50 protein-coding genes are annotated in these 57,296 nt (G+C 70.6%); 18 read left to right on the top strand and 32 right to left on the bottom strand.

Annotated elements, in window-relative coordinates; translation table 11 throughout:
- Positions 1 to 234: 234 nt before the first annotated feature.
- The 3 genes from ACFQU4_RS23245 (at position 235) to ACFQU4_RS23235 (ending at position 3,969) form a co-directional block, all read left to right on the top strand.
- Complete coding sequence (locus ACFQU4_RS23245; RefSeq protein WP_377496459.1) at positions 235 to 594, top strand: hypothetical protein; 360 nt, start codon at positions 235 to 237, stop codon at positions 592 to 594.
- Positions 595 to 827: 233 nt separating this feature from the next.
- On the top strand, positions 828 to 2,261 hold the full coding sequence (locus ACFQU4_RS23240; RefSeq protein WP_377496457.1) for a sulfatase: 1,434 nt from the start codon (positions 828 to 830) through the stop codon (positions 2,259 to 2,261).
- A gap of 52 nt (positions 2,262 to 2,313) precedes the next feature.
- A complete protein-coding gene (locus ACFQU4_RS23235) occupies positions 2,314 to 3,969 on the top strand; it encodes an arylsulfatase (protein ID WP_377496455.1) in 1,656 nt (551 codons plus the stop codon).
- A 39-nt stretch (positions 3,970 to 4,008) separates the two neighbouring features.
- Here the strand turns inward: ACFQU4_RS23235 and ACFQU4_RS23230 are convergent, their stop codons facing one another.
- Complete coding sequence (locus tag ACFQU4_RS23230) at positions 4,009 to 4,551, bottom strand: dihydrofolate reductase family protein (RefSeq protein ID WP_377496453.1); 543 nt, start codon at positions 4,549 to 4,551, stop codon at positions 4,009 to 4,011.
- A 91-nt stretch (positions 4,552 to 4,642) separates the two neighbouring features.
- On the bottom strand, positions 4,643 to 5,314 hold the full coding sequence (locus tag ACFQU4_RS23225; RefSeq protein WP_377496451.1) for a winged helix-turn-helix transcriptional regulator: 672 nt from the start codon (positions 5,312 to 5,314) through the stop codon (positions 4,643 to 4,645).
- A 53-nt stretch (positions 5,315 to 5,367) separates the two neighbouring features.
- Here ACFQU4_RS23225 and ACFQU4_RS23220 point away from each other — a divergent pair, with 53 nt between their 5' ends.
- Positions 5,368 to 6,018: a maleylpyruvate isomerase family mycothiol-dependent enzyme gene (locus ACFQU4_RS23220; RefSeq protein WP_377496449.1), complete on the top strand. Its 651-nt coding sequence runs from the start codon at positions 5,368 to 5,370 to the stop codon at positions 6,016 to 6,018.
- Positions 6,019 to 6,067: 49 nt separating this feature from the next.
- Here ACFQU4_RS23220 and ACFQU4_RS23215 read toward each other — a convergent pair whose 3' ends face one another.
- Together ACFQU4_RS23215 and ACFQU4_RS23210 are read right to left on the bottom strand one after the other, a co-directional pair.
- Positions 6,068 to 6,523, bottom strand: coding sequence for a pyridoxamine 5'-phosphate oxidase family protein (locus ACFQU4_RS23215; RefSeq protein ID WP_377496447.1), 456 nt, complete (start codon positions 6,521 to 6,523; stop codon positions 6,068 to 6,070).
- A gap of 28 nt (positions 6,524 to 6,551) precedes the next feature.
- The gene (locus ACFQU4_RS23210) at positions 6,552 to 7,910 is read right to left on the bottom strand and encodes an MFS transporter (RefSeq protein WP_377496445.1); all 1,359 of its coding nucleotides are present in this window, start codon (positions 7,908 to 7,910) and stop codon (positions 6,552 to 6,554) included.
- A 157-nt stretch (positions 7,911 to 8,067) separates the two neighbouring features.
- Between ACFQU4_RS23210 and ACFQU4_RS23205 the strand changes: the two genes are divergently transcribed.
- Positions 8,068 to 8,784, top strand: a complete 717-nt coding sequence (locus ACFQU4_RS23205; protein ID WP_377496443.1) for a Clp protease N-terminal domain-containing protein — start codon at positions 8,068 to 8,070, stop codon at positions 8,782 to 8,784.
- 86 nt (positions 8,785 to 8,870) lie between these two features.
- On the opposite strand, the gene ACFQU4_RS23200 is transcribed toward ACFQU4_RS23205, so the two are convergent.
- From ACFQU4_RS23200 to ACFQU4_RS23160, 9 genes are all read right to left on the bottom strand, one after another.
- Positions 8,871 to 9,215, bottom strand: coding sequence for a hypothetical protein (locus tag ACFQU4_RS23200; RefSeq protein ID WP_377496441.1), 345 nt, complete (start codon positions 9,213 to 9,215; stop codon positions 8,871 to 8,873).
- A complete protein-coding gene (locus ACFQU4_RS23195; protein ID WP_377496439.1) occupies positions 9,212 to 9,835 on the bottom strand; it encodes a DUF402 domain-containing protein in 624 nt (207 codons plus the stop codon). Before ACFQU4_RS23195 ends, ACFQU4_RS23200 begins: the two co-directional genes overlap by 4 nt.
- Positions 9,836 to 9,863: 28 nt before the next feature.
- Complete coding sequence (locus ACFQU4_RS23190; protein ID WP_377496437.1) at positions 9,864 to 11,459, bottom strand: alpha/beta hydrolase; 1,596 nt, start codon at positions 11,457 to 11,459, stop codon at positions 9,864 to 9,866.
- A 508-nt stretch (positions 11,460 to 11,967) separates the two neighbouring features.
- Positions 11,968 to 13,146 (bottom strand): DNA polymerase III subunit delta', encoded by a 1,179-nt coding sequence (locus ACFQU4_RS23185; protein WP_377496435.1) that lies wholly within the window; start codon positions 13,144 to 13,146, stop codon positions 11,968 to 11,970.
- A 13-nt stretch (positions 13,147 to 13,159) separates the two neighbouring features.
- Entirely contained in the window at positions 13,160 to 13,795 is a 636-nt protein-coding gene (tmk, locus tag ACFQU4_RS23180; RefSeq protein WP_377496432.1) for a dTMP kinase, read from the bottom strand.
- Positions 13,792 to 15,240, bottom strand: coding sequence for a hypothetical protein (locus ACFQU4_RS23175; RefSeq protein ID WP_377496430.1), 1,449 nt, complete (start codon positions 15,238 to 15,240; stop codon positions 13,792 to 13,794). Before ACFQU4_RS23175 ends, tmk begins: the two co-directional genes overlap by 4 nt.
- Positions 15,241 to 15,254: 14 nt before the next feature.
- Entirely contained in the window at positions 15,255 to 18,047 is a 2,793-nt protein-coding gene (topA, locus tag ACFQU4_RS23170) for a type I DNA topoisomerase (RefSeq protein WP_377496428.1), read from the bottom strand.
- Between the two features lie 160 nt (positions 18,048 to 18,207).
- Complete coding sequence (locus ACFQU4_RS23165) at positions 18,208 to 19,686, bottom strand: methyltransferase (protein WP_377496426.1); 1,479 nt, start codon at positions 19,684 to 19,686, stop codon at positions 18,208 to 18,210.
- Positions 19,687 to 19,693: 7 nt separating this feature from the next.
- On the bottom strand, positions 19,694 to 21,139 hold the full coding sequence (locus ACFQU4_RS23160; RefSeq protein ID WP_377496424.1) for an MFS transporter: 1,446 nt from the start codon (positions 21,137 to 21,139) through the stop codon (positions 19,694 to 19,696).
- Positions 21,140 to 21,200: 61 nt separating this feature from the next.
- Here ACFQU4_RS23160 and ACFQU4_RS23155 point away from each other — a divergent pair, with 61 nt between their 5' ends.
- The gene (locus ACFQU4_RS23155; protein ID WP_377496422.1) at positions 21,201 to 21,707 is read left to right on the top strand and encodes a winged helix-turn-helix transcriptional regulator; all 507 of its coding nucleotides are present in this window, start codon (positions 21,201 to 21,203) and stop codon (positions 21,705 to 21,707) included.
- On the opposite strand, the gene ACFQU4_RS23150 is transcribed toward ACFQU4_RS23155, so the two are convergent.
- A complete protein-coding gene (locus ACFQU4_RS23150) occupies positions 21,708 to 22,856 on the bottom strand; it encodes a PrsW family intramembrane metalloprotease (protein ID WP_377496420.1) in 1,149 nt (382 codons plus the stop codon). It abuts the gene before it with no gap.
- A complete protein-coding gene (locus ACFQU4_RS23145; protein ID WP_377496418.1) occupies positions 22,849 to 23,382 on the bottom strand; it encodes a hypothetical protein in 534 nt (177 codons plus the stop codon). Before ACFQU4_RS23145 ends, ACFQU4_RS23150 begins: the two co-directional genes overlap by 8 nt.
- A gap of 137 nt (positions 23,383 to 23,519) precedes the next feature.
- Here ACFQU4_RS23145 and ACFQU4_RS23140 point away from each other — a divergent pair, with 137 nt between their 5' ends.
- The gene (locus tag ACFQU4_RS23140; protein ID WP_377496416.1) at positions 23,520 to 24,395 is read left to right on the top strand and encodes an aminoglycoside phosphotransferase family protein; all 876 of its coding nucleotides are present in this window, start codon (positions 23,520 to 23,522) and stop codon (positions 24,393 to 24,395) included.
- Positions 24,396 to 24,409: 14 nt separating this feature from the next.
- On the opposite strand, the gene ACFQU4_RS23135 is transcribed toward ACFQU4_RS23140, so the two are convergent.
- Genes ACFQU4_RS23135 through ACFQU4_RS23125 form a run of 3 tightly spaced genes read right to left on the bottom strand, consistent with a single transcriptional unit; the run spans position 24,410 to position 27,417 of the window.
- Positions 24,410 to 25,264, bottom strand: coding sequence for an ABC transporter ATP-binding protein (locus ACFQU4_RS23135; RefSeq protein ID WP_377496414.1), 855 nt, complete (start codon positions 25,262 to 25,264; stop codon positions 24,410 to 24,412).
- Between the two features lie 3 nt (positions 25,265 to 25,267).
- Positions 25,268 to 26,362 carry a FecCD family ABC transporter permease gene (locus tag ACFQU4_RS23130; RefSeq protein ID WP_377496412.1) on the bottom strand — a complete coding sequence of 365 codons (1,095 nt, stop codon included), beginning with the start codon at positions 26,360 to 26,362 and terminating at the stop codon, positions 25,268 to 25,270.
- Positions 26,359 to 27,417, bottom strand: a complete 1,059-nt coding sequence (locus ACFQU4_RS23125) for a FecCD family ABC transporter permease (protein WP_377496410.1) — start codon at positions 27,415 to 27,417, stop codon at positions 26,359 to 26,361. Before ACFQU4_RS23125 ends, ACFQU4_RS23130 begins: the two co-directional genes overlap by 4 nt.
- 124 nt (positions 27,418 to 27,541) lie before the next feature.
- Between ACFQU4_RS23125 and ACFQU4_RS23120 the strand changes: the two genes are divergently transcribed.
- Genes ACFQU4_RS23120 through ACFQU4_RS23110 form a run of 3 tightly spaced genes read left to right on the top strand, consistent with a single transcriptional unit; the run spans position 27,542 to position 30,689 of the window.
- The gene (locus ACFQU4_RS23120) at positions 27,542 to 28,171 is read left to right on the top strand and encodes a TetR/AcrR family transcriptional regulator (RefSeq protein WP_377496408.1); all 630 of its coding nucleotides are present in this window, start codon (positions 27,542 to 27,544) and stop codon (positions 28,169 to 28,171) included.
- A complete protein-coding gene (locus ACFQU4_RS23115; protein ID WP_377496406.1) occupies positions 28,171 to 29,079 on the top strand; it encodes an ATP-binding cassette domain-containing protein in 909 nt (302 codons plus the stop codon). The genes ACFQU4_RS23120 and ACFQU4_RS23115 overlap by 1 nt, the downstream gene beginning before the upstream one ends.
- Positions 29,076 to 30,689 carry an ABC transporter permease gene (locus tag ACFQU4_RS23110; protein ID WP_377496404.1) on the top strand — a complete coding sequence of 538 codons (1,614 nt, stop codon included), beginning with the start codon at positions 29,076 to 29,078 and terminating at the stop codon, positions 30,687 to 30,689. Before ACFQU4_RS23115 ends, ACFQU4_RS23110 begins: the two co-directional genes overlap by 4 nt.
- Here the strand turns inward: ACFQU4_RS23110 and ACFQU4_RS23105 are convergent.
- On the bottom strand, positions 30,606 to 31,883 hold the full coding sequence (locus tag ACFQU4_RS23105; RefSeq protein WP_377496401.1) for a type II CAAX prenyl endopeptidase Rce1 family protein: 1,278 nt from the start codon (positions 31,881 to 31,883) through the stop codon (positions 30,606 to 30,608). The two genes, ACFQU4_RS23110 and ACFQU4_RS23105, sit on opposite strands and share 84 nt — an antisense overlap.
- Before the next feature lie 49 nt (positions 31,884 to 31,932).
- Here ACFQU4_RS23105 and ACFQU4_RS23100 point away from each other — a divergent pair, with 49 nt between their 5' ends.
- Positions 31,933 to 32,781: an oxygenase MpaB family protein gene (locus ACFQU4_RS23100; protein WP_377496399.1), complete on the top strand. Its 849-nt coding sequence runs from the start codon at positions 31,933 to 31,935 to the stop codon at positions 32,779 to 32,781.
- 62 nt (positions 32,782 to 32,843) lie between these two features.
- Here the strand turns inward: ACFQU4_RS23100 and ACFQU4_RS23095 are convergent, their stop codons facing one another.
- A complete protein-coding gene (locus tag ACFQU4_RS23095; protein WP_377496397.1) occupies positions 32,844 to 35,282 on the bottom strand; it encodes a sodium-translocating pyrophosphatase in 2,439 nt (812 codons plus the stop codon).
- A 228-nt stretch (positions 35,283 to 35,510) separates the two neighbouring features.
- Here ACFQU4_RS23095 and ACFQU4_RS23090 point away from each other — a divergent pair, with 228 nt between their 5' ends.
- Together ACFQU4_RS23090 and ACFQU4_RS23085 are read left to right on the top strand one after the other, a co-directional pair.
- Positions 35,511 to 37,793 carry a DEAD/DEAH box helicase gene (locus tag ACFQU4_RS23090; protein ID WP_377496395.1) on the top strand — a complete coding sequence of 761 codons (2,283 nt, stop codon included), beginning with the start codon at positions 35,511 to 35,513 and terminating at the stop codon, positions 37,791 to 37,793.
- A 107-nt stretch (positions 37,794 to 37,900) separates the two neighbouring features.
- The gene (locus ACFQU4_RS23085; RefSeq protein ID WP_377496392.1) at positions 37,901 to 38,563 is read left to right on the top strand and encodes a hypothetical protein; all 663 of its coding nucleotides are present in this window, start codon (positions 37,901 to 37,903) and stop codon (positions 38,561 to 38,563) included.
- A 270-nt stretch (positions 38,564 to 38,833) separates the two neighbouring features.
- Here the strand turns inward: ACFQU4_RS23085 and ACFQU4_RS23080 are convergent, their stop codons facing one another.
- The 8 genes from ACFQU4_RS23080 to ACFQU4_RS23045 all read right to left on the bottom strand — a co-directional run bounded on the left by ACFQU4_RS23080 (position 38,834) and on the right by ACFQU4_RS23045 (position 46,179).
- Positions 38,834 to 39,349, bottom strand: a complete 516-nt coding sequence (locus tag ACFQU4_RS23080) for an Rv3654c family TadE-like protein (protein ID WP_377496939.1) — start codon at positions 39,347 to 39,349, stop codon at positions 38,834 to 38,836.
- Between the two features lie 41 nt (positions 39,350 to 39,390).
- Positions 39,391 to 39,717, bottom strand: a complete 327-nt coding sequence (locus ACFQU4_RS23075) for a TadE family type IV pilus minor pilin (protein WP_377496390.1) — start codon at positions 39,715 to 39,717, stop codon at positions 39,391 to 39,393.
- A 77-nt stretch (positions 39,718 to 39,794) separates the two neighbouring features.
- A complete protein-coding gene (locus ACFQU4_RS23070) occupies positions 39,795 to 40,040 on the bottom strand; it encodes a DUF4244 domain-containing protein (RefSeq protein ID WP_377496388.1) in 246 nt (81 codons plus the stop codon).
- 959 nt (positions 40,041 to 40,999) lie between these two features.
- Positions 41,000 to 41,791 carry a type II secretion system F family protein gene (locus ACFQU4_RS23065; protein ID WP_377496386.1) on the bottom strand — a complete coding sequence of 264 codons (792 nt, stop codon included), beginning with the start codon at positions 41,789 to 41,791 and terminating at the stop codon, positions 41,000 to 41,002.
- Between the two features lie 27 nt (positions 41,792 to 41,818).
- Positions 41,819 to 42,628: a type II secretion system F family protein gene (locus tag ACFQU4_RS23060; RefSeq protein ID WP_377496384.1), complete on the bottom strand. Its 810-nt coding sequence runs from the start codon at positions 42,626 to 42,628 to the stop codon at positions 41,819 to 41,821.
- On the bottom strand, positions 42,625 to 43,776 hold the full coding sequence (locus tag ACFQU4_RS23055; protein ID WP_377496382.1) for a TadA family conjugal transfer-associated ATPase: 1,152 nt from the start codon (positions 43,774 to 43,776) through the stop codon (positions 42,625 to 42,627). Before ACFQU4_RS23055 ends, ACFQU4_RS23060 begins: the two co-directional genes overlap by 4 nt.
- A 9-nt stretch (positions 43,777 to 43,785) precedes the next feature.
- Positions 43,786 to 44,934 carry a septum site-determining protein Ssd gene (ssd, locus tag ACFQU4_RS23050; protein ID WP_377496380.1) on the bottom strand — a complete coding sequence of 383 codons (1,149 nt, stop codon included), beginning with the start codon at positions 44,932 to 44,934 and terminating at the stop codon, positions 43,786 to 43,788.
- Between the two features lie 549 nt (positions 44,935 to 45,483).
- The gene (locus ACFQU4_RS23045) at positions 45,484 to 46,179 is read right to left on the bottom strand and encodes an oxidoreductase (protein WP_377496378.1); all 696 of its coding nucleotides are present in this window, start codon (positions 46,177 to 46,179) and stop codon (positions 45,484 to 45,486) included.
- A gap of 195 nt (positions 46,180 to 46,374) precedes the next feature.
- Between ACFQU4_RS23045 and ACFQU4_RS23040 the strand changes: the two genes are divergently transcribed.
- From ACFQU4_RS23040 to ACFQU4_RS23025, 4 genes are all read left to right on the top strand, one after another.
- Entirely contained in the window at positions 46,375 to 47,124 is a 750-nt protein-coding gene (locus tag ACFQU4_RS23040) for a class I SAM-dependent methyltransferase (protein WP_377496376.1), read from the top strand.
- Between the two features lie 159 nt (positions 47,125 to 47,283).
- A complete protein-coding gene (locus tag ACFQU4_RS23035; RefSeq protein ID WP_377496374.1) occupies positions 47,284 to 47,586 on the top strand; it encodes a DUF485 domain-containing protein in 303 nt (100 codons plus the stop codon).
- A gap of 5 nt (positions 47,587 to 47,591) precedes the next feature.
- Positions 47,592 to 49,211 (top strand): cation acetate symporter, encoded by a 1,620-nt coding sequence (locus ACFQU4_RS23030; RefSeq protein ID WP_377496937.1) that lies wholly within the window; start codon positions 47,592 to 47,594, stop codon positions 49,209 to 49,211.
- Positions 49,212 to 49,372: 161 nt separating this feature from the next.
- A complete protein-coding gene (locus ACFQU4_RS23025) occupies positions 49,373 to 49,915 on the top strand; it encodes a hypothetical protein (RefSeq protein WP_377496372.1) in 543 nt (180 codons plus the stop codon).
- Here ACFQU4_RS23025 and ACFQU4_RS23020 read toward each other — a convergent pair whose 3' ends face one another.
- The gene (locus ACFQU4_RS23020; RefSeq protein WP_377496370.1) at positions 49,916 to 51,646 is read right to left on the bottom strand and encodes a hypothetical protein; all 1,731 of its coding nucleotides are present in this window, start codon (positions 51,644 to 51,646) and stop codon (positions 49,916 to 49,918) included.
- Positions 51,647 to 51,756: 110 nt separating this feature from the next.
- Between ACFQU4_RS23020 and ACFQU4_RS23015 the strand changes: the two genes are divergently transcribed.
- Entirely contained in the window at positions 51,757 to 52,797 is a 1,041-nt protein-coding gene (locus ACFQU4_RS23015; RefSeq protein ID WP_377496368.1) for an SIS domain-containing protein, read from the top strand.
- 63 nt (positions 52,798 to 52,860) lie between these two features.
- Here ACFQU4_RS23015 and mmsB read toward each other — a convergent pair whose 3' ends face one another.
- From mmsB to chvE, 3 genes are read right to left on the bottom strand one after another with little or no spacing between them, the layout of a single operon-like run.
- Positions 52,861 to 54,108: a multiple monosaccharide ABC transporter permease gene (gene mmsB, locus ACFQU4_RS23010; RefSeq protein WP_377496366.1), complete on the bottom strand. Its 1,248-nt coding sequence runs from the start codon at positions 54,106 to 54,108 to the stop codon at positions 52,861 to 52,863.
- Between the two features lie 34 nt (positions 54,109 to 54,142).
- On the bottom strand, positions 54,143 to 55,678 hold the full coding sequence (mmsA, locus tag ACFQU4_RS23005) for a multiple monosaccharide ABC transporter ATP-binding protein (RefSeq protein ID WP_377496364.1): 1,536 nt from the start codon (positions 55,676 to 55,678) through the stop codon (positions 54,143 to 54,145).
- A gap of 25 nt (positions 55,679 to 55,703) precedes the next feature.
- Positions 55,704 to 56,837, bottom strand: a complete 1,134-nt coding sequence (gene chvE / locus ACFQU4_RS23000; protein WP_377496362.1) for a multiple monosaccharide ABC transporter substrate-binding protein — start codon at positions 56,835 to 56,837, stop codon at positions 55,704 to 55,706.
- Positions 56,838 to 57,296 lie beyond the last annotated feature (459 nt).

Here is a 57,296-nt window from a genome sequence, read left to right as displayed (position 1 = left end):
CGTTCTTCCGCACCGTGCTGACGCCCGCGTGCCAGCTGCGTGTCCTCCTAATGGTAGTGGTCATCCTCCGGCTGCAGAACGTAGTCATAAGGACTGAAATCATCGCCGAGATCCGACTCACTCACCCCGAACGCCACTTCTGGGAGATCACTCGTCCAACCCCCGAGACCTAGAAATAGATAGACTGATCGGTCTATAGTGCAGGAAGAGCACGTGACCGAAGGGGTGAGAGCCGTGGCGACGATCGAGGATGTTCGAGCTCTGGGCTCGGAGCTCGACCGCTCCTATCCGGTGTACGTGCGCGGGCGGTTGAAGTTCCGGGTCAAGCAGATCGTCTACGTCGCGTTCTCCCTCGACGAGACGGTGATGGAGTTCGCGTTCCCGAAGGAGGAGCGGGCCGCCCTCGTCGCCGGCGAACCGGCCAAGTTCAGCCTCCCGCTCGAGCGCGACCTGCGGTTCAACTGGGTCCACGCCGGCCTCGCGACACTGGACCCGACCGAGGCGCGGGAGCTCGTCGTGGACGCCTGGCGGATGGTGGTGCCGCAGAAGGTCGCCCGCGCCTACGACCTCACCCATCCCGACGGTCCGGGCTGACGACTCCGACCCTCGCACCAGCCGTCGCACCACACGATCCAGCTCAGCGCCACCAAACTTCTGCCACGATGCAAAACGTTGTGCGCAAGGGGTTCCCGCCAACGGGTCGCGTGCCCTACCGTCCATACCGAGGTACCTCCGTCGACTGGGGTTCGCGGACCGTGACACCGGCGAGCTTCCGCGACGGGGGCTGTGGGCGTACGGCGCACCGACGACGACGTGAGGGACTGCCGATGACGACAACCAGCAGGCGTACGGCGATCGGCGTGGGTGCCACCTCGGCCCTGGCCGGGCTGACCTGGGCGACCGGATCGCGGGCGAGCGCCGAACCCGAGCCGGACCAACCGGCCGGACGCCGGCCCAACATCGTGTTCCTGCTGATCGACGACATGGGGTACGGGGATCTGTCGATCACCGGCAATTCCCTGGTACGGACACTGAACCTGGACCGGTTGGGCACCGAGGGCATGCTGATGACCCAGTGCTACGACGCCTCGCCGATCTGTTCACCGTCGCGGGCCGGACTGCTGACCGGTCAGTATCCGGCCCGGAACCGGATCGTCACGTTCCTGGCCACCCGGGAGCACAATGCCCGGGCCGGGCAGGCGGACTGGCTCGACCCCGACGTGCCGACCCTGCCGCGAGCGCTGCGCGACGCCGGGTACGCGACCGGCCACTTCGGCAAATGGCACCTGGGCGGCGGGCGCGATGTCGGCGATGCCCCGTGGCCGGCCGCGTACGGATTCGACGAGAGCTACACCCAGTTCGAGGGGCTCGGCCCGCGGGTCGTACCCAACGACACCGACGCCGGACTCGCGGCGGCCAGCATCGCGCTCGGCCAGGGACCGATTGATCAACTTCCCAAGTCCGCGATCACCGAACGCTTCGTCGACAAGGCGATCGACTTCGTCGAACGGCACCGCGACCGGCCGTGGTTCCTCCAGCTCTGGCCGGGCGACGTGCACTCCCAGTGGGTGCCGAGCGCCGCCCAGCTGGAGCAGGTCGCGGGCCTGGGCCGAACCCCTGAAGAGGAACGATTCCTGGCCGTCCTGGTGGCGCTGGACGCCGAAGTCGGCCGGCTGACCCGGGCACTGGATGATCTTGGTCTGCTGGACGACACCTTGATCGTTTGCACCTCGGACAACGGCCCGACCGCCGGCGACAATCGGCCGGGTTCGGCCGGCCCGTACCGGGGCCGCAAGGGCAGCCTGTACGAGGGCGGGATCCGGCAGCCGCTGCTGGTCCGCTGGCCCGGCCAGGTGCCCGCGGGGCACCGGGACGACCGCACGGTCGGCCACGCGGTTGATCTTGCGCCGACCCTCGCGGAGGCCGCCGGCGTACCGCTGCCCGGCCGCGGCGACGGAATCAGCCTGTTGCCGGCCTGGCGGGGCCGGCCGATCACGGAGCGACCCGCCCTGTTCTGGACCTTCGGCGCCTTCCGCGAACCCGATCAGGTGCCGGCCAACGCGAGCCCGAGCTTCGCCATCCGATCCGGGTCCTGGAAGCTGCTCGCCGAGTCCGACGGCCGCGACCCGGAGCTGTACGACCTCGCGACCGACCCGGGCGAGACGACGAACGTCACCGACCGGCATCCGCAGGTCACCAGCGCCCTGGTCGCCCGCCTGGAATCCTGGCGCCGGCCGCTTCCGATCAAGATCGCGCACTGACCGCGCCGCTGACCATGATCATCAACAGCCGTACTGCGAAGGAGAAGCCGAGATGACTCAGCCGATCGAACCGACCTTGACCCGGCGCACGCTGGTCGGCAGCAGCCTGGCCCTGGCGTCCGGCGCCGCGGGCCTGTCCGTGGCCCGGGCGACCAGCGCCCAAGCAGAAGAGCCCCAGACCCGGCCGAACATCATCGTGATCTTGGCCGACGACATGGGCTTCTCCGACATCGGCTGTTTCGGCAGCGAGATCCCGACGCCGAATCTGGATGCGCTGGCCGCGGGCGGGCTGCGGTTCAGCCAGTTCTACAACTGTGCCCGCTGCAGCCCGTCGCGGGCCTCTCTGCTGACCGGGCTCTACCCGCACCAGGCGGGCATGGGCGCGCTGGACAACATCGTCAAACCGGACTCCCGCGGCACCTTCGGTCGGCTGCTCGACCGCTCGGTGACGCTGGCCGAGGTGCTCGGCACGGCCGGGTACCACACGTCGATGTCCGGCAAGTGGCACCTCGGCCTCGGCCACGGCACGCCGCCGTGGGCGCGCGGCTTCCAGCGCTCGTTCGCGCCGGTCGGCGGCACCTACTTCCGGGATCAGGAGAAGGGTGCCGTCCACATCGACGGGCGGCCGGTCCCGCTCGACTCCGACGAGGTCGGCACCGGCTACTGGTACGGGTCCGACCTCCTGGTCGACTGGAGCACCACCTTCATCGACGAGGCGGTGCAGCAGGGCAAGCCGTTCTTCCACTACCTGCCGTTCGTCGCACCGCACTTTCCGCTGATGGCGCCTCCGGAGGACATCGCCCGGTTCAAGGGCCGCTACCTCGACGGCTGGGAGCCGCCCCGCAACGCCCGCTTTGCCCGGCAGCGCGAGCTCGGCATCGTGGCCCCGACGGAGGAGCTGTCCCCGGCACTGCGGTTCGCCTACGACTGGGACCGGCTGACCGCCGAACACCGGGAACGCTTCGACACCCTGATGGCCGTCTACGCCGCGGCGATCTTCCGGCTGGACCAGGCGATCGGCAACCTGATCAAGCACCTCAAGGACACCGGGACGTACGAGAACACGCTGATCCTGTTCGTCTCCGACAACGGCGGCAACGCGGAGTCCGGCCCCGACGGCAGGACGGGTACGGGCACGCCGGGGAGCGCCACCTCCGACGTCTGGGTCGGCCTCAACTGGGCGACGCTGCAGAACACCCCGTTCTCGTACTTCAAGCACTACACGTCCGAGGGCGGGATCGCCACGCCGCTGATCGCGCACTGGCCGGGCGGCATCGATCCGGCCGTCAACGGGACGATCCGGCACGAGCCCGGTCACCTGATCGACCTGATGCCGACGCTGACGGAGGTCGCGGCGGCCGACTATCCGAGCGAGTTCAACGGCAACCCGATCCTGCCCGCCGAGGGCCGCTCGTTCGTACCGGCCTTCGACGGCAAGCCGCTGCAACGACCGGCGCCCCTGTTCTGGGAACACGAAGGCAACCGCGCCGTACGCGACGGCAACTGGAAGCTCGTCGCCCGTTTCCAGGAACCCCGCGAGCTCTATCACCTCGGCACCGACCGGACCGAGACCACCAACCTCGCCGAGGCCCACCCGGACAAGGCCGCCGAGCTGGCCCGGCAGTACGACGGCTGGGCCGAACGCGCCTTCGTCGACCCCTGGGACAAGAAGATCCACGGCGGGGTGTTCCAGGGTTCCCTCGGCTGACCCCGACTACTCCTCGGACTCCAGCTCGACCGGCCGTGATCACTCCGGGTCGGCACTGCCGTAGACGAGGTGCAGGACGCCGGAGTCGAAGGCGGTCGAGGACAGCAGCTTCAGCGGTACGGTCTCGCCGTCGGTGAACAGCTTCGCGCCGTGACCGACGATGATCGGGTGGACCAGCAGATGCAGCTCGTCGACCAGGCCCTGCTCGACCAGGGAGCGGACCAGGCTCGCGCTGCCGGTGGTGCCGAGCTTGGTGGTCTCCTTGAGCCGGGTGAGTTCGGCGGCGATGTCGCCGTTGATCACGGTCGTGTTCTGCCAGGTCGGGTCGGTGAGCGTGTTCGACACCACGTACTTGCGGGCGTTGTTCATCAGATCCGTGGTCGGGTCGCTCGGGTCGGCGTCGGGCCAGTAGGCGGCGAAGTCGTCGTAGGTCTTGCGGCCGATCACGGTGGCCTCGGCCTCACCCATCAGCCCGCCGACGACCTCGCCCATCTGATCGTCGAAGTACGGGAAGTGCCAGGTCTCGGGCGCTTCGATGACACCGTCGAGCGAGATGAACAGGCTGGCCTTGAGGAATCCCATCGTCGTTCTCCTTGATCATCCGGGCCTTGGCCCGGTGTTGGTCTGTTGTCATCCGTAGGTCGAACGACGATCGACCGGATCGACAACGACGTCAGGAGATTTCCAGCCGGGTCGCGCTGATCAAGGACCGGACGGCGGCCGGGTCGCCCTCCACCGAGGCCGGGTCGAGGTCCGCGCCGACGATGATGCAGCCCTTCCAGGCAGCCGTGGTCGTACTCACGATCGCGTCCGCCTCGCCCAGCTCGGGCACCTTCTCGATCGTCGTACCCTCCGACGCGACCGTCGCCCGGTACGTCACCGGCTCCGAGCCTTCGATCCGGGAATCCGTGAGGCGCAGCCCGACCGTGACGACGCGTCGTCGTGCGGGACCGGGCCGGGCGTGGGCGCGCATCGCCAGCACGACGGTGTCGGGACTCATGTCCGCCTGCAATGGCAACGACGGCGACTTCACCGCCCAGTTCGACAGGGCGGCGTTGACGGCCTCCAGCTCCCGGCCCCAGCCGGTGAGGTCGTACACCATCACCCGGGCCGGCTCCGGCAACCGGCTCCGCACCACGATCCCCGCCTCTTCCAGGTGGTGCAGTCGCTGGGTCAGGGCGGTCGGCCCGACCCCGACTACGTCCCGTTGCAGATCGCCGAAACGCTTCGGACCGAGCAGCAGCTCGCGCACGATGAGCAATGCCCACCGCTCCCCGATCAGGTCCAGGGCGTGCGCCGACGCGCAGCCGTCGCTGTACGAACCGTACGACCTTCGTGATGCCATGCCGAGGAGTTTACTACTTGACAGATAGCTCTGACTACAGTTTTAGTAGTGACATGACCAAGCTTCGACCGGCCGCGACCTGGCCCCTCGTCCATGCCGAGCGTCGCGCGCTGGCCGCCGATCTCGCGACGCTCCGGCCCGAGCAGTGGGAGACGCCGTCGCTCTGCCCCACCTGGACCGTGCACGACGTGCTGGCCCACCTGGTCGACTCCGCGCAGACGACCCGGCTGGGTTTCGTCCGGCGGATGATCGCGGCACGCGGCGACTTCGACCGCGACAACGCGACCGGCCTGGCCCGGGAGAAGCGCGCCGATCCCTTGCAGACCCTGGCGGCGTTCCGGACCGCGGCCGAGCTGACCTCGACGCCCCCGGCCGACCTGGCGACCCGGCTCGTCGAGGCGTACGCGCACGGCGAGGACATCCGGCGACCACTGGGGATCCGGGGCGACTACCCCGTCGAGGGCGTCGTGCCGGCTCTGGAGTACCAGCTGCGCACCGGCGCGTCGATGGGCGGCAGCAAGGAACGCACCCAGGGGGTACGGCTGGTCGGCACCGACGCCGGGCAGTCCTGGGGCACCGGCCCGGAGATCCACGGCTCCGTGATCGACCTGCTCCTCGCGATCACCGGCCGCCCCGTGCCGGCCGACCGGTTCTCCGGCGAGGGCGTACCGATGTTGATCAAGGATGCTGCGGATCGGTCCTGAATGGCAGAACGCCCTGACCGCCGGCTGAGCCGTGATCAGGGCGTCGCGGTCAGGGCGTCGCGAGCGGGAGGCGCCGGTCCGGGCCGCCGTCCTCGGCGAGCACCCAGCTCTCGGTCACCGTCGCGCAGTAGAGCCGGAACTCGGATCCGCCGGTGACCCGGTCCAGGCCCCAGGTCCCGATCCCCTGCGCCTCGGACTCCGCGTTGAAGATCGCGATCCCCTCGGCCAGGTCGTCCGGTGCGACCTGGCCGGCGGCCGCCTTGGCGTAGTAGGCGCTGGCGCCGCCGACCGGGACCTGCGAGTCGAAGACGACCAGGGCCGCCTCGGTCCGTACCTCCAGGTTGGCCGAGTGCCGGGCCGAGGGGCGCGACACCCAGAAGAACCGCTGCCCGTCGCGGGCGTACCAGACGGGGGTCGCCCACGGGTTGCCGTCCGCATCCGCCGTGGACAGGACCAGATAGCGCGTCCCGGCCAGCACTCGCTCGGCCTGCTGTTCCTCAGTCATGACCGTCATCCAATCCGGTTCGCGATGATCAGGCGGCGGTTTCGACCAGAACCGGCACCGGCTGCGCCGTCTCGGTGTCGATCTCAGTCGAGGCCTCGGTGCCGGCATCCGGCGACGTGCTGTCCAGCGGATGGGCCAGCTCGTCGGTCCGCATCCGGGCCGCGATGATCGCGACCGCCCCGATCAGCAGCGGAGCCAGCCCGGCGATCGCGAACACGACCGGCAGCCCCACGGCCTCGCCGGCCGGACCGGCCAGGGCCATCGAGATCGGCATGAAGGCGCAGGAGACGAAGAAATCGAGGCTCGAGACCCGGCCCAGCATGTGCGACGGCACCCGCCGCTGCAGCAGCGTCCCCCAGATCACCACGCCACCGTTGAACGCCGCCCCGACCAGGAACGCCGCCAGCACCATCAGCCACACCTGGTCGGTCACCCCGAACACGATCAGCGGGATGCAGCCGCCGGCCCAGAGCAGATTCATCACGGTCAGGTACCGCTTCGGCAGCTTCAGCGAGGCCACCACCATCGACCCGGCCGCACCACCGATCCCGAACGCCGCGAGCACGAAGGCGTGCTGCTGTGGGCCGCCGCCGGCGTTGTCCTTGATCGCGAACGGCACCAGCACCTCGAACGGGCCCATCATGACGAAGATCAACAGCGACGCGAAGACCAGGGTGCCGAGCAGCCACGGGGTCCGCACCATGTAGCGGAAGCCCTCCTGCACGTCGCCCAGGAGCGACAGCGCCGGGTTCGCCGGCGGCGCCCCGTCCTGCTCCGGTACGGCCACCCGCACAGCCACCGGCTTGGGCAGCCGCAGGATGCACAGCACGGCGACGATTCCGGTCAGCGCCGTGACGACCAGCGCGGCACCCGGCGAGGTGACCGCAATCAGGGCGCTGGCCACCGCGGGCCCGCCGGCCTGCATCAGCACCGGCCGGGTCATCCCCTCGAAGCCGTTCGCAGCGAGCAGTTGGTCCTCCGGCAGCACCGTCGGCAGCAGCGCCGAGTAGGCCGGGTAGTACAGCCCGCCCATCACGCCGCCGACGAACGCGACCGTCGCCAGGTGCCACAGCTGCAGCGAGCCGCTCAGCGAGAGCAGCGCGACCAGGCCGATGGTGACCGCCCGGGTCGCCTCGACCACCAGCAGGATCCGCCGCTGCGACATCCGGTCGGCCAGCGCGCCGCCGAGCAGCGAGGTGAGCAGCAGGCCAACAGCGGAGGCGCCCGCGGCGAGCGAGAGGTCGGCCGCGCCGCCGCCCAGTGCGACGATCTGCCAGACCAGCGCCACCATCCAGACGCCGGAGCCGACCAGGGACGAGACGAGCGCACCCGCGAGCCAGCGGTACGCCGGGGTGCTCAGGGGCCGAAGTGCCCGGGGAATCTGCATGACCTTCTCCTCACGGAATGTGCTTGCTTCTACTCCTGAGTCGAAGACGGACGGGCCAGATCGACACTTCGGCCAAACTTTTCTTCGGCGATTTTCTCCGGACACGGTTGTCAACTCAAGGTTGACGATCTGCATACGTCAACCTAGAGTTGACAACATGCTTCAGAACCCCACCATCCAAGAACTCATCGACCGGGTCGGCGCGGACTCGGGGCAGAGTCCGTTGGACCGGCTCGCCGCCGCGGCGACGCTGGCCGGCGACCTGACCGACACCGCCGACGCCGTGCTCGGCCACTTCGTCGACCGCGCCCGTACCGAAGGCTGCTCGTGGGTCGAGATCAGCTCGGTCCTCGGCGTCACGAAGCAGGCCGCTCACAAGCGCTTCACCGCGGGCGGCCGGCTGCCCGCCTTCGACGCCGCCAGCCGGGCGCCGTTCGGCCACTTCACCGCCCGAACCAGGAACGTCGTGAAGGCCGCGCTCGTGGCCGCCGCCGAGACCGGTCAGGACTACGTCGGCACCGAGCACCTGCTGCTCGGGATGTACGCGGAGCCGACCGCCGTCGCCACCAGGATCCTGCTCGACGCGGAGCTGACCCGCGCCAAGGTGCTGGCCGCGATCCGCACCCGGACTCCCGACGGGTCACCGGTCGAGGGCGGCCAACCGCCCTGGACCCGCCGCGCTGTGCAGTCCCTGACCGACGCCGAGGCAGAGGCGGAGGCGCTGGGCCACAACTACGTCGGCACCGAGCACCTGCTGCTCGCCTTCCACCGCAATCCCGAGGCGCTCGCCGCGCAGCTCCTCACCGAACTGGGCCTCGACCAGGACACCGCCCGGACCAAGGTCGCCGAAGCGATCAAGGAATACCAGCGCTAGGGGCGAGTGGCACGGAATTGCAGTTTGCGGTCGCCCCGGCGGCTCGATCGGGTTCGGCGAGGCGTTGAACGACAGTTCTGTGCCACTCAGTCCAACAACGGAGTCACGGCTTCCGTGATGGCGCGGGCGACCGAGGCCTGGTCGGCCGTGGCGTCGACGACGGCGAACTGCCGCGCCTCCGGCAGGGAGCGATAGGCCGCGGCAAGCCCGTCCAGCTGCTCCGCGGTGTGCACGTGTTCACCCCGCCGGGCCAGTCGTTCGACGGCCCGATCGCCGGCCAGGTCGAGCAGGGTCCGGACCGGCAACATGCTCACGCTCGGGACGAACACGGTCGGCCGCCCCTGCGACCGCAGCGACTCGGCCAGAAGCTTCGCCTGGGTTGTCTTTCCCGAGCCGTCGACCCCGGCGAAGGTGAGGTAGCGACTGGTCACGACAGCCGGTCCCAACCCTCGGGAAGGGCGGGCAGCCCGGCGTCGGGCGGTGGTCGCCAGCGGTCCCAGTCGACATCGAGTGGCCAGCCGCCGGCACCGAAATGGGCCAGGGCACGGTCGCCGGCGGCTCGGATCGCGGCAGTCGTCTCGGGCGAATAGAGGCCCTCGGCCTCGGCCCAGGCGAGCTCCTCCTCGTCCTTGAGGCTCACGGTGCCGTCGGGTGCGACGACGACGTCGAGGGTCAGGTCGTCGGTGTCGTACGCATCCGGGCGGACGACCCAGCGCCGTTCGAGATTGACGTACGCGCCGGGCGTCCAGGCTCGATGATCATCCAGCCAGCGCCAGGTGGACCACGCGTCGGCGAACCGGTGCACCATCACCACGTCCTGGTGCCGCCACGGGCGCGGATGCAGGCCGGGCTCCCAGGTGCCCGGGAGCAGGAACCCGCCGCGCGGGCCGGCCCGCTCGCCCCGCCGGTTGAACCCGGGCGATCCCACCGGGAGGTACAGCACAACATGATCATCACTGCGTTCCAGCTCGAAGGCGGCCAGGACGAGCTTCAGCCGTTCCGCGCCGTCGTCGCCGTACGGCTGCGTCGCCCGGAACGCTACCTCGCGCACCGGGTGGTGTCCGTCCGGCGGACCAAGATCAACACTTGGCGCCGTCCTGCGGCGGCCGGTCCTCGGTCAGGTAGGTGATCACCAGGCTCCGGACGCAGGCGCTGCGCCGGAAGGACAGGTGGCCGTGTCCTCGGTAGGTGATCAAGACGCCCGACTCGAGCTGGTCCGCCATCTTCACCGCGTACTCGTACGGCGTCGCGGAATCGCCGGTGTTGCCGATCACGATGATCGGCGGCAGACCCTTGCCGGTGATCTTGGTCGGCCGCTTCCGAGCGTTCACGGGCCAGAGTGGGCAGGTGTAGTCGAGGCCGATGTAGGGGCCGATCACGGGCGCCATCCGCGCCTCGTCGGTGGCTTCCTTGCGGGCCTCGTCGATGCCCTCGTCGTCGTTGTCCAGGCAGCGTACGGCGGAGAAGCCGTAGTTCAGCTGGCCGAAGTTTCCTTGATCATCACGCTGGTTGTACTGGTCGGCGAAATAGAGCAGGCCCTGGCCGTTGTCGTCGGCAATGGCCAGTTGCAGGGCCTGGGCCAGCAGCCGCCAGCCCTCCTCGTCGTCGTACAGCACCTGCAGCACCGCGGTCACCGCGAGGGTCTGGGTGAGCACCCGGCTGCCGACCTCGAGCGGCCGGCTGTCCAGCGACTTCCAGAGGTCGGTGATCGCCGTCGTGACCTCCTCGTCCGAGTCGCCGAGCTGGCAGCTCTCCTTGGCGCACCACTCGGCGAACTCGGTCAGCGCCCGCTCGAAGCCCTGGGCCTGGCTGACCTCCTCGTCCGGCGACAGCGACACCGCGCCGTCCAGCACCAGCCGGCCGCTCCGGCCGGGGAAGAAGTGCGCGTAGTAGGCGCCGATCTCGGTGCCGTACGAGGCGCCGAAGTAGTTCAGCTTCCGGTCCCCGACCAGGTGCCGGAGCAGATCAAGATCACGTACGGTCTCCTCGGTGGACACGTGCTGGAGCAGCGCCCCGGACCGTTCCAGGCAGGACTCGCCGAACTTCCGGTTCGCCTCCTGCAGCGCCCGGTCCTCCTGATCACTGTCCGGCGAGATGTCCAGTTCGGTGAAGACGTCCATCTGCTCGCCGCCGAAGCAGGTCACCGGCGTCGATCGGGCGACACCGCGCGGGTCCCAGCCGATGATGTCGTACGCCTCCAGGCCGGTCCGGTCGAAGTAGCTGAGGTAGTCGATCCCGGATCCGCCCGGCCCACCCGGATTGATGAAGAGGCTGCCCAGCCGCGGCTGCACCGTGGCCGGCCGGCGGGCCAGCGCGAGCGTGATCGCGGTGTCGTCGGGAAGCTTGAAGTCCAGCGGAACCAGGACCGAGGCGCACTCGATCCGATTCTCGGCGTCGCCGCCGCACTCGGACCAGCCGAGCTGCTGCGCCCGATACCGGTCCAGGCCGCGTCCCGGCGGCGGATCGGCGAACCCGTTCGGCTCGATCGACGGCGGGCTCTGCACCGGACGACCGGCCTGGGTATTCGGCGTCGGCGTACTGACCGAGACCGAGGGCGGAGTGCTGCTCGGGGACGGTGTCGGGCGGCCCGGACCGATCGGCGGGAGTGAGCAGGAGGCGAGCAACGCGATCACGCTGATCAAGGCGAAAAGGGCGACCGCGCGCGGGCGTGCCAAGACGGATCGTCCGCACCCCACCACCATGAATTGAGCCTACCGTCCGGACCCCTGATCACCGGCTGCCGACCTCGCGGAGCGAGACGCCGATTTTCGCCGGGACGGCAGCCGAACTGAGGCGGAATGGGTCCGGGCAGGGGGAAGGCCCGGCGTTGCGGGGGCAGCCGGGCCTTCCGGGGGCGGGTGGGGACGGGGGGCTCCACCCGGAGGCACTGATCGTGCCGCTTGGAAACTTGCCAATAACCCTAACACCGGAGCCCTCGCCGGGAACCAAAAAAGCCGCCCTATTCGGGCGGCTGGAAATTCCAGGCTGTGCTGTCCTCAAGAATCTGGAGCGGTTGCCGGAGAGAACGCTCGGGGGTTCGTGCCCTCCGGCAACCTGTGCGAAACATTACTAGAACTCGGCGGAGTTGCAAATCTGATCCACGGACTGGGACAGCCCTCCCCGGCCTGCGGAATCGCCTCCGCGGAGGCCGATCCGCACATCGGTGCGGGGGGTTTTGTCGGATCAGCCCCTGGCCAGGCCGATCAGTGCGGCCTCGACCGCAAGCAGGGGCGCGACGTTGTTCTCCAGGGCTACCCGGCAGCCGAGCAGGGCGTCGATCCGGTGCAGGGTCGAGGTCGCCGTCGACTTCCGGGCGAGCACGCCGAGCTGCGGCGCGAGCTCCGCGTTGACCAGCGGCGCACCGGAACCGGTCTGCAGGCTGAGCAGGTCGCGGTAGAACCCGGTCAGCTCGGTCAGGGCCCGGTCGATCGCGTCCCGCTGGAACCGTTTGGCCCGGGCCTTCTGCTGATCTTCGAGCTCCTTCATCGCGGCCTGGGCGTGCCGGGGTCGGGCCCCCTTCGTCCCGAAGCCGAGGGCCTCGGACAGTTCCGCCTTCTCGGCCGTATCGAGCTCGCCGGTGGCCGCGGCGGCTTCCTCGGCAGTGGCCTCGACCAGTTCGGCGGCCGCCCGCAGGCAGGAGCCCAGGTCGGTGAGTCGACCCGGAATGGCGAGTACGGCAGCCCGGCGGTCCCGGGCGGCTTCGTTGCGGGCCAGTGCCCGGGCCCGGCCGACGTGGCCCTGGGCCACCCGGGCAGCGAACTCGGCCAGCTCCGGGGTGACGCCGTCGCGGACCTGGAGCAGCCGGGCCACGGCGTCGACGGTCGGCGTCTGCAGGGTCAGCAGCCGGCACCGAGACCGGATCGTCGGCACCACGTCGTCGACGGTCGGCGCGCAGAGGATCCAGACGGTCTTCGCGGCCGGCTCCTCGATGCTCTTCAGCAGCGCGTCCGCGCCCCGTTCGGTGACCCGGTCGGCGTCCTCGACGACGAGCACCTGCCGCCGGCCCATGGTCGGGCTCATGGCGGCCCGGCGGACCAGGTCGCGGACCTCGTCCACGCCGATCGACAGTTGTTCGGTCCGGACCAGGGTCACGTCGGGATGGGCCCCGGAGCGCGACGTACGGCACTCCGAGCACTCACCGCAGCCGCCGCGCGCGCACTGCAGCGCCGCCGCGAACGCGCGGCCGACGTTGGACCGGCCGGACCCCGGCGGGCCGGTGACCAGCCAGGCGTGGGCCATCGCGTTGCGTTCACCGGCGACGGCACGGCGGAGCACCGCGACCGACCGTTCCTGACCGATCAGCTCGGCCCAGACGCCGGGCAGTGGGACGCTCTCCGCGACCGGGACCTCGGCGACGCTCATGCTGCGGTGAACCTCATGAGGTCAGTGTGCCGGAACGGTCCGACAGCAGGGCCGCGACCCGTTCGGCGACCGCGGCCGCGATCGACGCCTCGGCGTCCCGGGCCGGCAGCACCAGGTAGTCGGCGGGACGTTCGGCGGCCAGGTCCAGGAAGTGCTGCCGGGCCCGGTCGTGGAACGACTCGCCCGCGGACTCGAGCTTGTCCTTGACCGCCTTGCCGCTGACCGCCTGGCGCGGGTCCAGGTCGAGCAGCACGGTGAGGTCGGGGCGCAGGTCGTCGGTGGCCCACCGGGCGATCCGGGATACCTCGGCGAGGTCCAGCACCCGCCCCGCGCCCTGGTACGCCAGCATCGAGTCGATGTAGCGGTCGCAGACCACGACGGCGTCCCGGCGCAGGGCCGGCCGGACCAGTTCGTACAGGTGCTGAGCCTTGTCGGCGGCGTAGAGCAGCGCCTCGGCACGGGGATCCAGTTCGCCGGACGCGTGGTCCAGCACCAGCCGGCGGATCTCCCGTCCGGCCGGGGTGTCGCCCGGTTCGAAGGTACGGACGACCTCGTGCCCCTGGCGGCCGAGCCACGCGGCCAGCCGGCGCGCCTGGGTCGACTTGCCGACCCCGTCGCCGCCCTCGAAGACGATGAACAACCCGGTCACGACTTCTTCGCCACCTTCCCCCAGCGCCGCAGGAACTCGGCCCGGTCCTCGGCCAGTTCGGTCAGCTGCCGCTCGTAGCGGCGGCCCAGCTCGAACGCGTCCTCCGGCGTCGCCTCCGCGGCCTCCGCCCGGACCAGGTCGGCCCGGCGGGCGCGGTCGGTGACCACAGCGAAGGCCTTCCGGGCCCGGTCCAGCCTGCGCCGCTCCCCGGCGAAGCCGGAGTCCGGTCCGATCTCGGTCAACCGCAACGCCCGGTGGTAGGCGGCCAGCGCGTCGGCCAGCCGGTCCCACGCGTCCTGGCCGGAGTCCGGGGTGAGTCCGTCGCCGGCCGCGAGCGCCTCGGCCCGGGCGTCGTCGACCACCGTCCCGGTCACGTCACCGGCCGGCAGCCGGTCCAGATGGCCGACCTTCGGCGCCCGGATCGCGCTGACCAGCCGGTCCAGCACGGCCAGGTAGCGCTCTCCGCGCAGCCGGGTCCGCAGTCCGGCGGCCGACCCGGGACCCGAGCCGGCCGGCGCTCCGGCGTCGATGACCCAGTCCAGTTCCTCGTCCAGGTCGGAGATCCAGTCGGTGTCCAGCACCCCGGACAGGGCTTCGGCCTCGTCCCGGAGCCGGGCGGCCTCGGCGACGACGTCGGCAGCCAGCAGGGCCTCGGTCTTGTCGTCGGCCGACCCGGACAGCCTCAGGTCGGCGGCGACCAGGGCGCGCAGCCGTACCGCGAGCCAGCGGGCGACGAACGGCCCGAACGGGAGCTCGGTGCCGGGCGGCTCGGCGATCGGGAAGTCGGTCAGCCCGGTCGCGGGCGCGCCCAGCCGCTGCACCAGCGGCGGGAACTCGTCGATCCGGGTGCCGCCGACTCCGTTCAGCGTCTCGACCAGCCAGGTCCGTTGCTCCGCCGTCGGGCCGGTGTCCGTCCCGGCCAGCGTGACCTCGCGGTAGCGCGCGGTGGTGACCCCGGCCCGTCGCACGGTCATCCGGTCGTCCCGCAGCAGCGCCAGCCGGCGCCCGTCGGCGTCGCGGAACTCGAACTCGCGGCGGTCGCAGGTCAGCGCGGCCACCGGTCCCAGCGGAGCCCGGCGGCGGAACGGGCGGATCAGCCGGGCCAGGTCGTCCGGCAGGTCCCCGTACCCCATCGGGACGGATCGCTCGGCCGGCAGCAGCGGCGCCCAGGCGGGAGCCGCGAGATACCACTCGCCGCGCTCGCCGACGACCCGGTGCGCCAGCACCACCCCGGACCGGAGCAGCCGGTGGTCCGGGGCGTCGAGCACCGTGACGTCCATCGTGTACGTCGCGTCGGCGCCGGCCCGGCCGACCAGGGCGGCCAGGCCGAGGTCGGGGTTGATCAGCCGCGGCGCGGTCGCCGGGTACGGCATCTCGAACCGGGCCGGCCAGCCCACCGCGGCCGGCTCGACGATCGCGTCCGCCGAGTGCTTGCGCTTGGCCACGGCCGCCCTCCGGATCAGTGCCCGGAGTCGGAGGCGGCGACCTCGGACGACCGGCCGTTGGCGGACGCGGCACCGTTGTCGTTCGACACCGTCCCGGACGCCGTCTTCTTGGCGGCCGCCTTCTTGGCCGGTGCCTTCTTGGCTGCCGTCTTCTTGGCTGCGGTCTTCTTGGCGGCAGCCTTCTTCGCCGGCGCCTTCTTCGCGGCCCGCTTCTTCGGCGCCGGTCCCTTCGCCCGCTTCTCGGCCAGCAGCTCGGCGGCCCGCTCCGGCGTGATCGACTCGACCTCGTCGCCGCGGCGCAGCGTCGCGTTGAACTCGCCGTCGGTCACGTACGCACCGAACCGGCCGTCCTTGATCACCATCGGCTTGCCGGACGCCGGGTCGTTGCCGAGCTCCTTCAGCGGCGGCTTGGCGGCGGCCCGCCCGCGCTGCTTCGGCTGGGAGTAGATCTTCTCCGCGTCCTCGAGCGTGATCGAGAAGATCTGCTCCTCCGACTCCAGCGACCGCGAGTCCGTACCCTTCTTCAGGTACGGGCCGTAGCGGCCGTTCTGCGCGGTGATCTCGGTGCCCTCGGCGTCCTGGCCGACCACCCGCGGCAGGCTCATCAGCTGCAGCGCCTGCTCCAGCGTGACGCCCTCGACGGTCATCGACTTGAACAGCGAACCGGTTCGCGGCTTGGCGCTCTTCGGCGCATCCTCGGGCAGCACCTCGGTCACGTACGGACCGAACCGGCCGTTCCGGGCGACGATCATGGTGTGCGTCTCCGGGTCCTGCCCGAGCTCGCGCTCCTCGCCCATCGGCTTGCTGAGCAGCTCTTTGGCCAGCTCGACCGTGAGTTCGTCCGGCGGCAGTTCGTCGTCGACGTTGGCCCGGCGGCTCTCGCCGTCCTCGACGTACGTCCCGTACCGGCCCACCCGGACCACGATGTCGGAATCAAGATCACCGACCTGGAAGGTGGACAGCCGGCGGGCGTCGATCTCGCCCAGCTCGGTGACCAGCTTGTGCAGGCCTTCAAGATCATCATCGCCGAAGTAGAACTCGGTCAGCACCCCGATCCGCTCGGCGTGGCCGTCGGCGATCTGATCAAGGACCTCCTCCATCTCGGCGGTGAACTTGTAGTCCACCAGCCGCGGGAAGTGCTCCTCGAGCAGCCGGGTCACGGCGAACGCCAGCCAGGTCGGGACCAGCGCCGAACCGCGCTTGAACACGTAGTCACGGCTGGTGATCGTCCGGATGATCGACGCGTACGTCGACGGCCGGCCGATCTCCAGCTCTTCCAGCTTGGCCACCAGCGACGGCTCCGTGTAGCGAGCCGGCGGCTTGGTCTCGTGACCGGACGCGAGCACCTGCTCCGGCCGCAGCGACTGGCCCTCGGTCAGCGCCGGCAGCCGGGTCTGCTTGTCGTCGGACTCGCCGTCGGCGCCCTCGTCGATGGACTCGACGTAGGCCTTGAGGAAGCCGTAGAAGGTGATCGTCCGGCCGGACGCGGTGAACGTGCAGTCGGGCTGGCCGGAAGCGCTGGCGTTGATCTTGACCGTGATCGTGTTGCCCTGCGCGTCGGCCATCTGGGAGGCGACGGTGCGCTTCCAGATCAGGTCGTAGAGCCGGAATTGATCACCGCTCAGCCCGGTCTGGGCCGGGGTCTGGAACGACTCGCCGGCCGGCCGGATCGCCTCGTGCGCCTCCTGCGCGTTCTTCACCTTGGAGGCGTACACCCGGGGCCGTTCCGGCAGATATTGATCACCGAACAGCTGCTGGACCTGGCTCCGCGCCGCGTTGATCGCGGTGCTGGACAGGGTGACCGAGTCGGTACGCATGTAGGTGATGTAGCCGCCCTCGTAGAGGTCCTGGGCGACCGACATGGTCCGCTGCGCGGTGAAGCCGAGCTTGCGGCCGGCCTCCTGCTGCATCGTCGTGGTGCGGAACGGCGCGTACGGCCGCCGCGTGTACGGCTTCGACTCGACGCTGTTGACCGCGAAGCTGCCGGTCCGCAGCGACGCCGCCAGGTCCTCGGCCCGGGCCTGATCCAGATGGACCAGTTCCTCGGACGCCTTGGTGACCAGGGCACCGCGGGAGTCGAAGTCGCGGCCCTGCGCGACCCGGGCGGCACCGACGTGGGTGAGCCGCGCCGGGAACTGCGGCGGGTCGGCCTCGGCGCCGGCGTCGAGGGTCGCGTCCAGATCCCAGTAGGAGGCGCTGCGGAACGCGATCCGCTCCCGCTCCCGGTCCACCACCAGCCGGGTGGCGACCGATTGCACGCGGCCCGCCGACAGCCGCGGCATGACCTTCTTCCAGAGCACCGGCGAGACCTCGTAGCCGTACAGCCGGTCCAGGATCCGCCGGGTCTCCTGGGCGTCGACCAGGTCGGTGTCCAGTTCCCGCGGGCTGGCCACGGCCTCGGCGATCGCGTGCGGGGTGATCTCGTGGAAGACCATCCGCCGGGCCGGCACCTTCGGCTTCAGCTCCTGCAGCAGGTGCCAGGCGATCGCCTCGCCCTCGCGGTCACCGTCGGTGGCGAGCAGGAGTTCCTCGGCCCCGGCCAGGGCTTCCTTGAGCGACTTCAGGGTGGCCCGCTTGTCCGGGCTGACCACATATAAAGGAGCGAACCCGTTGTCGACGTCGACGCCGGTCCGGGCCCACTTCTCGCCCTTGTACTTCGCCGGTACGTCGGCCGCCCCCGTCGGCAGATCGCGTACGTGGCCGCGGCTCGACTGCACGATGTAGCCGTCACCGAGGAAGCTCGCGATCTTGGTCGCCTTGGTCGGCGACTCCACGATCACCAGGCGTCTGCCTGTCTTTCCTGCCACTGCGAGGTCAACTCCTTGAGACTGTGAGAATGGCTCCACCCCCTGCTACCCCGGCGTACCCCCCGATACGCTCGCCCCCTGACTCTGGGCGCAGTGATCCTGATGCTAATCGGCGTGTCAATACGGTTGCCGGGCGGGAACCCTCGGCGGGGAGGGTACCTCAGCGCAGGAAGCCATCCCGAATCAGCGTCCGCAACCGCGGCATCAACTCGGCCCGAAGTTCCGCTCCGTCGGCCTCCAGCACGGTCGCTACCGCGGCGATGATCGTGCCCAGCTCCAGCTCGCCGTCGCAGGCGCCGACCACCCCGGCCAGCGCGGTGCCGGCCTCGACGGCCCGCCGGAAGCCGCGCTCCTGCCGCAGCACCACGTGCCGCGGGTCGCCGCTGCCCGGGGTCGCCAGCGACTCCTCGGAGACGTCGTCGGCGACGGTGAGATGCCAGCTCAGCAACTGTTCGTCGGAGCGGTTGCGGAGCGTGTCGACGGCGTCCAGCCGGTCCGCGATGGCCGGCGCGATCGGCTGCTCGATCGGGTGCGGCCAGTGTTCGTAGGTGAGGTCGGGGGCGGCGTCGGTGCGGCGCAGGGTGATCCAGCCCATCCCGATGCCGGTGATGCCGAGCTCCTGGAGATAGTCCAGCCAGCCCACGTAGGCGTCCCGGTAGTCCGGCCGGCCGACCACTCCGGCATCGGCCAGCCAGAGCTCGACGTACTCGGACGGGTCGAGCACCTCGCGCTGCACCGCGTGGACGTCGCAGCCGGTGACCCAGCCGCCGAGCCGGTCCGCCCAGTCCTGGCCCTCGACGTGGGCCCAGTTGGCCAGCACCTGGCAGACGCCACCCTCGGTCAGGTGAGCGGGCGCGGCCCGGACCAACTGCTCGACCAGCGAGTCGCCGGCCCGGTCCCCTTCCCGGTACGTGAGCCGCTGCCCCTCCGGAGCGGGCGGCGCCATCACGTAGGGCGGGTTGCTGACGATCAGGTCGAACCGTTCGCCGTCGACCGGCCGGAACAGGTCGCCGTGCCGCAGGTCGGCCTCGATCTCATTGAGCGAGAGCGTGAGCCGGGCCAGGTCGAGGGCGCGCGGGTTGAGATCGGTCGCGACCACCTGCTCGGCGTGCCCGGCCAGATGGAGCGACTGGACGCCGCAGCCGGTGCCGAGGTCGAGGGCCCGCCCGATCGGCCGCCGTACGGTGAGCTGGGCCAGGGTCGCCGACGCCGACGAGACGCCGAGCACGTAGTCCGGCCGGATCGGCGTGATCATCGTGTCCAGGCCGGGCGTCAGGTCCGCCACCACCCAGTACGGGTCGTCCTCCTCGCCGTCCGAGGCGTACGGGCGAAGGTCGACCACCGCCCGCACCGTACCGGCGTCGTCGGCCAGCAGCCCGGTGTCGATCATGGCCGGAACCAAACCAGGAAAGGCGAGATCGACCGCCGCGCGGGCCACCGGGCGCTGCAGCAGGAAGGTCCTGATCATGGTCGCCAGCGGGTCGTCCCGGCCGGCCAGCGCGCGCTCCGCGGGCACCGTGCTGTTCCGGCCCAGCGCGCGGTGCGCGTCGGCGCCGATCGCGTCGAGGACGCCGTCGACCGTGTAGCCGGCAGCCCGGCAGGACTCCCGCAGCTCGGCGCAGGCGCTCGTGGTCAGCACGCCCGCATCATCCCACTGCGGGCTCGCCCCCCGCGCGCCGGTTCAAGATCACCCGCCGGTTCAAGATCAGGACTGCCAGTCCGCCGAGCGCGGACAGGATGGTCGTGACGAGGGCCGCCGCCGACCAACCGGCGGTGAGCTGATCGCCGGCCGGCTCGCCGGGGCTGGTGCCGTGCAGCAGCAGGATCCCGGTGAGCGTGACACCGATCGCCGAACCGAGATAGCGGGCCGTGTTGTTGACGCCCGACCCGAAGCTGCCGTGGCCGGCCGGGACGCTGGCCACCGCTTCCCGGCCGAGACCGGCATTGAGGACGCCGCTCGCGACGCCGGCCAGCAGCAGCCCGGGCGCGATGGTCTCGAAGCTGTGCGCCGGGATCATCAGCGCCTGGCCGGCGGCGACCCCGAACAGTCCGATCGCCAGCTGGGTGCCGCCGCTGATCCGGTGCGCCAGCGGCCGGACCAGCAGCGCGGCCACGACGCTGGTGCCGGACCACAGGGTCAGGGTGCCGGCCGCGGTCAGGGTGGTGAAGCCCAGCCCGTTGATCAAGTACGTCATCGAGACCGAGCACAAGGCGATGATCCCGAGTCCGGTGGTCAGTCCGGCCAGCACCTGCCCGGTGAACCGGGCACCGCGGAACAGGCGCGGGTCGAGCATCGGCCGGGCCACCCGCAGCTCGATGATCACGAACGCCACCGACAGCAGTACGCCGACGATGATCACCAGGATCGGCAGGTACGGGTTCGGGGCCAGCCGCAACCAGACCAGGCCGGTCAAGATCACCACCATGGCCGCGACGAACATCGCCCCGCCCAGGAAGTCCGGCCGCTGCCGGGTCGGCAGCCGGGACTCGGCCAGCCTGACCCGCGCGATCACCGCGGCCGCCAACGAGGCCGTACCGAGAAGCAGGTAGGCCGCCCACCAGGCGCCGATCACGTGCCCCGCGGCCGCGAACAAGGGACCCGCGGTGATGCCCGCACCGAGGGCCGCGCCCCAGATCCCGGTCGCCGTGGTCCGCCGGGCCGGCTCCGGATGACCGGTCGCGATCAGGCCGAGGCTGGCGCCGATGATCGCCGCGCCGCCGACACCGGCCAGGAACCTTCCGGCCAGGTAGACCCCGATGTTCGGCACCACCGCGGCGAACGAGCCGGCGGCCAGCACCAGGCAGCCGATCAGGAACAGCCGGCGCCGGCCATGATCATCGGCCAGCCGGCCCGCGATCAGCAGCGCGCCGGCCAGGCCGACGCTCATCGAGCTGAGGATCCAGGCACTCTCGGCCGGGCTCGCGTGCAGCGCGGCGACGATCGTCGGCAGGTCGGCCAGCGGCAGAGTGAAGGCGACCAGCGCCAGGAACGTCCCGAGCGAGGTGACAGCGAGGATCGGCCCGGTCCGGGGCACCGTAGGCGTCGCCGACGGTTCGAGGCGCGGCCCCACGACAGCCTTTGGTCTGATCACAAGACCAAACTGTAAGCCCGATTTTGGTTCGGTGACAAGACCAGAATGCTAGGCTGGGCCCGTGCCGCTGGGGAAGGACTACGCCGAACAGGACTGCGGGATCGCCCGCACGCTTGAGATCGTGGGCGAGCGCTGGACCATGCTGATCGTCCGGGACTGCCTGTACGGGGTGACCCGGTTCTCCGATCTCCAGGCGCATCTCGACATCTCCAAGGCCGTGCTCGCCGAACGACTGGAGGGACTGGTCATGCACGGCGTGCTGGAGAAGACCACCGGCCCCGGGCACCCCGAATACCTGCTCACCCCGGCCGGCCGCGCCCTGTGGCCGTTGATCAACGCGATGGCCCAGTGGGGCAACGAGCACGGGCACGGGGGCCGGCGGCCGAATCGTTCCTTCCGGCACGCCGCGTGCGGGACCAAGATCGACATCCACGGGTTCTGCCCGACCTGCCGGACCGTTCCGCCGGTGTCCGACATCGAGTCCGTACCGGAACGGAAGTCGAGCCGGACCGATCCGGTCACCGAACGGCTCCGCGGCCCGCACCGGATGCTCGATCCGCTGCGCTAGCTAGGACCTTCGATTCGGCGGCACGATCCGGTCCAGCTCGGCCCGGGCCTCGCTGATCAGCAGCCGGGCCCGGCGCGCGTCGCGGTCCCGGTTCGGGTTGTCCAGGTTGCCCAGGGCGACGGCAAGATCGATCTGCGCCTGGTGCAGAGTCTGGACGCCGCGCTCCCCGGCGCCACCGGCGATGCCCCGGACCAGCCGGCGGGCCCGGCGCCGGTTGCCCAGGGTGCGCAGATCCTCCAGCTCGTCGGGCGTGATCGTCTGCGGCGGCTCGCCGGCGAGTTGATCACGGAACCAGGCGAACTCGCGCCGCGCCGGAACCCGGTACATCAGCCAGACGAACAGTCCGACGATGATCATCTTCGGGATCAGGCTGAGCAGCCCGAGATCGGCCAGCCAGGGGCTGTTCCAGAGGAAGTGGACGGCCCAACCGCCCAGCACACCGAGCCCGGCGACCGCGATCCGGCGCTGCCACGGCAGCTGCACCTGGGTGATCGCGTAGCCCAGGCCGTACCCGACGAGGGCGCTGTAGACCCAGTGGCTGGTGGCCCCGACCAGGACCCGGCTGAGGCTCACCGCGATCGCGCCGGTCCAGTCACTGTTGGGATCGTTGAGGGCCGAGGTGTACGCGTACGAGAGGTTCTCCACGACCTGGAAGCCGAGCCCGGTCGCCGCGCCGAGGATGAACCCGTCCAGGGTCCGCTGCAGATGGGTCCGGCAGAGCAGCATGATCAACAGGATCCCGATCCCCTTGAGCCACTCCTCGGTCAGCGGCCCGGCGATCGCCGGTCCCCACTTCTCGCTGAGCTCGGTGCCGCCGACCGCGACCAGCAGTTCCAGGAACGCCCGGTTCGGGAGCACCGCGAGCGTCGCCGCGGTGCCGCCCCAGATCGCGCAGCCCCACAGCAGCGAGGCCGGCTCCTTCTCGAACGGGTCCAGTCGCAGGATCAACCAGGTGATCAACGCGGCCATGATCAGGTTCGTCGGCAGCCAGGCCACCGGCGCCGCCAGCGTCCAGCCGGCGGCCGGGAAGACGACGAACGGCAGGTGATAGAACACGGCGTAGCCGATCGGGATCACGATCGCCCAGAACAAGATCCGGCGCGGCTGCCAGAGGCCCGGCCCGCGGCCGGCCAGCGCGAGGTCAGCCATGGAGGAACAACACGTCCTGAGCCAGCTGCCGGACGACTGTGGTCTGGTCACTGGTCAGCCGGCGGCCGATGGTCACCACCGCGGTGCGCTCGCTGGTCACGATGATCAGTTCGGTGCCGTCCGAGCCCGCCGCCATGATCACCGACGGGTCACTTCCGGGCCGGTCCAGCTCGACCAGGTCCGGGATGCGGTGCAGTCGGGCCAACCGGAGCAGCGTCACCGCCGGGTCGGCGACGTTGCCGATCACCTTGATCGACACCTGGGCCTCGCCCAGAGTCGCGTCCAGTTGGGCTCGGGTGCGTTGCCGCGGCCGGGTCCAGCCGACCAGGGGATCCAGCGACAGGCCCACGGTCATCGCCCCCGGCGTGCTCAACTGCGCGCTCTCGCCCTTGCTGATCTTGGTGGCCGGAATCGGGTTCGCCTCGGCCAGCCCGACCGGCACCAGGACCATCAGCAGCAGCGCAACCCAGCAGGCCCCGGCGGCGAACACCTCGCGCGGGCCCGCATCGGCCGAGCTTGCACCCATGCCTCCATCGTCGTGGCCACAGCGGGCTACGGCAAGATCATTCGCCCGGCGTCGGGGCCCGGCCCGAGGAATTCGAGTTGCGGGTTCGGCCGCGCCGTTCAATACTCCGGCGGGAGCATACGGGAGAGGCAGGCTGAATGATCATGCACGAGGGGCAGCTCGAGATCGACACCGACCTGGTGCGGAGCCTGCTCGCCGAGCAGTTCCCGGACTGGGCCGAGCTGCCGATCACGCCGGTGCGTTCGACCGGCACGGTCAACGCGCTGTTCCGGCTCGGCGACGAACTCAGCGTCCGGCTGCCGTTGATGCCGCACCACGCCGACGACCTGGCCCGCGAGCTCCGCTGGCTGCCGACCTTGGCGCCGCACCTGCCGCTCCGGATCCCGCAGGCCGCCGCGGCCGGTACGCCGACCCAGCGGTTCCCGCATCTGTGGGCGGTCTACGCCTGGATCGAGGGACGGCCGTACGACGAGGCGGCGATCACCGACGAGGCGGAGGCCGGCACCGCGCTGGCCGACTTCGTCCACGCACTGCACGAGATCCCGGTCGAGCCGGAGGTCCCGCCGGCCGGCCGCCGGCCGCTCGCCGAACTCGAGGCGGACACCCGCCGCGCGATCACCCAGTCGGCCCCCGAGATCGACGTCGCCGCGGCGCTGCGGGCCTGGGACCGGGCCCTCGAGCTGCCGCCCTACACCGACCCCCGGCAGTGGATCCACTCCGACCTGCTGCGGCCCAACCTCGTCGTGGACGGCGGCCGGATCGCGGCCGTGATCGACTTCGGCGGCACCGGCGCCGGGGATCCGGCCCTCGATCTGATCGCCGCCTGGGCGACGTTCGGTCCCCGGGGCCGAGCCGCGTACGCCGAGCGGCTGCAGCCCGCCGAGGAGGACTGGGAGCGGGCCCGCGGCTACGCCCTGCACCAGGCCGCGCTGATCATCCCGTACTACCGGATCACCAACCCGGACTTCGTCGTCCTGGCCGCCCGGACGATCGAACAGCTGCTGGCGGACTGACCCTCAGTCGAGGCTCAGCGCAGCTCGTCGTCGGGCTGGTCGCAGTGGTGCCGGCCGATCGGGATGATCGTCGGCGTCCGGGACACCGGGTCGGTGATGATCTTGGCCCGCATGCCGAAGACCCGGTCGACGTTCTCCGTGGTGATCACGTCCACCGGCTTGCCCTGGGCGACGATCTGGCCGTCGCACATCGCGATCAGATGATCGGCATAGCGGGCAGCCAGGTTCAGGTCGTGCATGACGATCACGATGGTGGTGCCGCGCCGCCGGTTCAGGTCGGTCAGCAGATCGAGCACGTCGATCTGGTGGGTCAGGTCGAGATAGGTGGTCGGCTCGTCCAGCAGCAGCAGGTCGGTCTCCTGCGCCAGGGCCATCGCGATCCACACCCGCTGCCGCTGGCCGCCGCTCATCTCCTCGATCGGCCGCCCGGCCAGGTCGACGATGTCGGTCGCGGCCAGCGCCTCGGCGACCGCGCGGTCGTCGTCGGCGGTCCACTGCCGGAACCAGCCCTGGTGCGGATAGCGCCCGCGGCCGACCAGGTCGGCGACGGTGATCCCCTCCGGCGCCGTCGGAGCCTGCGGCAGCAGCCCCATGATCTTGGCCACTTCCTTGCTCGGCATCGTGGCGATGCTCCGGCCGTCCAGCAGCACCCGGCCGCCGGTCGGGGTGAGCAGCCGGGCCATGCCGCGCAGCAGGGTCGACTTGCCGCAGCCGTTGGCGCCGATGATCACGCTCACCTGGCCGGTCGGGATCTCGACCGTCAGGTTCTGGACGATCTTCCGCTCGCCGTAGCCGAGATCGAGCTCGACGGCCTCCAGCGTGTGCTCGACCGCAGGCCGTACCTCGATCGGTACCTCCAGTGCGACCATCGCTCAGCCCCCATTTCCGACACGGTTGGAAACGATCAAGAGATAGATCAGGTACGGCGCTCCGATGGCCGCGGTCAGCACGCCGACCGGCAGCTGCATCGGCAGCAGGTGCTGACCGACGAAGTCGGCCGCCGTCACCACCACGGCTCCGACCAGCGCGGCCGGGATCAGCGCGACCCCGGTCCCCCGGGTCAGCCGGCGGGCGATCGGCCCGGACACGAAGGCCACGAAGCCGACCGGGCCGGCGGCCGCCGTGGCGATCGCCGCCAGCGCGACCCCGAACAGGATCAGCAGCAGCCGGTACACCTCGACCCGAATGCCGATGCTCTTCGCCGTGTCGTCGCCCAGCTGCAGTCCGGACAGCGCCGCGCCCGCCCACAACGTCAGCGGAACGATCACCGCGGTCAGCACCAGCAGCGGCACCATCTTCGCGTTCGAGGCACCGTTCAGGCTTCCGGTCAGCCAGAGCAGCGCGACCTGGGCGTCGTTCACCTCGGCCCGGGTCATCAGGTAGTCGATCACCGAGGCGAGCATCGCCGCGACACCGATTCCGACCAGCACCAGGCGATAGCCGGCCAGACCCTTCCGCCAGGCCAGGGCGTAGATCACGCCGGCGGTGATCACGGCGCCGACCAGCGAGATCCCGGAGACGGCGAACCCGCCCAGCCCGAAGACCAGGATCGCCACCACGGCGCTGGCGCTGGCGCCCGAGGTGATCCCGATGATGTCCGGGCTGGCCAGCGGGTTCTTGATCATGGACTGGAAGATCGCGCCGGACATGCCGAAGCAGAGGCCGATCGCCATCCCGGTCACCACCCGGGGCAGCCGGAGGTCGTACACGATGAAGTTGGTGGCCCGGGTCCCGCGCCCGGTCAGCGACGCGAACAGCTGCTGCGGCGAGATCGGGTAGTCGCCGACCACCATGCAGGCGACGAACAGCCCGAGCAGGACGGCGGCGAGGACCAGCGACACCATGACGACCCGGCGGCGCAGCCGACGCCGCACCGCACGGACGACGCCGATCGTGCCGCCCAGCGGAGCCGCGGCATCGCTGTGATGTTGGAAGGCGGGGGGATCTTGGGTGGTCGCGGCGGTCACAGGTCGGCCAGCTTCTTGCGACGGACCAGCGCGATGAACACCGGCGCACCGATCACCGCGGTGACGATCGCGACCTGCACCTCACCGGGCGGGGCGATCACCCGGCCGACGATGTCGGCCGAGAGCAGCAGGATCGGCGCCAAGATCATCGAGTACGGAAGGATCCAGCGGTAGTCCGGACCGGTGATCATCCGGGCGACGTGCGGGATGGTCAGGCCGATGAAGCCGATCGGGCCGCAGGCGGCGGTCGCGGCACCGCAGAGCAGCACCACCGCGGCGGCCGACAGGACCCGGGACAGCATCACGTTGGCCCCCAGCGACGTGGCGACGTCCTCGCCGAGCGACAGGGTGTTCAGCACCCGGCCGAGGACCAGCGCGAGCACCGCACCGACCAGCAGGAACGGCCCGACCTGCAGCGCCACAGTGAGGTCCCGGCCGGCCAGCGCCCCGACCTGCCAGAACCGGAACTGGTCGAAGGTGGACTGGTTGAACAGCAGGAACGAGGTGGTCACCGCGCCACAGGCGGCCGACACGGCAGCCCCGGCCAGGGCCAGCTTGATCGGCGTCGCGCCCTCCCGGCCGAGCGACGCGACGCTGTAGACCACGACCGCGGCGACCCCGGCGCCGATGAAAGCGAACCAGACGTAGCCGAGCACCGACCCGATGCCGAAGATCGAGATCGCCAGCACCACGAACAGGGCCGCGCCGGAGTTGACGCCGAGGATGCCCGGGTCGGCCAACGGGTTGCGGGTGACGCCCTGCATCACCGCACCGGCCAGGCCGAGCGCCCCGCCGACCATCAGGCCGAGCACGGTCCGCGGGATCCGGTAGTTCAAGATCACCAGATGGTCGGTGTTCTGTGCGTCGTAGCTGATCAGCGCCTGCAGCGTGGTGTCGAGACTGATCGAGCGGGTGCCGACGGCGATGCTGAGGAAGCAGAGCAGAACGACGATGCCGATGCCGACAAGGACCCCGACCAAACGGAGTGAGGTCCGCCGAAGCGGCGAACGAACCCCCGGTTGATCGGCGGCCTGCGCCACCGTCAACGTACTCATAAGGGAAGCCTAACCTGGATCCAAACCTCGCGAAACTTGCCGACTGCGGAGTGGACCGAGACGCCCGTCACAGCTTCGCGCTGGACAGTTGTACAGGCGACTGGACAGTTGTACAGTCACCGTTATGACGGTACGACCACCGGAGGACCTCACCGCGCGGGCCCGGATCCGGGATGCGGCGATGGAAGTCTTCGCCGAGCGCGGCTGGAAGGCAGCGACGATCCGCGCGATCGCCGAACGGGCCGGCGTCTCGCCGGCGCTGCTGCAGCACCACTTCGGCACCAAGGAACAGCTCCGGGCTGCCTGTGATGATCATGTCCTGGACTACCTGCGGCAGGGCGTCACGCTCGGCATCGACGAGGGCCAACTCGGCCAGCCCGGGTTCGCCACCGAGATCTACCAGTCCGCGCCGCCCGTCGTGCGCTACCTGGTCCGGGCGCTGGTCGACGGGTCGCCCGGCTCGGCGTTGATCTTCGAACGCATCGTCGAGCTGACCGTTCCCTACCTCAGGGCGCGCGACGACGGCGTCGATCCCAAGATCAGAGCGGCCGTCCTGGTGGCGATGCGCCTCGGGCCGGTCGTGCTCGGCCCGCAGCTGTCCACCCTGATCGGCGGCGAGCTGCTGTCCGAACAGGGCGCCCGCACCGTCGGCGCCGCGATGCTCGACATCCTCGACCCGGAACTGTTCGACGCCTCGATCAACGAGCAGGCGCGCCGGGCGGTCCGTCCCGAATCCGCAGAGCAGGAGCAATGATGAGCAGCACCCCCACGAGTGAGTCCGTGATCATGGTGTCGGACCTGATCAAGCGGTACGGCTCCGCGCTCGCCCTGGACGGCTTCCGGCTGGAGGTCGCGCCGGGCGAGGTGCACGGGTTCCTCGGCCCCAACGGCGCCGGCAAGACGACGACGATCAGGATCCTGCTCGGCCTGCTCCGGGCCGACGCCGGGTCGGTCTCCGTGTTCGGCCTGGACCCGTGGACCGACGCGACCGAGGTGCATGCCCGGCTGGCCTACGTGCCGGGTGACGTCACCCTCTGGCCTTCGCTCACCGGCGGCGAGGTGATCGACCTGATCACCCGGCTGAACGGCCGCACCCCGGCCCGGTTGCCGGAGTTGCTGGAGCGGTTCGAACTCGACCCGACCAAGAAGTGCCGTACCTACTCCAAGGGCAACCGGCAAAAGGTCGCCCTGGTCGCGGCGTTCGCCTCCGAGGCCGAGTTGTTGATCTTCGACGAGCCGACCTCCGGCCTCGACCCGCTGATGGAGCAGGTGTTCGGCGACGAGCTCGAGGCGGCCAAGCGGCGCGGCGCCACCGTGCTGCTGTCCAGCCACATCCTGTCCGAGGCGGAACGGCTCTGCGACCGGCTCAGCATCATCCGGGCCGGCCGGCTGGTCGCGTCGGCGCCGCTGGAGCAGCTGCGCGGAGCTCGGCACAGCGTCGTCACCGCGCAGCTGGACCGGGCGCCGCGGCTGGAGTCGATCACCGGCCTCGAGGACCTCCAGGTGGACGGCGGCTCGCTGCGCTGCCGGGTCGATCCGGCCGCCCTGGACGACCTGCTGCGGGCGCTTGCCGAAGCCGGGGTACGGGGCGTGACGATCACGCCGCCCACCCTGGAAGAGGTCTTCCTCAGCCACTACCAGACCGAACCGGTGCAAGCATGACCACGCTCACCGCTGCTCCGCAGGCCCGGCTCGGCCACGCCCGGCCCTCCATGATCGCCGGCACCGGGCTGCTGGTCCGGCTGCACCTGCGCCGGGACCGGGTGCTGCTCGCGGTCTGGACGCTCGCCCTCGGCCTGCTGCCGGCCGCGATGGTGTCGGCCACCCGGGTGGCGTACCCGACCGATCAGGACATGATCAACTTCGCCTCGGTCGCACTGTCCAGCCCGTCCCAGCTGGCCACCCGCGGGCCGGTCTTCGCGGCCACGCTCGGCGGCCTGGTCGCCTGGACGGTGGCCAGTTCCGGTGCCCTGGTCCAGTCGGTGGTGACCATCCTGATCACGGTCCGGCACACCCGGGCCGACGAGCAGACCGGCCGCCAGGAGACCTTGTCCACCACCGCGATCGGCCGGCTCGCACCGCTGGCCGCCGCGGTCTCGGTGACCATGATCGGCAATCTCGCGGTCGGGCTGGTCGCCACCCTCGGCCTGCTGGTGCAGGGCCAGGCCCCGGTCGGCTCGCTGTTGATCGGCGCCGTCTTCGCCGGCACCGGCCTGTTCTTCGCCGGCGTCACCGCGCTGATCGCCCAGCTGGCCCAGAGCGGCGCCGCGTACGCGATCTCCTTCATCGTCCTCGGCGTCGGGTTCGCCCTGGCCGCGGCCGGCGACCTGGCCCGGTCCTGGCTGGTCTGGCTGAGCCCGATCGGCTGGGCCCGGCACACCGAGGCGTTCGCCGGCGATCACGGCTGGGTGCCGCTGCTGCCGGCGGCGGGTGGCGTGCTGACCATGATCATCGCGGGCCGGCTCGCGCTGCGCCGTGATCTTGGGGCCGGGCTGATCCCGCCGCGGCCGGGCCGGGCCCGGGCCACCGCGCTGCTCTCCTCGCCGCTCGGGCTGGCCTGGCGCCGGCACCGGTCGGCGGTGGCCGGCTGGGCGCTCGGTCTCGGCACCCTCGGGCTGCTGCTCGGCTCGGTGACCCAGTCGCTGGACGCCCAGCTGAACACGCCGGCCTTCCAGCAGCTCAGCGGATCGACCGGCGGCGGCAGCGTCAGCGAGGTGTTCTTCCTCTTCATCGTGTACGTGCTCGCCCAGGTGGCGACCGCGGCCGCGCTGGCCACCGCGCTCGGCCTGCGCGGCGACGAACGGACCGGGCTCGCCGAGCCGATCCTGGTCACCCGGACCTCGCGGACCGCCTGGGCGTTCGGCGACCTCACCATGGCCGCACTGACCGGCGCGGCCGTGCTGGCCGCGATAGGGCTGGCGGCCGGACTCACCTCCGGCACCGGCCTGACGCTGGCGGCGATGACGCTGGGCTACCTGCCGGCGGTGCTGATCATGATCGGGCTCGCGGTGGCCCTGACCGGCTGGCTGCCCCGGGCCGCCGGCCCGGTCTGCTGGACCGTGCTCAGCCTGCTGCTGGTGCTGGATCTGCTGGGCGAGTTCCGGCTGGTGCCGGAACAGGTGCTCTGGCTGTCCCCGTACGCGCTCACCTTCAGCGGGCAGCTCGGCCGGCTGCCGCTGGTGCCGGCGCTAGCCGGGCTGACCGGGCTGGCCGTACTGCTGACCGGGATCGGGATAGCCGGGCTGCGCCGGCGCGACCTGAGCAACGGGTGAGTTGGGCGGCGCCGGCCGGTAGAGCCGGTCGATCTTGGCCACCTTCGCCTGCCACAGGATCAGCGCGACGGCGATCGCGTCCACCACGGCGGACATGATCAAGGTGATCGGCGACCCGGTGGTCTCCGGCCCCACCAGCGCATCCTCCCAGCCGCCGAAGATCATGATGCTGACGAAGATCAGCACGTTGTTGACGGTGTGGATGGCGATCGCCGCCTCCAGCCCGCCGGTACGCCAGGTCAGGATCACCGCGGCCACCGCGAACAGCCCGATGTCCGCCAGCACGAAGAAGTCCAGGCTGCCGTGCGCGAGCGCGAAGACCGCCGAGGACAGCACGGTGGCGATCACGATCGCGACGATCGGGTGCCGGATCCAGCTGCCCACGTTCTGCAGGATCCAGGCGCGGAAGCCGTACTCCTCGGCGGCGCACTGCAGCGGCGTGGTCAGCAGGACCAAGATCAGCATGGCCACCCACTGCTCCGGCCGCGGCGACGCGGCCGGGAAGAACACCTGGCCGAGCCCGAGATAGATCACCCACAACGGAGCCACGGTGATCAGGCAGCGGGCCAGCCAGCCCCAGCGGACCCGGCCGGCCACCGAGGTGGTGTAGCCGGTCTTGAGCCCGTGCGCGATCCGGTTCGCCAGCAGCACCGACGGGATCAGCGCGATCAAGATCAGATTGTTGAAGAGGAACGCGTCCGGTCCGAGGTCGCCGCCGGTCAGCGACGTCATGGTCTCGTCGATGCTGCGGCCGATCACCGCGGAATAGATCATGAACGCGACCGTCAGCAGCACCACCTGGACGATCCAGAAGCCGGCCGCCAGCAGCAGCGAGATCAGCGGCCGCCACCAGCGGCGGCGCGGGCCGCGGAACAGCTGCTGGTATTCGCTCGGTTCCGTCGGCAGCGGCGAGACCGGCGCCACGGGCGCCGGCGGGTACGGGTACGGCTGCTGAGCGGGATACGGCTGCGGGCTGCCGGGATAGGCCTGCTGCAGACCGCCCTGATACGGCTGCGGCTGCGCCCCGCCCGAGTACTGCTGCGGCTGAGGACCGCCCGAGTACGGCTGCGGCTGCTGCTGCGGACCGCCCGGATACGCCTGCTGCTCCGGGGGCGGACCGCCCGGGTACGGCTGCTGCTGCGGACCGGCGGAATAGGGCTGCTGCGGCTGCTGCGGACCCGGGGGAGCGCTCATGTCGGCCAAGTCTGCCAGCCCGCCGATCGCGTGCGGTTACGCTCGAAGCGTGCAGGGGATCCGGACCGCGTTGGTGCAGGCGGTCCGCCAACCCGTCGCCGGCGACCGGTTCGAGGAGCACCACGCCCGGATCTGGCACACGCCGGGTCCGCGCTGGTTCGCCGAGGGCGACCCGATCCGTACCGTGCACTCCGACATCGCGATGCTGATCGGCGGCATCCGGGCCCTGCTGCTGCAGTCCCTGCATCCGGTCGCGATGCGCGGCGTGACCGAGCACTCGGACTTCCGTACCGACCCGCTGGGCCGGCTGCAGCGGACCAGCAGGTTCATCACGGTGACGACGTTCGGCACGGTGCCCGACGCCGAACGCGCGATCGCCAAGGTGCGCGGCATCCACCGCCGGGTCCGCGGCGCCGCCCGGGACGAGCCGGGCGGCCGGGCCTACCGGGCCGACGACCCCGACCTGCTGCTCTGGGTGCACGCCGCCGAGATCGACAGCTTCCTGGAGGCCCATCGGGCGTTCGGCGCGGCGCCGCTCGACGCGGCCGGCTACGACCGGTACGTGGACCAGACCAGGCTGGTGGCCGGCCGGCTCGGCGTACCGGATCCGCCGGGGACGCGGGCCTCGCTGACCGCGGTGATCGAGGGCTACCGGCCGGACCTGACCCGCGGGCCGGGCTCCGACGAGGTGGTGCAACTGCTGCTGCGCCGGCCGCCGATCACCGGTCCGTCGGGGATCGGCTACCGGGCGCTCGCCGCCGGTGCCGTCTTCCTGCTGCCCACCTGGGCCAGGGTTCAGCTCGGCCTGCCCGCCACCGACCGGCTGCCGGCCCGCGCCGTCGCCAACCGGCTGACCCGGATCCTGCGCTGGGCGCTGGCCGGCGACACCGCCGTGTGACGTACCGGAAAAAGACGAATCCCCCGCACGCTCTGCGTACGGGGGATTCGGCCTGACTCTGACTACTTGCGCGACTCGGACGTCTCCGGCTCCTGCTCCGGAGCGGCCTCCGGCTCGGCCGGCTGCTCCGCGACGGGCTGCGACGGCAGCTCGTTCAGGGCGTCGGACGGATTGCCGGGCAGGCCGTCCAGGCCCGGGTTCGGCTCGTCCTCGGCCATCGACTGGCCGCGCCGGGTGCTGATCGCGACCGCGACCACGATGATCGCCAGGGCGATCACCGCGATGACGTACCGGAGCGGGCTGGGCGAGGTGCTCAGCGGCGACATCGCGACGACGGCCGGAGCGATCAGCACCGCGACCAGGTTCATCACCTTGATCAGCGGGTTGATCGCCGGGCCGGCGGTGTCCTTGAACGGGTCGCCGACGGTGTCGCCGATCACGGTCGCCTCGTGGGCCGGGGAACCCTTGCCACCGTGGTGACCGTCCTCGACCAGCTTCTTCGCGTTGTCCCACGCGCCACCGGAGTTGGCCAGGAAGACCGCCATCAGGGTGCCGCATACGATCGCACCGGCCAGATAGCCGGCCAGCGCCGGAGCGCCGAGACCGAAACCGACGGCGATCGGGGCCAGCAGTGCCAGCAGACCCGGCGTTGCCAGCTCACGCAGCGAGTCCTTGGTGCAGATGTCGACGACCTTGCCGTACTCCGGCTTGCCGGTCCCTTCCATGATCCCGGGGATCTCGCGGAACTGGCGACGCACCTCGAACACGACCGCGCCGGCGGCCCGACCGACGGCGCTGATGGCCAGGCCGGAGAAGAGGAACACGACCGCGGCACCGGCGATCAGGCCGACCAGGGTCTCCGGCGCGAACACCACGGCCTGCGCGGTGAACTCGGCGTACCGTTCGGCCAGCACGCCGCGGATCGCGTCCGTGTAAGAGCCGAACAGCGCGGTGGCGGCGAGCACGGCGGTCGCGATCGCAATGCCCTTGGTGATTGCCTTCGTGGTATTGCCGACCGCGTCCAGCTCGGTCAGGATCTGCGCACCCTCGCCGTCGACGTCGCCCGACATCTCGGCGATGCCCTGGGCGTTGTCGGAGACCGGGCCGAAGGTGTCCATCGCGACGATCACGCCTACGGTGGTCAGCAGACCACAACCGGCCAGGGCGATCGCGAACAGGGCCACGATGCCGACACCGCCGAGCAGGAACGCGGCGTACACGGCGGCACCGATGACCAGCGCCGTGTAGACGGCGGACTCCAGGCCGACCGAGATGCCAGACAGCACGACGGTGGCCGCGCCGGTCAGCGAGGTCTTGCCGACCTCCCGTACCGGACGGTCCTCGGTGCCGGTGTAGTGGCCGGTCAGCGACAGGATGATCGCGGCCAGCACGATGCCGATCAACACCGAGCCGAACGCGACGATCCGCGGATCGTCGATCGGGCCGTTGAACACCAGACCCTCGACGTTCAGCGCGGCGAAGCTCGACGGCAGATAGACGAAGGCGGCGATGCCACAGAGCACCGCCGAGATGCCGGCGGAGATGTAGAAGGAACGGTTGATCGTCCGCAGCCCGTTCTCGCCGGCGCGCGGCTTGGTCAGGAAGACGCCGATGATCGCGGTGATCACGCCGATGGCCGGCACGATCAGCGGGAAGACCAGGCCGGCCTCGCCGAACGCGGCCTTGCCCAGGATCAGCGAGGCGACCAGGGTCACCGCGTAGGACTCGAACAGATCGGCCGCCATGCCGGCGCAGTCTCCGACGTTGTCACCGACGTTGTCGGCGATGGTCGCCGCATTGCGCGGGTCGTCCTCGGGGATGTTCTGCTCGACCTTGCCGACCAGGTCGGCGCCGACGTCGGCGGCCTTCGTGAAGATGCCACCGCCGACTCGCATGAACATGGCGAGCATCGCGGCGCCGAAGCCGAAGCCCTCGAGGATGGTCGGGGCGTCGCCGCGGAAGATCAGCACCACGACGGCGGCACCGAGCAGGCCGAGGCCGACGGTCGACATGCCGACGTGGGCGCCGGTACGGAACGCGATCCGCATCGCCGGGTTACGGCCGTCGTCCTCGCGGGCTGCCGCGGCCACCCGCACGTTGGCGCGCACAGCGAGCCACATGCCGAGGTAGCCGATCATCGCCGAGAACAGCGCGCCCAGCAGGAACGCCACCGAGCGGGCGCCGCGGAGCACCCATTCGTTGAAGGCGCCGTCGCCGTGGACCGGCAACACCAGCAGCAGGAGGAACGCGATCACCGCGAACACGCCGAGGGTCTTGAACTGACGGGTGAGGAACGCCGAGGCGCCCTCCTGCACCGCCTGGGCGATCCGCTGCATGTTGGGTGTGCCGTCGCCGGCGGCGAGCACTTCCCGGCGGAAGATCAGGGCCATCACGAGAGCGACGAGCGCGATCGCAGCGACGACGGCAACCAGGGTCAGGTTGATCCCTGACAGGTCGACGGCAAGCGGCAGCACTTCCAGCGCACGTGGAAGTCCGGGCATACGGGGTCCTCCTGAGACATGGGTGACGCACGCGCCGGGTGCGGCGCAATGGCGGGCAGTCTAACCACCATGTGCACTGGTTTGCTCATCGGTCCCGAAGGCCGTACCCGAAAACCTCCGAGACGCCCGTCACAGTGGCCCCGAGGCGTGCACGTACGGTGAAGCCGCCGCCTTCCCCGGAGGCGACTCCGGCGGAAAGCGTCAGAACAATAAGGAAAGCTGATCGAGGTGGAGTTGCTGAGTCGGGCCGACCGGGTGCGCTATCGCCATCTGGTGCCGGCGCGCACCGCCCGGGCGGCCGATTGGCCGGACTGGGTGCCGGCCGAGGTCCGGGACGCGGTCGCCCGGCGGGGCGGGATCGAAGGCCTCTGGCGGCACCAGGCCGAGGCTGCGGACAGCCTGTTCCGGGGCCGGCACACCGCGCTCGCCACGGGTACGGCCTCGGGGAAGTCGCTCGGCTATCTGCTGCCGGTGCTGACCGCGACGTACGGCGGGCCGGCAGCGGCGGGCGGACTGGCGGCGCCGGACCGGGACCCGCTGTTGCGTCCGCGGCGCCCGCACACCGCTCTCTATCTGGCCCCGACCAAGGCGCTGGCCCACGACCAGCTGCGGACCGGCGCCGAGCTCGGTCCGGCGGGTTGGCCGATCGCGGCGATCGACGGGGACAGCGCGCCGGAGCAGCGGGACTGGGCGCGTGACTTCGCCTCCTATGTCCTGACGAACCCGGATCTGCTGCACGCCTCGATCCTGCCCGGGCACGAGCGCTGGTCCTCCTTCCTCTCCTCGCTGCGGTACGTGGTGATCGACGAGGCGCACCGGTATCGCGGCGTCTTCGGATCGCAGGTCGGGTGCGTGCTGCGCCGGTTGCGCCGGGTGGCCGAGCGGTACGGGGCTCGGCCCGTCTTCGCGCTGGCCTCGGCGACCGGCTCGGACATCGAACGGCTGGCGGCCGAGCTGGTCGGCGTCGACGCGGTCGAGGTGGCGCCGGTGACCGAGGACGGCTCGCCGCACGGGGTGGTCCGGATGGAGTTGTGGCAGCCCGAGCGATCGGTGGAGTCGGAGGCGTCGACGCTGCTCGCCGAGCTGGTCGCCGAGGGACGGCAGACGATCGCGTTCACCCCGTCCCGGCGGATGGCCGAGCTGGTCGCGCTGCAGGCCAGGGAGCACCTCGATGATCATCCGTCGGGTGCCCGGATCGAGTCGTACCGGGGCGGCTATCTGGCCTCGGACCGCCGCGCCGTGGAACGCTCGCTGCTGGACCGGTCGATCATGGGCGTGGCCGCGACCAACGCCCTGGAGCTGGGCATCGACATCGCCGGCATGGACGCGGTGATCATGGCCGGCCTGCCGGGCAGCCGGGCCGCGATGTGGCAGCAGGCGGGCCGGGCCGGGCGACGCGGCGGCGACGCCGACGTGATCATCATGATGCGGCAGGATCCGCTGGACCAGTATCTCGCCGATCACCCGGACGAACTGTTCGCGGCTCCGCCGGAACCGGTCGTCCTGGACGCTCAGAACCCTTACATCCTGGCGCCCCAGCTGACCGCGGCCGCCCAGGAGTTGCCCCTGACGGCCCGGGACACGGCCTATTTCGGCCCGACCGCGCCGGCCTTGATCAAGGGCCTTTGTGATCATGGTGTGCTGCGCCGGCGACCGGACGGCGCCTACTGGACCAGGGCCGAACGGGCCGTCGACGGGATCGACCTGCGGTCCATCGGCGGCCGGCCGGTGGAGATCGTCGACGAGTCCACCGGGCGGGTGCTCGGCCACGCCGACCGGGCCAGCGCCGACGCGACCGTCTATCCCGGAGCGGTCTATCTGCACCAGGGCGAGACGTACCTGTGCCAGGAACTTGATCTTGAAGCCGGCGAGGCGATGGTCACCCCCGCCCGGCCCGGCTACTACACCCAGGCCCAGGTGTCGCAGCAGGTGCAGATCGTCGACGAGCGCGAGGCCGTCACCTCCGGGGCGGGCCGGCTCCGGCTGGGCCGGGTCGACGTGATCTCCCGGGTGATCGGCTACCTGCGCCGGGACGAGGCGACCGGCGCGGTCTGGGACTCCAACCCGCTCGACCTCCCGGAACGTCGGATGCGGACCGCGGCCTGCTGGTGGACCGTGACCGTCGATGATCATGAGATGTCGGCGGCCCAGCTCGGCGGCGCGGTGCACGGCGCCGAACACGCCCTGGTCGGGCTGCTGCCGCTGTTCGCCCGCTGCGACCGGGGCGACGTGGCCGGCGTCTCGGCGGTGGCGCACGCCGACACGGGCGCCCCGACGGTGTTCCTGCACGACGCCCATCCCGGTGGGTCGGGCTTCGCCCGGCTCGCCTTCCTGGCCGGCCAGGAACTCATCCGGGCCGCCGCGGACCGGGTTGATCACTGCCCATGTCAGGCGGGCTGCCCCGCCTGCGTCGTCTCCGCACAGTGCGGTCGCGGCAACACCCCGTTGGACAAGGCCGGAGCCGGGGCGCTGCTGGGCCGGCTGCTCGACCGGACGCCCGAACTGACCTGAACCGGTCCCGCCCGTGCTGCGGGGGCTGATTCAGCGAACCGGCCGGGACCCGCGAGGGGTGCCCGATTGCCCACACCTGCCGGCATCCGGGGTCCATAATGACCGGCATGATCCCGGTAGCTGTGGTGCTGGTCGTCCTCGTGATCGTGTTCACCATCGCGATCATCATCGGAAACCCGCAATCCTTCGATCTTCAGATCTTCGTGGCCCGGATCCCGGCCAACATCACCGGGGTGTACGTCACCGGCGCCGTGACCATGCTCGTCCTCGCCGTCGCCGGCTGGCTGCTCTGGTCCGGCCTGGTCCGGCTCCGCTCCCAGCAGAAGGAGATCAAGGCGCTCAAGGCCGCCGCCGGGGTCCGCGGCAAGTCGCTGCCGGGCAAGGGCGCGACCACGAGCGGTGCGGCGTCGAAGGAGACGCGAACCGCCGGCGACCCGGCAGCCAAGGCCGACGCGACCGGGCGGACCGCCGATCCCTCGGACGCGAAGGAGTCGGGCACCAAGAAGTCCGACGCCGACCCGGCCGACTCCGCCACCGCCTCCCGACGCGGCGACTCCTCCCGAGGCAGCGCGCTGGATCTCGATGAGCCCGCCGACCCCTCGGCACGCGGGTCGGCCGGCGCGGGCCGCGAGCCCGGCCGTACCTCCTCCGGGAAGGACCGTTCCGGCCGGCGCGGCCGTTCGGAGGACGGCGAGACCACCGCCGACGAGCGCCGCCGGATGCTCGACGAGGCCGACGAACTCACGCGGGACGACGACTCCAAGTCCTGACCTCCCGGATCATCGGCCGCAGGTGATCATCCTTCGGGGGTGGCCTTCATCCTGGGGAGGCCTTCATCCTGGCGTGACCTTCATCCTGGCGTGACCTTCATCCTGGCGTGACCCTCATCCTGGCGTGACCCTCATCCTGGCGTGACCACCATCCTGGCGTGACCACCATTCGCGGCGACGACCATCCAGGGTGACCATCGAGGTCGGGGCGGGGACGAGCACGAACTCGCGACCGGTTGTCGCGATCCGATCCTGAAGCGCCCCCTCCCCTCAGGGCGGGCTGGACACCGGGCCGGCGTGGGCCTTCGCGCTGACCGATTCCGGGAGTCCCGGCCACAGGGGTGGCACGTCGCGACGGACCTGGATCGTGATCACGAAGTCCAGCTGATCGCCGACCACGTCGCAGGTCGTCATCGTGGTCCGATTGGCTCGGGCGATCGAGGTCGCCGTCGCACAGCCGTCGCCGCCGTCAGTTCGGGCCACGGCTCCGCTGAGTGCGGCGAGGTCCGCGGCCGCCCGGGCCTGGTGCACCGCGACCGCGTACCCGGCGACGCAGGTGCCGACGAACGCGAGCACGGTGATCACGATCATGACCCCGACCATGAGCATCGTCCCGCTCCCCCGCTCGTCGCGCGGCGGCAGCCATCGGCTCGCGGACAGCCCGTTTCCGCCATCTACGGCATCCCCGGGCGATCTTGATCGCCTGCGCCGGCGACGGCCCGCCGGTCCCTCTCCGGTACCTCCTGCTTCCCCGAGCGAGCGCGACCGACCGCGCCGGCTGTTCATGATCATGAGCTGTCCTCCGTCCTCGGATTCCGCGCGGACCGTCAACCCGATTCGCCCGGCTCGGTTACCACTTCCGCCGAAGCGGTCAGCGGCACCGCAGGCACCAGCGCCGACAGCGGCCGCGCCTCGAGCCGCACCGTGACGATCGTGGTGTTGCCCGACCTGTCGATCATGATCACCGCGTCGTCGGGAGCATCCTGCTTCGCGCGGGCGATGCCGGTCTCGTCACCCCGGGCCGCCTGCCGCGCGACCTCCGCTGCCGTGTCACCGCACTGCAGCTGCAGAACGATCAGGCCGATGCCCCAGCTCAGCAGGCTGAGTAGCGCCAGGGCCGCCAGGATGGAGACGGCCAACTCGGCCGTCACCATCCCGCGGTCCCGGAACCGGCTCATGCCGGCGTCGCCCGATCGCTGCCGCTGATCACTCGTCGGCATGGCCGGTCCGGTCACTTCAGCAGGCCGGTCAACCTGCCGATGATGTCCAGAACGACCTTCACCAGCGACTCTTCGACCGGACCGCTCGTCACGATCGCGAGCAGCACCCCGGCCAGAGCCGCGGCGGCAACGATCCCGAGCACCCACTCGGCGCTGACCAGGCCCCGTTCGTCTCGATGGAGCACCGGCTTCCGCGCCCCGGGCTCGGCGTCGACCAGCTCCAGCTCCGCCTTCGTACCCTTCATGATCTCCGACATTTCCTGCTCCTTCACTCACGCACCGTCGGCTCGCCGAGCGATGCCGCATCCACCGCGGATACGCCCGGGAGTCTGCGCAGTTCTGCCGCAATCGACCGCAGGGAAAGAAATCTGTTGATAAGACAACGGACAACACCGCGGCTGTGGACAACCTGGATCCGGTTCCCGGCCCACGCTTCCGCCGCCGATCCGCGACCGGTGCACCTATCCGCGACCGATGCAACGGTCGCGGACGGGCGAAACGGTCGCGTATGGACGCGGCAGTCGCAGCCGTGGCCGAGAAGTCGCGAGGAAGCTCGAGAGGTCGTGGGTGGGCCGTCACGGCGCGCAAGTCCAGGAGGTCGATCACCAGGAGGAAAGACCCGACACCGAGGGGCCGGGCAACGCAGCTCCCGAGCCCGTGAAGTCGATCACCAGAGGAACAAGGCGCGGAGGCAGCGGACCGTCGCGGCGAGGCCCAGAAGTCGATCACCAGGTGCGTAAGGGGAGCCGCAGGCTGCGCCCCAGCGTGGAGCAGGGCGGTGATCATGACAGCAGAACGCGGAGCAAGGCGGAGAACCTGGCGCGAGTACAAGAGCATGTGGCGAAACCGATGGCTCGAAGACGAGCCGATGGCCGGCCGGGGCCCAGCCGGGTGCCAGGCCTACGGACCGGCTGGCGACGACGGGCGTGCGCTCGGCCGGCATGCGACGGCGGACCTGCCCGGTAGCCGGCATGCGGCGAGGGACCAGCCCGGGAGCCGGCATGCCACGACGGACCTGCCCGGGAGCCTGCACCCGATAACGGGACGTGGCCGAATACATTCCGACGACGATCGCGCGAGTCCACCTTCCGACACCGAGCCTTCGCCAGCCCAACTTCAGACACCAGGCAGGCCGACCAACCCTGGAGATCCCTCGGGTACGGATGCCGGGCGGACCGACCCGCGCGCAGCCGATCCGGACCGAGCCATGAATGGATCAGTGGGTGCCGAAGACCTTCAGCAGGGCCGAGGCGACGGTCGGGACGATGCCGATCAGGATGAAGGCCGGGACGAAACAGGCCATCAGGGGCAGCACCGAACGGACACCTACTGCCCTGGCGACGATCTCGATCGCCGCCCGCCGGCGCTGCCGGGCGAGTTCCGCGTGCCGCCGGAGCGCTTCCGCCAGCCTGGTCCCCGATTCCACCGAACGGGCCAGGTCCACCGCAGCCGGTGCCCAGACCGGGTCCCGGCGCAGCTCGCGCCAGGCCTCCTCCTCGGGCCGGCCGAGGTCGATCTGGGCGATCACCCGGTGCAGGTCCTCGGCGACCGGGCCGACGGACGCGGCGGCCACCTCCCGGACCGCGCCGCGCAACGGCAGGCCGGCACCGACGGCGGCACCGAGCAGGGCCAGGACCTGCGGCAGGTCCATGATCAGTTGCTGCCGTCTCCGCCGGTACGCACCCGTCTCGACCCAGCCGGTCGCGACGACGGCCCCGAGACCGGCCCCGCCCGCCGGCAGCATGATCATCAGGCCGAGCTCGGGCAGCCGGACCAGGCCGACCATGATCACCGCGATCATGATCATGAAGCCGGCCGCCATCCGCAGCCGGAGCGCGGGCGCGCCGGGACGCCCGTCGAGCCACCGCCGGAGGCCGGCCAGCCGGTCCCGATCACCTTCGGTGTCCTCGCCGAGCAGTTCCGCCCGGCGACGTGGGCCGCGCATCGCCAGCGCCAGGGTCAGCCCGGCCAGTCCGGCGGAGGCGATCAGCCAGGTCGTGCCGTCCATCGATTCCTCCCTCTCCTCGTGCTCCGCCTACTCGTGCTCCGCCTGCCGGGCCAGCGCATCGACCCAGAGGATGCCGGCGGCCGCGAGCAGGGTGCCGCCGACCAGGCAGGCCCAGCCCACCGGCTCGCGCCAGAGGAAGGCGAGCGGGTCGCCGCCGATCAGGTAGCCGAGGCCGATCCCGAGCAGCGGCAGCACGGCCATGATCTTGCCGCTGGCCCGTGGCGCCGCCAGTTCGCCGGCGACCATCAGCCGCACCGTCTGATCGGCACCGAGACTGTCGGCGATCTGGTCGAGGACGACCGAGAGCGGTGCGCCGGTGGCCCGGCAGACCTCCCAGCCGCGAGCCAGGTGGAGCAGTCCGGCATGGCCGGGCAGCCGGGACTGGCGGCGCCAGAGATCGGCGACATCGGCGCCGAGCCGGTCGGCCCGGTCGGCGTCGGCGAGGACCGGGTGATCGACGGCGGCCGAGGCCAGTGCGTCGGCCGGGATCTTGCCGACCCGGACCTCGTTGGCGAGCGCCCGGCAGGCGTCGGCGATCTCGGCCTCGGCCCGGATCGACCGTCCCCGCCGACCACCGCCCATGATCATCCGGAGCGCCAGCCCGCCCATGATCACCCCGGCCGTCGCGTACGCAGCACCACGGCCGCCACCCAGCGTCCCGGCGACCACGACGACCGCGACGCCGAGTGGCACCAGCACCAGCCAGCGCCGCCGGCCGACCTGGCGGACCGGCACCTGGCCTCCGGCCGTGAGTCGGTCCAGCACCCGTCGACCGGGGCTGGACGGCATGATCAACACCGCGGCGAGCGCGGCCAGAGTCACGGCCAGCAGGGTCATGATCGCCCCAGGAGTCGTTCCAGGCGTGCGGCCGACGGTCCCCGGCACGGCCGGCCCTCCCGGTCGAAGGTCAGGGCCGGCTCGGCGATCACCAGCCCGCTGGCCCGGTCCTGGGTCAGCGTGGCGATCTCGCCGACTCGGCGCTGCCCGGTCCGGTCCCGGACCAGATGCACCACGACCTCGACGGCCGCCGCCAACTGGGCGTGCAGAGCCGATCGGCCGAGGCCGCCGAGCGCCGCCAGCGCCTCCAGCCGGGCGGGCACCTGACTCGCCGTGTTCGCGTGGACGGTGCCGCATCCGCCTTCGTGGCCGGTGTTGAGCGCGGCCAGCAGGTCGCACACCTCCGCGCCGCGCACCTCGCCGACGACCAGCCGGTCCGGCCTCATCCGCAGGCACTGCCGGACCAGGTCGGTCAACGTGACCGCCCCGACACCCTCGGCGTTGGCGGGCCGGCCCTCCAGCCGGACCACGTGCGGATGGCGCGGCGCGAGCTCCCGGGAGTCCTCGGCGATCACGATCCGTTCGGTCGGCGGGACCAGCCCGAGCAACGCGGCCAACAGCGTGGTCTTGCCCGAGCCCGTACCGCCGCTGATCAGGAACGCCGACCGCGATTCGATGATCGAGGTCAGCAGTTCGGCGGCCGGCTCGCTGACCGATCCCGAGGCGACGCAGTCGGCCAGCGAGAACGTACGTGCCGCGGGGATCCGCAGCGACAGACAGGTCCCCGGCGCCGCCAGGTTCGCCAGCACGGCGTGCACCCGGGTCCCGTCCGGCAGCCGGGCGTCGACGAACGGTGAGGCGTCGTCCAGCCGCCGGCCCACGGACGCGGCCAGCCGCTGGGCCAGCCGGCGCAGTTCGGTCTCGTCCGCGAACGCCAACTCGGTCCGGACCAGGCCGGCGCCGGCGTCGACGTACACCTCGCCGGGCCCGTTGACGACGATGTCGGTCACGCCGGGCAGCCGCAGCAGCGGCTCCAGCGGCCCGGCGCCGACGCTGTCCCGGCGCAGCACCTCCAGCGTCTCCAGGAGCACGGCGTCGGTCACCGCGGTGCCCTCCGCCCGCATCGCGGCCGCGACGTCCGCCGGCGTGTGTTCCCGGCCCAGGCCGGCCAGCCGGGCCCGGATCGGTTCGAGTTCCAGGGTGGTCATCGTGATCGCTCAGGCCGCTCGCCCGGGTCCGGTGCCGGACTCGACCAGGTCGTCGACGGTGTCCAGGTCGTCCAGCAGCCGCCGGCAGGCCCGGGCCAGCGAACTGCGGGCAGCACGGCCCGGCGGCTCGCCCCGATCGGCCGCCCGGGACACCGCGGCCTCGTCCTGGAAGGTCGCCGCGACCTCGATCCCGAGTCCGTCGCCGACGGTTGCCTCGTCCACCTGGCCGTTCGACCGGGTCCGCAGCACCGCGCCCACCGGCCCGCACCGCTCGTCCAGCTCGGCCAGGGTCTGCCGCGCGGCGGCCAGCCCGCGGAGCTCGCCGGAGACGACCAGGTAGGTCCGGTCGGCACGCCGGAGCACCTCGGCCGCGGCTTCGCTCGGAACCCTGGGCAGGTCGGCGACGACCAGGTCGTAGTCGCGCAGCCCGGCCAGCAGCACGGCCCGGATCGCCTCGGCCGGAAGCTCCGTCGGCGCGACGCCGGCCACCCGCGGCATCGCCAGCAGATCGACGCCCTCGACCCGCGGCAGCTGCCCGGCCAGCTCGCCCAGGTGCCCGCTGGCCCGCTCCAGCCGCGGCCAGCGCCAACCCGGCTCCTCCTCGGCTCCGAGCACCAGGTCGATCCCGCCGCCGCGCGGGTCGACGTCGAGCAGCAGCGTCGAACGGCCCGCCCGCGCCGCCTGGTACGCCAGCGCGGCGGCACAGGTGGTCGCACCGGCTCCGCCGGAACCGCCGACGAACGCGGCCAGCCTGGTGTCGGCGGCCCGCCCACCGCAGGCGTCGGCGACCGCGGCCGTCAGCCAGGACGACCCGCTCGGCAACAGGACGACGGCCGCGCTCAGCGGCCCGGACCAGCGCGGCGCCTCGCCACCGGCGTCGTCCGCTGCGACCAGGTACACGTCGTCCCGTCGCGGCAGCCCGAGCGTGGCCAACCGGGGCGCCACCTCGAGCCCGACGATCACCAGATCGGCGATCGACCAGAGTCCGCGGATCGCGCCGGCGTCGGGCAGCACGCGCGGCTCGACGCCCGCGGCCGCGGCGACCGCGAGCACCCGATCCAACAGTTCCGGGTCGGTGGCCAGGATGACGATCTGCGGGTAGCGGGGCGACGTGCCACCTTCGGCGTCCCCGCGGCCACGTCGTGGGGTGAGTTTCATGCCCGGGACTCTGCGCAGGAAACCCGCCGTCCGCCGCCCCGAAGAAAATCTGTGGACAACGAAAATCGTCCCGGCCGACCTGTGGACAAACCTGGTTCCATGATCAACTTCCGTAGTTGATCATGAACCGGCCGGATCCCGCGTCCGGCCGCACCCGGCCGACCCGAGGGCGCCGCAAACGGCACGGCTGATCACACCGATGAAACTCAAGCGTGCCACGAAATTGCTGGTCTACAAGGTCTTCTCATTGGCTCGAAATCGAGGTAGAAATAGCAGCAAGGAAAACGACTCGCGAACACCAGGTGGTCGGAGAAACGATCTTTCGAGATCCGTCCGGACAGTTGGAAGCGACGAGCCAGATTCCTTGTACGACAACCGAGTACCCACGCGAGGATCACCCACCTTCTATGGGTTGTTGCGCCATCGGGCGGCCCGACGCTGAGAGGGCACGCGCCTTGGCCAACACTACGGGCCGTGCGCGCTTGGTCACTCGGATATGTCGTGCTTGGCGGCGCCCGCTCTAGAGCGGGCGCCGTTATAACGTCCGGATCAATTCGCGGACTCGCCGATCCGGAACGCCAGCCGTTCCGCGGCCCCGGTCACCGCCCGAGCGACGTACGCAATCCACGGCCCGACCCCGGACACCTCGGCGTAGCCGGCGAGCCTCGCCCGGTACTCGTCGGCCAGGTCGCGATGCCCGACCGGTACCGGAACCACGCCGAGCGGATCGACGCCGCGCGCGACCAGGACGGCCTGCTCGACCACCCGAGCCACCACTCCGTCGCCGACCCCGAACGGCGCCACGGTCGCCAGCTCCGCATGCACGACCGCGGCCAGGACCAGACCCGGCGCCTCGCTCGGCGCGGTCAGCAACCGCTGCAGCCCGGCCAGCCGCTCGCCGGCCCCGGGCCGGATCCGGCCGAGCTCTTCGGGCGGCACCAGACCGTGTGCGATCAGCGTGTGCGCGCGGGCGATCACCTGCCCCGGCGCCCGGAGGATCGAGCCGGCCAACTCGTGCAGTTCTCCCGCGGCCCGTACGGCACCGGGCAGCAGCCCGTCGGGATCGTCGGACAGCTCCGCGTTGGCGCGCGCCCCGTCCAGCAGAGCCCGGGCCTGCAACTCCGGTGCGATCCGGCGCAGCCCGCGGTCCCGCAGCACGGCGTCGACGGAATCCCGGGCTGCCGCCACCGCGGACGGCACGCCCTCGAGTCCGGCCAGCGTGATCAACGGGTCGGGTTCGGTCACCCGGTCAGTGTGGCCGCACCGCCGCCGAACGACCAAGCTGCACAGCCCGCACCAGGCGTCCGGGACCACCGATGCAAGGCCGAAGGAGGGACCGAACGCGGCCCTGTCCAGACCCGGAAGAACACCGCACTACGCCGGGCCCGGGCGTCCCCGCGTGCCACGGTTCGGAGGCGGCCCTGCACTAGAGTCGGGGCCATGCAGGGTCCGCGATCTTCCCCGTTTCCGGCCCAGGCGCCGGCGTGGATGGTCGGCGACGGGCCGGCGCTGGTGCTCGACGTCGGGTCCGGTCGCGGCGGACTGGCCGGAATGCTCCATCAGGCCGGTCACCAGGTCTGTTGCCTGGACCGGAACGAAACGGCGATCCGCCGGCTGACCGAACGACTCGGCACCCGGCACGTCGTCGGGCAGGTCGAATCGCTGCCGTTCCTGGCCTGTCATTTCGATGTCGTCACCGCCGCGCAGACGCTGCACCGGTTCGCGCCGGGACTCGCGCTGTCCGAGATCGCGCGGGTGCTCCGGCCGGGGGGCCGGCTCGCCGTCCTGTACGTGACCCGGGACGACACCGTGCCCTGGGTGCAGCGGCTGGCCGCGCTGCTGCAGCGGTACGACCCCGCCGCGATGACCGGCGACTACGGCGCCGACTCGGTCGAGTGGATCGCCGAGAGCCCGTACTTCACCGAGCTGACCAGGAAGAACTTCCGCAACTGGGTGCCGGCCACCCGGGACGACCTGCGCGACATGGTGCGCCGCCGTCCGGCCACGGCCCAGCTGTCCGGCGACGAGCGGGACGAGCTGCTCGCGCAGGTCGACGACCTGTACGCCTCGGTGGCCCGACCGCCCGAACCGCTGATGCTGCCGTACCAGATCTCCTGCTGGCGAGCGGTCGTTGATCATTCCCAACTCAACCCGGCCGAAGCAGACAGCGGGGTTCAGATCCGCCTGTAGTGTCGCTGGCCAACCCCCACAACCGAACGATACTGTCGATCTTGGTTTGCCCGCGTCAGTCTGCGGCTCTCAGTGTGGAGGTTTCTCGTGGTTCAACCCCCTTTGCCAGGTCCCGGCCTTCCCGGCGGGGACAGTCCCGAGGCTCGTGCGTACAGCAGCGTGGCCCGCAGTCAGGAATTCGGCGAGTTGCGGCGCCGCTACCTCACCTTCGCGGTGACCGCCACGATCGTCTTCATGATCTGGTACATCGCCTACGTCATCTGCAACAACTGGGCCCGCGACTTCATGAACATCAAGGTGGCCGGCCACATCAATGTCGCGTTGATCTTCGGCCTGTTGCAGTTCGTGTCGACCTTCCTGATCGCGTTCCTGTACGCCAGGCACTCGCGCAAGTCCCTTGATCCGTTGGCCGATCAACTGCACGAGAAGTACGAGAACGAGCGGACGGAGGCGAACCGGTGATCACCATGATCCCGATGGCCACGGAGAGCAATCGTTTCCTCACGATCGCCCTGTTCCTGGTGATCGTCGCGCTGACGCTCTACATCACGTTCTGGGCGTCCCGGCACACCAAGAACGCGAACGACTACTACGCCGGCGGCCGATCCTTCTCCGGTTTCCAGAACGGCCTGGCGATCGGCGGCGACTACATGTCGGCGGCCTCGTTCCTCGGCATCTCCGGCTCCATTGCCCTGTACGGCTACGACGGTTTCCTCTATTCCATCGGGTTCCTGGTCGCCTGGCTGGTGGCGCTGCTGCTGGTCGCCGAGCTGCTGCGGAACTCCGGCAAGTACACGATGGCCGACCAGCTGGCGTTCCGGATGCGGCAGACGCCGGTCCGCGCGGCGGCGGCGAGCTCGACCATCGTCGTGTCGATCTTCTACCTGCTGGCCCAGATGGTCGGCGCCGGCAGCCTGGTCGCCCTGCTGCTGTCGGTGGACAGCCCGCTGCTGAAGAACCTGGTGATCATCGGCGTCGGCATCCTCATGATCGTTTACGTGACGCTGGGCGGCATGAAGGGCACCACCTGGGTGCAGATCGTCAAGGCCGTGCTGCTCATGATCGGCACCTTGTTGATCAGCATCCTGGTGCTGGCGAAGTTCGGGTTCAACCTGTCCACGCTGCTCGGCGCGGCCGCGGAGAACACCGGCAAGGGAGAGGCGTTCCTGCAACCGGGGCAGCTCTACGGCAAGACCCTGGTCGGCAAGTTCGACTTCCTGTCGCTGGGTCTGGCCCTGGTGCTCGGCACCGCCGGCCTGCCGCACATCTTGATCAGGTTCTACACCACGCCGACGGCGAAGGCGGCCCGCAAGTCGGTGCTGTGGGCGATCGGCCTGATCGGCGCCTTCTACCTGATGACGCTGGTGCTCGGCTTCGGCGCGGCGGCTCTGCTGGACACCTCCAAGGAGAGCGCGGTCGCGAAGTCCACCGGCAACCTGGCCTCGCCGCTGCTCGCCCAGGCCGTCGGCGGCGGCGACTCGATCGGCGGTTCGGTGCTGCTGGCGTTGATCGGCGCGGTCGCGTTCGCCACGATCCTGGCAGTGGTCGCCGGGCTCACCCTGACCTCGGCGTCCTCGGTGGCCCACGACCTCTACGCGAACGTGATCATGAAGGGCCGGGCGAGTGAGAAGAGCGAGCTGTTCGTGGTCCGGATCGCGGCGTTCGTGATCGGTGCGGTGGCGATCGCCCTGGCCATCCCGGCACAGCGGCTGAACATCGCGTTCCTGGTCGCGCTGGCCTTCGCGGTCGCCGCCTCGGCCAACCTGCCGGCGCTGATCTACAACCTGTTCTGGCGCCGGTTCAACACCGCGGGTGCGGTCTGGAGCATCTACGGCGGCCTGATCGCCGCGGTCGGGCTGGTGTTCTTCTCGCCGGTGGTGTCCGGCGCGTCGACCTCGCTCATCCCGAGCGTGAACTTCGCCTGGTTCCCGCTGAACAACCCGGGCCTGGTGTCGATCCCGATCGGCTTCCTGTGCGGCTTCCTCGGCACGATCCTGAGCAAGGACCGGACCAGCCAGGCCAGGTTCGACGAGTTGTCCGTACGTGCTCTGACCGGCGCCGGGGCCGAGAAGGCGTCCCCACACTAAGCCCTCGAGCGACTCGCGCCGGATGATCCCACACCTGGGATCATCCGGCGCAGTCGTTTCCGGACTGCGGCCGTTCGTCTCAGGATTGCGGTCATCCTCCCCTAACCGCCCGATTGTGCGACGATTTGCCGTGAAGATCACATAACTCGGGGGAGTTGGGAATGGCGCTTGAGCTCGACCTGCGTCCGGTCCTGATCACGGCTGCCGAAATTCGGCTCGCCGTACTCTCCGTCGTCCTGGTGATCGCGATCTCGGCGGCCTCGGTGCTGGTGTCACTGCCCGAGGGCGTACGGATGGTCGTCCTGTTCGTCCATCTCGGCTCGCTCATCGTCGGCTTCGGTGCGGTGCTCAGCATCGACTGGTACGGGCTGCTCTGGCTCCGCGGCCGGGCCACCCTGGCCGACGTGGTCGGGCATTCCCACCGTGCCACCGCGCTGACCTGGTGCGGGCTGACCGGGTTGTGCCTCAGCGGCATGCTGCTCGGACCGGAACTCGAGTCGCCGCTGACCTTGATCAAGATCGCGGCGGTCGCCGGGGCGGCGGCGGTCGGCGTGTGTGCGCTGGCGGCCGGCCGGCGGTTGCGCAGCTGGCAGCACAACCCGCCGCGGCGGGTGCTGATCTTCGGCGCCGTGCTCGCGGGCGCGTCCCAGGTGTTCTGGTGGACCGCGGTCGTGATCGGGTTCCTGGCCCGGGAAGCCCGCTGATCACCGTTCCGGACGTACGTCGGCGATCGCGCTGATCAACGTCGCCGCGCCCGAGCGGCCGGTCCGCACCAGCAGGCGCTGCTCCGACTCGGCCCGTCGCCCGGCCCAGTGCGGCAGCCGCGGCAGGTCGGGCGTGATCAAGGTCAGCTCGACCGCCTGATCGTCGAGCGTGCCCTGTAAGAGCCCGGCCGGCGAGAACACCCGGACCACCCGGATCTCGCCGATCCCGCTCCAGGGCAGCCGGCTGCGCAGTTCGGCCGACCAGAGGAAGCGTTCCCGGACCAGCTGGATCCCGGCCGGCTCGACCTGCACGCCGCCGCGGGCCAGCCGGGACGGCAGCAGCCAGCCGATCAGCCAGACCAGGCCGGCGACGGCCAGCAGCGGCAGCACCGGCCAGAGGGCCTGCTGCCAGACCGGCGCGTTCGCGAACGGCCTTACTCCGGAGCCGATCCACGCGGCTCCGATCATGATCAACACCGCGGCGCCGGTGATCACCGGAACGACTCCGCGGCGTGGCACGGCGATCCAGCGGACCGTCCGTACCAGCTCCTCCGGGTCGTCCGGCTCGACCGGATCCAGCCACCGGGAGACCAGATAGCGGAGCCGTTCGGCCGACTTCGGGTCACCGGCCGTGATCATCAGCCGCGGCCGGTCCGCCACCAGCCGCCGGGCCACCACGCCGGGCGGGACCACCCGGGCCCAGCGCGGCAGCGGCGGCGGCGCCGGGCTCTCGTTCAAGATCAACTCCAGGACGGTGGCCGGACCCCGCTGCCGCTCGTGCTGGGTGTCCGGGTTGATCAGGGGGCCCGGGTCGGAGTAGACGCCCGAGACACCACGCAGCGCCGGCCAGCCGATCGGCCACCGGCAGCCGGCCTGCCAGGCGAGCGGATCGCGGCACACCTCGATCCCGTCCGGCCCGACGGCGACGCCCTGCCGGGCCAGCGCCGCCGGCGCGAACCGGACCACTGCAGCGATCACGATCACGGCGAGGATGATCAGGACGATCAGCACCGGGTCGGTCCACCCGGAGGCCGTACCGCCCGAAACGTAAGTCCACAACGGCATCTGGGTCGCCGTCAGCCCGACCGCGCTCGCCAGTGCCCAGGAGACGATCGGCCCGACGCGCACCGGCACCCAGGTGCGGACCGGCGCGGAAGGACCGGCCACCGGTCGACCGTCCCGGATCCGTTCCACCGCAGCGAGGATCCGGTCCAGGTCCGGCTCCGGAAGCTGGACCAGGATCCGATGATCATCGGCCGGCGGTCCCTGGGGTGGCTTCGTGCCGGGCGGGAGGGCCGTGAACCAGACCGGCCCGCCGCCGGACGCCGGCTCGTCGACCGTGATCACCAACGCCGCGTCGGCCGTCCGGCCGGATGGACTGAGCGGCGTCACGCCCGTGATCGAAGTCGCAGGGAGGACGATCCGCCAGCCTCGGAACCACCACCGTGGCTCGGCGTAGAGGGTCAGCCCGGCCGCATCGGTCCGAAGTCCCTGCCGGGTCAGGAACCACGGCAGCCGAACCAGCAGCACGCCCACCGCCACCAGCACGGCGGCCGCGACCAGCGCGCAGACGACCGCGAGGCCGGTCTGCCGGGGAAAGAGGAGCACGGTGCCCAGCCCGGCCAGGACGGCCACCGGGATCAGGACCGCGAACGAGCGACGCAGCTGAATCCGCTCGATCGCCCCGAGCGGGAACGTCTCCGAGTCGTACCGGCCGTCGTCCTGCGTCACGGCGGGTAGTCAACCAGTCGGCGGTCGATCGGTCACGGAACGGGCGAGTGTGTCAAGGTTGTCCCGGCCAGGCCCACACCCCGGCCCAGCAGCAGCAGAAGGAGACGCCAATGCCCGATCCGGGCGCACGGATGGCCGCCGAGATCGCCGAACAGCCGGCGGCCTGGCGGCGGTTGTCGATCGAGGGACGCGACCAGGTACGCGCCGCGGCACGGCGGATCGCCGACTACGCACCGCGGTTCGTGCTGTTCGTCGCGCGGGGCACCAGTGATCATGCCGCCCTGTACGCGAAGTATCTGACCGAGATCGTGCTCCAGCTGCCGGCCGGGCTGGTCTCGCCGTCCACGATGACCACGTACGGGTCGCGCCCGGACCTCCGGCAGACGCTGATGATCGCGGTCAGCCAGTCCGGCGGGTCGCCGGACCTGGTCCAGTCGCTGCAGGTGGCCCGGGAGTGCGGTGCGCTGACCCTCGCCGTGACCAATCAGCCGTCCTCGCCGCTGGCCGAGGTCTCCGAGCTCGATCTCGACATCCGCGCCGGCGAGGAACGGGCGGTGGCGGCGACGAAGTCGTACACGACGCAGTTGCTGGCGCTCTATCTGCTGCTCGACGCGGTGCGCGGCGGAGACGGGTCGGCGACCGACGGGCTGCCCGAGCTGGCCGACCAGGTCATCGCCGACGACGACCAGTTCGTCCGGCTGGCCGAGCGGTACCGGTTCGCGTCCCGGCTGGTCAGCACCGGCCGCGGCTACTCGTACCCGACGGCGCGGGAGGCCGCGCTGAAGCTGATGGAGACCTCGTACCTGTCGGCGCAGGCGTTCTCCGGCGCCGATCTGCTGCACGGCCCGCTGGCCATGATCGACCGCCAGGTGCCGGTGCTCGCGACGATCAACGACGGCCACGGCGGCGCCGCCATGCTGCCGGTGCTGTCCCGGCTTCGTGACCTCGGTGCCGACGTCTGCTGCGTCGGTGCGGACGAGGCGGTCGGGGCGGCGTCGGCCGGTTACGCGCTGCCCGGCCAGGTCGCCGAGGAGGTGTCGCCGCTGCTGGAGATCATTCCGTTCCAGCTGCTGGCGCTGCATCTCTCGGTCGCCCGCGGCTCCGACCCGGACGCCCCGCGCGGGTTGGCCAAGGTGACCGAGACCCTCTGAGGGTCACGGATCCCGCAGCGCGCCGGGCGGCCCCCGGAGCCCGCCCGGCGCTGCTTTCGGTGATCACTTCGAGGCGTTCGCGGCCCGCCGCTTGTTGAAGATGTCGAACGCCACCGCGAGCAACAGCACGAAGCCCTTGATGAAGGCCTGCGCCTCGGTGCCGAGGCCGAGCAGCAGCATGCCGCTGTTCAGCACGCCCATGATCAGTCCGCCGATCATCGCGCCCGTCACGGTGCCGACGCCGCCGGTCACCGCCGCGCCGCCGATGAACACCGCGGCGATCGCGTCCAGCTCGAACCCGTTGCCCGCGTTGGGCAGCGCCGAGTTGCTCCGGGCCGTGAAGGCGATGCCGGCGATCGCCGACAGCACGCCCATGTTGACGAACAGCCAGAAGTCGACGGCCTTGGTGTTCACGCCGGACAGCTGCGCCGCCAGCAGGTTGCCGCCGCGGGCGTACACGTGCCTGCCGAATACCGAGCGGTTCATCACGACGGTGTAGCCGAGCACCAGCGCGGCCAGGATGATCAGCACGATCGGCGTACCGCGGTAGCTGGCCAGCACGAAGGTGATCGCCAGCAGGAAGATCAACATGAACGCGAGCTTGACCACGAACCACCACAGCGGCTCGTCCTCCAGCTGCAGCTTGACCCGCTTGCGGCGCTCCCGGATGCTCTGCGCCAGCAGGGCGATCGCGGCGACGAAGCCGAGCACCAGGGTCAGCGGTTCGAAGATGGACTGACCGCCGGCGAGGTCGGGCAGATAGCCGACGCCGATCTCGGCGTACTCCGGCGGGAACGGGGTGATCGGCACGTTCTGCAGCACCATCTGGGTCAGTCCCCGGAAGGTCAGCATGCCGGCCAGCGTCACGATGAATGCGGGGATCCCGATGTAGGCCACCCAGAACCCTTGCCAGGCACCGATCAGCGCCCCGATGACGATGCTGGCCAGGATGCCGAGCCAGACCGGCCAGTGCCAGTTGACGATCAGGATGCCACTCATCGCGCCGACGAACGCGACCACCGAACCGACCGAGAGGTCGATGTGGCCGGCGATGATGATCATCACCATCCCGATCGCCAAGATCAGGATGTACGCGTTCTGGCCGATGATCGAGGTCACGTTGCGCGGGGTCAGCAGGTTGCCCTGGGTCAGCCCCTGGAACAGCGCGATGATCACCACCAGCGCGATGAAGATGCCCACCTGGCGCAGTCGGCTGGCCAGGAAGGCCATCGCGCTGCTGGCCGGGGCCGGCCGCGGCGTGATCTTGGGAGTCTCCGGCGCCTGCTCCTGTGAGGGCGTGTTGACCGACATCAGGCCACTCCTCGCTTGTCGCACTCGGTCATGATCAGGATTCCTTGGTCATGTACTGCATCAGTTGCTCCGGATCGGCGGTCTCACTGGCCACCTCGCCGGTGATCCGGCCTGCCGACAGGGCGTAGATCCGGTCGCAGATGCCCAGCAGCTCCGGCAGTTCGGAGGAGATCACGATGATCGCCTTCCCCTCGCCGGCCAGCCGGTTGATGATCGTGTAGATCTCGTATTTGGCGCCCACGTCGATGCCGCGGGTCGGCTCGTCCAAGATCAGGACGTCGGGGTCGGCGAACATCCACTTGCTCAGCACGACCTTCTGCTGGTTGCCGCCGGACAGCTTGCCGGTGATCGCGGCGACGTTCGGCGCCTTGATCCGCATCGATTTGCGGTAGTCGTCGGCGATCAGCCGCTCGGCGTTGCTGTCCACCCAGCCCCACTGGGCGAGCTTGCCGAGCGCCGAGGCGGAGATGTTGCGCTTGATGTCCTCGATCAGGTTGAGCCCGTACCGCTTGCGGTCCTCGGTGGCGTACGCAATGCCGTGCTTGATCGCCTGCTGCACGGTGCGGATCTGGATCTCCTCGCCACGCTTGAAGATCCGGCCCGAGATGTTGTGCCCGTACGAGCGGCCGAAGACGCTCATCGCCAGCTCGGTCCGGCCGGCGCCCATCAGGCCGGCGATGCCGACCACCTCGCCGGCCTTGACGTTGAGATTGGCGTGATCGACAACGACCCGGCTGTGCTCCAGCGGATGGTGCACGGTCCAGTCCTCGATCCGGAGCACCTCGTCACCGATCTCCGGCATCCGGTCCGGGTAGCGGCTCTGCAGATCGCGGCCGACCATGCCCTTGATGATCCGCTCCTCCGACACCTCGTCGGTGTCTTCCGGATGCACCTTCAGGGTCTCGATCGTCCGGCCGTCCCGCAGGATCGTCACGTTGTCGGCGATCGAGCGGATCTCGTTCAGCTTGTGGCTGATGATGATGCAGGTGATCCCGTGATCACGCAGGCCTCGGATCAGGTCCAGCAGGTGCGCCGAGTCCTCGTCGTTCAGCGCCGCCGTCGGCTCGTCCAAGATCAACAACCGGACGTCCTTGGACAGCGCCTTGGCGATCTCCACCAACTGCTGCTTGCCGACGCCGATGTCCGTGATCCTGGTCGCCGGGTTCTCCGACAGACCGACCCGCCGGAGCAGCTTCGCCGCCTCGACGTTGGTCGCGTTCCAGTCGATCAGGCCGGCCCGGGACCGCTCGTTGCCGAGGAAGATGTTCTCCGCGATCGACAGGAACGGGCTCAGCGCCAGCTCCTGGTGGATGATCACGATCCCGGCCTTCTCGGAATCCCGGATCGACGAGTACGTGGCCGGCTGGCCGTCGTACACGATCGAGCCGTCGAAGCTGCCGTGCGGGTAGACCCCCGACAACACCTTCATCAGGGTCGACTTCCCGGCGCCGTTCTCGCCGCAGATCGCGTGCACCTCGCCGCGCTGGACGCTGAGGTTCACGTGCTGCAGGGCCTTGACGCCGGGGAACGTCTTGCTGATGTCGACCATCTCCAGGATGAGGTCGCTCATCGCGCTGCTCCTTCGCCGCCGCGGTCTACTGGCCGGACTCGACTTCTTCCTGGGTGTAATAGCCGGACTCGACCACGACCTTGATCAGGTTCGCCTTGGTCACGATGTGCGTGTCGTGCAGGAAGGTCGGCACGACCTTCACCTTGTTGTCGTACGTCTTCGTGTCGTTGACCTCGGGCTCGCGGCCGCTGAGCAGGTCGTCCACCATCTTCGACGCGGTCTCGCCGAGCAGCCGGGTGTCCTTGAAGATCGTCGAGTACTGGACGCCGTCCAGGATCAGCTTGTCGGACGGCTTCTCCGCGTCCTGACCGGTGACGATCGGGTTCGGGATCGCGGCGGCCTTGGTGGCGTTCAGGATGCCGCGGGACAGCCCGTCGTACGGAGCGAGCACACCGTCGAGCTTCTTGCCACCCTTGGCGTAGAAGCCGTTCAGGATGGTCTCCATCCGAGCCTGTGCGGTCTCCTGCTTCCACTGCTGGATGGCGACCTGGGAGAACTCGGTCTGGCCGGAGCCGACGGTCAGGATGCCCTTGTCGATGTACGGCTGGATGACGCTCATCGCGCCGTCGAAGAAGAAGTGCGCGTTGTTGTCGTCCGGGCTGCCGGCGAACAGCTCGATGGTCTTCTTGTCGGTCTGGCCGGTGTCCTTGCCGTCGGCGTCCAGGATGCCCAGGCCCTGCAGCAGCGAGGTGCCCTGCTGCACGCCGACCTTGTTGTTGTCGAAGGTGACGTAGTAGTCGACGTTCGGTGTCCCGTTGATCAGCCGGTCGTAGGCGATCACTTTGACGCCGTCCTCGGCGGCCGCGGCGAGCTGCTGAGACAGCGCGGTGCCGTCGATCGACGCGACGATGAGGGCCTTGGCGCCCTTGTTCAGCATCGACTCGATCTGCTGCTGCTGGTCCGGCACCTTGTCGTTGGCGTACTGCAGGTCGACCTTGTAACCGGCCGCCTCGAGCTTCTCCTTGACGTTGTTGCCGTCGTCGATCCACCGCTCGGAGGTCTTGGTCGGCATCGCGACGCCGATCAACGCACCCTTGTTGTCCCCACCGGCGGGCTGCTGCGCCCCCGGGTCACCGGCCCGCGTGCCGGCGCACCCGGCCAGGCCCAGCACCAGGGCCGCGCCAACGGCCACTCCGGCGATCAATTTGCGACGTTCCACGAGATACCCCTCCACAATGAATCGGCTCGTCGGTACGAGAACGGAATCGGGCTCCCCCATCGGCGATTCCAGTCGCTCCGGCGTAACAAGGTCGAAATGTGACCGGTCACATCGTTACCCCTGGGAGCAGGATGAGTCAAGCGATCCGGGCCCGTACGCAACCCAAACGTGTCCGAAACCCCCAATACCCCGCCCCACCAAACCCCGCTGACCCGGCACAAAAGCAGGCGTTCTGGCGGCGCGTCGCTGCACAGCTGCCCGGTCACTGCGGACGGCGGATGGGCCGTTCAGGGTGCGGGAACCTGCCCGACCCGACCCCGCCCACAGCGACTGGATGCCCCTATGTTTGTCAAGGGGTCGCGGGTGTGGGTTCTGCGGGTCGGAGGGCTTTGGTGATGATCTTGTGGACGTCGCGGGCGATGTAGCGTTTGAGGCGGCGGATGATGTCGCGTTTGGACT

This window comes from Microlunatus sp. GCM10028923 (assembly GCF_042666975.1).
GTDB lineage: Bacteria > Actinomycetota > Actinomycetes > Propionibacteriales > Propionibacteriaceae > Microlunatus.
This window is presented reverse-complemented; position numbering and strand designations above follow the sequence as displayed.

Bases quoted from the DNA above. Each gene is read 5' to 3' on its own strand.
- ACFQU4_RS23110 (WP_377496404.1), top strand. From the start codon at position 29,076: ATGACCACGCTCACCGCTGCTCCGCAGGCCCGGCTCGGCCACGCCCGG.
- ACFQU4_RS23150 (WP_377496420.1), bottom strand. From the start codon at position 22,856: ATGGCTGACCTCGCGCTGGCCGGCCGCGGGCCGGGCCTCTGGCAGCCG.
- ssd (WP_377496380.1), bottom strand. From the start codon at position 44,934: ATGAAACTCACCCCACGACGTGGCCGCGGGGACGCCGAAGGTGGCACG.
- ACFQU4_RS23235 (WP_377496455.1), top strand. From the start codon at position 2,314: ATGACTCAGCCGATCGAACCGACCTTGACCCGGCGCACGCTGGTCGGC.
- ACFQU4_RS23135 (WP_377496414.1), bottom strand. From the start codon at position 25,264: ATGGTCGCACTGGAGGTACCGATCGAGGTACGGCCTGCGGTCGAGCAC.
- ACFQU4_RS23205 (WP_377496443.1), top strand. From the start codon at position 8,068: ATGCTTCAGAACCCCACCATCCAAGAACTCATCGACCGGGTCGGCGCG.
- mmsA (WP_377496364.1), bottom strand. From the start codon at position 55,678: ATGAGCGACCTCATCCTGGAGATGGTCGACATCAGCAAGACGTTCCCC.
- ACFQU4_RS23060 (WP_377496384.1), bottom strand. From the start codon at position 42,628: ATGACCCTGCTGGCCGTGACTCTGGCCGCGCTCGCCGCGGTGTTGATC.
- ACFQU4_RS23230 (WP_377496453.1), bottom strand. From the start codon at position 4,551: ATGGGATTCCTCAAGGCCAGCCTGTTCATCTCGCTCGACGGTGTCATC.
- ACFQU4_RS23120 (WP_377496408.1), top strand. From the start codon at position 27,542: ATGACGGTACGACCACCGGAGGACCTCACCGCGCGGGCCCGGATCCGG.
- ACFQU4_RS23210 (WP_377496445.1), bottom strand. From the start codon at position 7,910: ATGCAGATTCCCCGGGCACTTCGGCCCCTGAGCACCCCGGCGTACCGC.
- ACFQU4_RS23115 (WP_377496406.1), top strand. From the start codon at position 28,171: ATGAGCAGCACCCCCACGAGTGAGTCCGTGATCATGGTGTCGGACCTG.
- ACFQU4_RS23125 (WP_377496410.1), bottom strand. From the start codon at position 27,417: ATGAGTACGTTGACGGTGGCGCAGGCCGCCGATCAACCGGGGGTTCGT.
- ACFQU4_RS23225 (WP_377496451.1), bottom strand. From the start codon at position 5,314: ATGGCATCACGAAGGTCGTACGGTTCGTACAGCGACGGCTGCGCGTCG.
- ACFQU4_RS23040 (WP_377496376.1), top strand. From the start codon at position 46,375: ATGCAGGGTCCGCGATCTTCCCCGTTTCCGGCCCAGGCGCCGGCGTGG.
- ACFQU4_RS23095 (WP_377496397.1), bottom strand. From the start codon at position 35,282: ATGCCCGGACTTCCACGTGCGCTGGAAGTGCTGCCGCTTGCCGTCGAC.
- ACFQU4_RS23185 (WP_377496435.1), bottom strand. From the start codon at position 13,146: ATGAGCGTCGCCGAGGTCCCGGTCGCGGAGAGCGTCCCACTGCCCGGC.
- ACFQU4_RS23065 (WP_377496386.1), bottom strand. From the start codon at position 41,791: ATGGACGGCACGACCTGGCTGATCGCCTCCGCCGGACTGGCCGGGCTG.
- ACFQU4_RS23055 (WP_377496382.1), bottom strand. From the start codon at position 43,776: ATGACCACCCTGGAACTCGAACCGATCCGGGCCCGGCTGGCCGGCCTG.
- ACFQU4_RS23080 (WP_377496939.1), bottom strand. From the start codon at position 39,349: ATGAACAGCCGGCGCGGTCGGTCGCGCTCGCTCGGGGAAGCAGGAGGT.
- ACFQU4_RS23025 (WP_377496372.1), top strand. From the start codon at position 49,373: ATGGCGCTTGAGCTCGACCTGCGTCCGGTCCTGATCACGGCTGCCGAA.
- ACFQU4_RS23145 (WP_377496418.1), bottom strand. From the start codon at position 23,382: ATGGGTGCAAGCTCGGCCGATGCGGGCCCGCGCGAGGTGTTCGCCGCC.
- ACFQU4_RS23240 (WP_377496457.1), top strand. From the start codon at position 828: ATGACGACAACCAGCAGGCGTACGGCGATCGGCGTGGGTGCCACCTCG.
- ACFQU4_RS23030 (WP_377496937.1), top strand. From the start codon at position 47,592: ATGATCCCGATGGCCACGGAGAGCAATCGTTTCCTCACGATCGCCCTG.
- ACFQU4_RS23085 (WP_377496392.1), top strand. From the start codon at position 37,901: ATGATCCCGGTAGCTGTGGTGCTGGTCGTCCTCGTGATCGTGTTCACC.
- ACFQU4_RS23215 (WP_377496447.1), bottom strand. From the start codon at position 6,523: ATGACTGAGGAACAGCAGGCCGAGCGAGTGCTGGCCGGGACGCGCTAT.
- ACFQU4_RS23220 (WP_377496449.1), top strand. From the start codon at position 5,368: ATGACCAAGCTTCGACCGGCCGCGACCTGGCCCCTCGTCCATGCCGAG.
- mmsB (WP_377496366.1), bottom strand. From the start codon at position 54,108: ATGTCGGTCAACACGCCCTCACAGGAGCAGGCGCCGGAGACTCCCAAG.
- ACFQU4_RS23140 (WP_377496416.1), top strand. From the start codon at position 23,520: ATGATCATGCACGAGGGGCAGCTCGAGATCGACACCGACCTGGTGCGG.
- ACFQU4_RS23070 (WP_377496388.1), bottom strand. From the start codon at position 40,040: ATGTCGGAGATCATGAAGGGTACGAAGGCGGAGCTGGAGCTGGTCGAC.
- ACFQU4_RS23105 (WP_377496401.1), bottom strand. From the start codon at position 31,883: ATGAGCGCTCCCCCGGGTCCGCAGCAGCCGCAGCAGCCCTATTCCGCC.
- ACFQU4_RS23075 (WP_377496390.1), bottom strand. From the start codon at position 39,717: ATGGTGACGGCCGAGTTGGCCGTCTCCATCCTGGCGGCCCTGGCGCTA.
- ACFQU4_RS23015 (WP_377496368.1), top strand. From the start codon at position 51,757: ATGCCCGATCCGGGCGCACGGATGGCCGCCGAGATCGCCGAACAGCCG.